Origin of the sequence: Pyruvatibacter sp. HU-CL02332, assembly GCF_040362765.1 — a bacterium.
Lineage (GTDB): Bacteria > Pseudomonadota > Alphaproteobacteria > CGMCC-115125 > CGMCC-115125 > Pyruvatibacter.
Map to the genome: position 1 here is coordinate 512,401 of NZ_BAABWK010000001.1, position 55,876 is coordinate 568,276.

Below are 55,876 nucleotides of genomic sequence, written 5' to 3' on the forward strand. Positions count from 1 at the left end.
CTTTGCAGGTCCGGGGCAACTGCAAGCGGTCCCAGCAACAGTGCGTCGGTAACCAAACCTTCCGCATTCGGCCCGATCTGAATGGGCCAGTAGCGGATGCTGCCAGCCAGCTTTTCCTCAGTGTGGCCTCTTGGTCCGGCAACATTGGTGTACTCGGCGACAAACGACAGACTATCGATGGGGTCTACGCCCTCACGCAGCCGGTAAGAGGCCTTGGCAAAACGGCCAGGCCCAAAGGCCAGGTCCAGAAGAGTATCAACGGCCTTGGCGTGGCCTTGTGTCTGGGGCCGCACGACAAAAGGTGTGGATGACGCAGGCGCAGAGGAGGAATGAGACGGCATGGGAACAAATATCCTGATCAACCGGTTTTTTGACAGCGAAACGAAACGTGCTGCCGCCCGATTGAGCCGCCTACCGGTTACGCGGCAGCTGCAGGGCGCACGAGGCACGATGCGCGCATGGATCGGCTGGCAAATGCCATAGCCGACGCAGGGCGCGTCATGGGTCGTCGTCGCTGGCAGCGCAAAATCATTGCGTGTGGTGATCCCGGTTGGTCCCGCAAGAGCGCGGAACGTCTGAAAAGCGAGGGTCTGGTATCACGCCAATATAGCCCCCGTAAAGCCTTGGCGGGCAGACTGCCACCTAAGAGGCAAGAATGGTGCGCGAAACGCCACGCTTAACAGCCTTGCAGGCCCGCTTGTGCGTCCAGCCACGATCAGATGTCAGCAGGTCATAGGTCTGCACCGAAGAAGAGGTCCAGATAAAGTCCGCTGCTTCTGCCTGCGTCCATCCCGCCGCAAGGGCCTTGTCTCGCGCCAGTGATTTTGCCACCTGCCGCCAAACCCCGAGCAACTCGTCCATGCGGTCCTTCCAGGCAGCAGCCACATCATCGTCAGTAGACCGTAACCTGACGAGATCACGTGCGACCGGCATAATATCGGGGACAAATGCAAGCCAGGCATCTAGGGCCGCCTCAAGCCGGGTCGCGGGGTCCTTCTCACTCAAGGCCGTTGCAAACATCTCGAAAATCTCCCCCCGGTCATCCGCCCGCTTGAGCAGGGCCATAAGCAGCCCCCCGCGCGAGCCAAAATGCACATAGACACTCTGCCGTGTGATACCGGCGGCGGTCGCTATTTCAGCAATACTCGCGGACGCACCCTGCTCTGCGATCAGGTCCCAGGCAGCATCAAGGATGCTCAGCCGCGTGCGGGTTGTGCGATCAATATTTGACACGTGTAACATTCACTCCTATTTGACACGTGTAAATTATCCAGGAGCCACTCTCATGCCAAGCCAAATCACACACCCGGTCGAAGACCGCATTGCCCGCATCATGGCGGCCTATGCTGATCATCCCGAAGGATCAGTGCCGACGAAAGCGCAGTGGGACATGCTCGCAGGCCTGCCAGACACCGCTACCGTTGCCCTTATCAATCACTTCCGGTTTCGCGAGCGCGCCCTATACCCGGATGGACGGGCCACCGAACTAAACGGCCATGAGGCTTTTGGCCTCTACACTGCCGTCAGCGGTGACGCTCTTACCCGTGCAGGAGGACATTTTTTGATGATGAGCCTGCCAGCAGGCACCTTGATTGGTGAGGATGCTCAGTGGGACCTTGTGGCCATCGGCCAGTATCAAAATCCGCAGGGTATTTTTGCGATTTTCGAAGACCCAGAATATCGCGACTGCTTCATCCACAGAACCGCAGCCTTGGCAGATCAGCGCGTCAGTCTTTGCACGATGTAGGTACCCCGCGCCCAAACACCCTTTGATCCTGACCCAGTTCCCGCTAGCTTGCCCGTCAACACGCTCTTCAAAACACGTATGGGAGAAAACGCAGATGGGTGTTCTTGACGGAAAAGTGGTTCTGGTTACAGGCGCTGCCCGTGGCATCGGCAAGGAATGCGCCGTACTGGCGGCACGTGCAGGCGCAAAGGTCGTGATCAACGATCTGGGCGGCAGCGTTGCTGGTGGTGACGCAGGTGATTCCAGCCCGGCACAGGACGTAGCCGACGAAATCAAGGCGGCCGGCGGTGAAGCCGTTGCCAACTCTGACAGCGTCAGCGACCGCAAGGGTGCCGACCACATGTTCCAGCAGGCCATGGACGAGTTCGGCGGCCTCAACGTGGTCATCAACCCGGCAGGCATTCTGCGCGACAAGATGTTCCACAAGATGGACGATGAAGACTGGGACGCGGTCATCAATGTGCATCTCAATGGCGCGTACAATGTCACCCGCGCCACCATCAATCACTTCCGCGAGCAGCAGGACGGCGCCTATGTGCTGTTCACCTCCACGTCCGGCATCATCGGCAATGTGGGTCAGGCGAACTATGCTGCCGCCAAGATGGGCGTCGCGGGTCTGTCGCGCATCATTGCCATGGAAGGGGCCATGAAGAATGTGCGTTCCAACATCATCGCACCCTTTGCATGGACACGGATGATCGCGACCATTCCCGTGAAGGACGAAGAAAGCCAGAAGCGCGTTGAGCGCATGAAAAACGCCATGCGTGCTGACCAGGTGGCACAGCTTGCCATTGGCCTGTCCGCACCATCTGACGTATCCGGTCAGATCTTCGTGGCCCGCGGCAATGAAGTCTTCCTCATGAGCCAGTCACGTCCTCTGCGCGGCATGACACGCATGGAAGGCTGGTCGCCGGAAACACTGCTCGAGCATGGCTTCCCGGCCATGAAGGCGGACATGCTGGACCTGGGCAACACCGGCAGCGTGTTTACCTGGGAACCGGTCTAGGCCGGCACCGTCAAACATCTGAATGCAAAAGGGCGGCTCCTCGGAGCCGCCCTTTTGTTTCAGTGAAGCTCGGACGCCGCCGCATGTCGGCGCGCCACCGTGCGCCAGATAGACTGCGGCCGACGGTCATCATACCGGGCCTGCGATGGCAAAGCTGCGTCATAGGCCGTCAGCTGCGGATCATCGGCAAGCTCCACACCATGAACAACACCGCTGATCACGCAGGGATTGACGATGATACCGCGCTGCTTGATCTGGCTGGAATTGCACTGACGAATGGCCGTGCGCACGATCCGGCGGTGCTGGTGCTCAAGCGACCGCAACGCATCACTGTCTGACGGCAACGCCACCGCACTCACCGGGGTTGATGCCGATGCAGGCGTTCCCGTGTCAGCCATGGCGGGAACAGCAAATCCAGCCAGCGCCAGACCAGCGCCAGCAACAGCCTGCTTCAAAAACATATTCATCCAATTCGCTCCTTGATGAATGTTCGCCCCACACAGCCATGGTCGCCGAACACCGACGGAAACACCAATCAAACAAAGCAGGTCACGGTCACATATTCGGGAGACCTGCCAATCCACCATTGTTTCCCAGCCAGAAAAATTGTTGTGCCGCCTGCACCCGTTATCCAGCGCCGAAACCTCTCCATATTGAGACCAACATCAGGCGCAGGTCTTCTGCGTCCTCAAAAACTGGAGGCTCACATGGTTGATATCCGCAAATTTGACGATCACCCACACACCCGCCTTCCCTGGCTGGATGCCTATCATCACTTCAATTTCGGACCCCACCGCCATGTGGGCCGAAACGGATGGGGCAGCCTGCTGGTCTGGAACGATGACACCATTGATCCGCACACCGGCTTTGATCTGCATGGCCATCGCGATATGGAAATCATCACCTATGTGCGTGACGGCGCCATCACCCACAAGGACCATCTGGGAAACGAAGGTCGTACAGAAGCAGGAGATGTTCAGGTGATGTCTGCCGGCAATGGCATTCAGCACGCGGAACACAATCGCGAAGACGAAGCGACCCGCATTTTCCAGATCTGGATTGCGCCTTCTCAGGCCGGCGGAACGCCCCAGTGGGACCAGGCACGCTTCCCCAAGGAAGACAGGTCTGGCGGACTCGTGGCGCTTGCATCCGGTCAGGGCCATGAAGGTGCCCTGCCCATCCGTGCTGATGCGTCGGTATATGGCGCAACGCTGAAAGCGGGCGAAAGCATCACCCATACGTTGGGTGAAGGACGCTATGCGTATCTGGTGCCAGCCAAGGGCGACGTTCTCGTCAACGGCGAACCCGTCAGCGCCCGTGAAGGTGCTGCGTTGAAAGATGTCTCTGAAATCAGGGTCGAGGTCGCAGGCGATACGGCGGCTGAAATCCTGTTGGCGGATGTTCCCGCCTAAGGCACAGCAGGCAACAACAAGCAGGCCCCGCCATGTTCAGTGGCGGGGCCTGCAATCGTTTCAGGCAATCGGGTTGGGCTTACTCAAGCCGCGTACCGTCGTTGAGCAGAACGTCGTCGTCGGATTTGTCATCATCCAACTCTTCCACTTCACCGGTACTGCCATACGGATCATCATAGGTTCCAGGATCGGCATCACCCTGGGCACCGGGATCAACGTCATCCGGTGACGTTTTGGTGGCATCGTCCGTGGCTTCAGTCTCAGCCTCGTCGTCGCCCCAGATGCTGGCGATTGTTTCCGGTGACGCAAATTCATGTTTGCCAGACGCACTCTCGTCGCCATCCGGAGAGGCTGCGTAGGCAGCGCCTCCAAGAGCCAGTCCACCGATGATGGCAACTGAAGCGATGATTGATGTGTGCGTGGCACCCTTGCTGCACAAACTCATTACTGTGTCTCCTACTAGGTAGGACCCCCTTCGCAGCGAGAGAACTCTCCCATCGCTTCCGGGCAGAAATGCGGCGCGTACTTGGCCTTTTGTGGGCTGTCACGCGGCGCGGGGAAACTGCCGCGTCAGGCGTACAGCACACTCATGATCATGGCAGGCACGCCGGTGAACAACGACACGATGTACAGGACATAGGCTGCAAGAAATGCCACCCCTTCACCACGGCTGATCCGCATGCCACTGACCATGACCGGCACCATGATTGCCGTGGCCGCGACCATGATCCACACATCGTAGCGCGCAATCTGTTCCGCCACGGGGGCACCACCAATTACGGCTGTGGTGCCCAGAATGAGCAGCAGATTGGAAATGTTGGACCCGATGACATTGCCGACCGCAACACCTGCGTGACCGCGAAAGGCGGCAAGCGCCGATACGGCCAATTCTGGCAGTGACGTGCCCACAGCCACCAGCGACAGGCCAATGACAGCTTCCGACACTCCAGCAGCACGGGCGATATCTGATGCACCCTCGACCAGAAAATCAGCCCCGAAAATCACACCGACGAGACCAGCCAGAATGGCGGGGATCGCATAAATGAATTTCGGAGGAATGCCGTCATATTCTTCCACTTCAGCCTGACGACGCTCAGCTGAAGGCGCCTTGCGGACGACTTCCGACCAATAGCTATACGCCAGATAGAGCACGAGCAGCACAAGCATGGCCCCACCCTGCCCGACTGTAATGGCACCCGTGAGGGCAACCATCGCAATACCAAAGCTGATGGCAAGTAGGAACATGCCATCACGGAAAACCATGCGCGGTTCACAGACGATCGGTTGGATGAGGGCCGTAACCGCCAGCACCAAAAATATGTTGGAAATGTTGGAGCCGATAACGCTGCCAATGGCGATGTCCGGTGTGCCTGCGAGTGATGCATTGATGGCCACGGTCAGTTCTGGCGCCGACGTACCAAGGGCAACCACGGTAAGTCCGACAAACACGGGAGAGATGGACAGGCGTTCCGCCAGAGCCACTGCCCCACGGATCAAAGCTTCACCACCAACCGCCAACAACACCAGTCCGCCAAGAACCAGCACGTAACTCATAAACATATTCTACCTAGCCTGCCGTCATTTACTGACCAATCACCAACCTGCCTGAAAGGCATTGATGTGCGGTTACCGTGACTCATACCAAAATGTGCCGGTAAGATGCGCCCAAGCAGCAATTCATAGCAATGCGGGGAGAGAATTTTATGACGGGCTTCAAGGAATATGACGACTATGACGCTTTGGGTCTGGCGGAGCTTGTCGCAAAGAAGGAAGTCACCTCCACAGAATTGCTGGATGAGGCCATCTCGCGGCTGGAAAAAGTCGACGGCGCCCTCAATTCCGTGCCCCTCAAGCACTATGACGAAGCCCGCGCCGCCATCGATGCCGGACTGCCGGACGGCCCCTTCAAAGGCGTGCCCTTCTTGCTCAAGGACCTGCACCTGCTGATGACAGGCACCGTGACGAGCTTTGGCTCCGGTGCTTTCAAGGACAATGTGGCAGACCATGATTCAACCCTGACAGAGCGGTACAAGGACGCGGGCCTTGTCATCTTTGGCAAGACCAACTCCCCCGAGTTCGGTCTGGCCGGCACAACAGAACCACGCCTATACGGGCCAACCCACAATCCCTGGAACACGGATCATTCGCCCGGCGGCTCATCCGGCGGTGCAGCAGCAGCCGTGGCAGCAGGCGTGCTGCCTTTGGCCAATGCATCGGATGGCGGTGGGTCCATCCGCATTCCCGCATCTGCCTGCGGCCTCTTCGGCATGAAGCCGTCGCGCGCGCGCACACCGCTGGGTCCTGATCGCGGTGAAGGTTGGGGCGGCATGTCCGCAAGTCACGCCGTCAGCCGCACTGTGCGCGACAACGCAGCCCTTCTGGATGCCACCGCCGGCCCCGCACCCGGAGATCCCTATTCCTGCCCGGAGCCCAAGCGGCCCTTCCTGGACGAAGTCGGCATCGAGCCACGCCCGCTGCGCATTGCAGTCACCGACACAGGCCCCAATGGCAATAGCGCCGATGCAGCCGTCAGCGCTGGTCTTGAAGCAACCGTCAAACTGCTTGAGTCCCTCGGCCACACCGTGACACAGGCCGCACCTGCCATTGACCCCAATGAAATGACCGTTGCACAGATTGGCCTGATCGCCAGCAGCACGGCCCTGGCGCTGGACATGCGCGGTGAGGCACTGGGACGTCCGATCGCTCAGCAGGAAGTTGAAAACATCACCTGGGCCATCGCTGAAAACGGCCGCAGCCTGAGTGGCACGGATGTCGCGCGCGGCACTTTGCTTATCCACCAGTTCAGCCGTCAGGTTGCAGCCTTCATGAATGACTATGATGTGCTGCTGTCGCCGACCCTTGCCCTGCCGCCCGTACCGCTTGGCACCGTCAACATGGATGGGGACGACATTGGTGCCTATATCGACATCAATGCCCGTTACATGCCGTTTGCCGGTCTGTTCAACATGACCGGCCAGCCATCCATGTCCGTGCCGATGCATTGGACCGATGACGGACTGCCGGTCGGCATGATGTTCACGGGCCCCTTTGGCGATGAAGCAACATTGTTCCAGCTCGCAGGCCAGCTTGAACGGGCACAGCCATGGGCCCATCGCCGTCCGCCGGTGCATGCCTCCAACTAGGGTACGCTACCAATAGGTCGTGGGTCGGCGGTTGGAGAAGTACTCATCCAACCGCTGACGCGTGCCCGGCGTCGTGCCTTCCGGCAGGGCATCTGGCGGAAAGAAACCTGCTTCGGCAATTTCAAAATCCGCGTGCGGTGCATCGCCCACTTCTTCCCACTCAGGCACTTCATAGACGATGACGTGGTCGGACTTGAGCTGTAGGAAGTTCGCATAGGCGCCCACAAGGTTCATGTCGCCCACCGCGCGGATGCCTGCTTCTTCATAAAGTTCGCGGGCGGTTGCCGCTTCCAGAGTTTCATCGCGTCCAACGCCGCCGCCGGGCATGAACCAGCCCGGTGCATAGGTATGGCGGATCAACAACACATGGCCCTGATCGTTCAACACCAGCGCCCGCACCCCAAGCGTCACCGGTCGAAAAATGGCGGCGTAGAACTTCCATCCGGCATAGGCCAGCTTCAACGCAACATGGACGACAGGCCGTACAAACCGGTTCTTCACTAAGCCCGCCAACGCTCCACCCCGCTGCCATCGGGCCCCTTATGGGAAAAGGCGCCCAACATGATTCAAATATGATCGATAATTCGATCGAATGTATCCAAGCAGCTTAGCAGGGCCCTAATAGGGCGGTCATAGGCTAATCCACATGATTGCTCTTGAACGCTCCCCGACCGGCCTTGCTCGAACAGCCTTCGAAGCGCTGGAAGAATTCGCCAACCCCAAGGCAGCTTACCGGCGACGCAAGGCTGATCGCAGCGTCGCTCTGTCCAAAGGGCGCAAGGCCCTGGTTCGCCTTAAATCCACACCCCATGATCAAAAAGTCCGCGCCCCTCATCTCGCTGCGGCCATTGCAGCGATTGAAACACTTGAAGCCGCCGTCCTGTCATTGGACGCCATCACCCATCGGCTGACAGACGCCCAGGAATTGCTGGATGCAGCTGACGCCCCCATGACCGACGACATGGCGGGCGAAACGGACGAGGAAAGCGGCACCCGGGCCTTGCTGGCAGAACGCTACGACGAACTGCGTGAAGACATCACACGCATCGCCAGCACCGCTTATGCCGGGCGGACCAATCTGCTGGACGGTCTGGGAGGCCAGCTCGAAGTGCCCCTGGATGGGACGGGCCGCGCCAAGGCGATCATCCCCGGGGTCAACGCGTCCGTGTCCTCCGCCGACAGCCCGGATGGTATTGATCTGCCACCCCCGGAAATGGCGTTTGCGACGGCGCAGGAACGCGAAGTCATTGCCCGCGCCCTGTCGGCTGCGATCCAGCAAACAAGCGCCTTTGCAGCGCGCTTCGAGGTGGATGCCGCCCTTATGGCCGCCAGAGTGCAACCCCCAAAACGCTAGACGTAAGGTTTTCGGACAATTATAGCCTGAAAACCCCTATACTCTACCTAATACACTTTTAACGAGTGTTTTGTAGGTTAGATACAACTGGACCTGAAACTGTTCGCCCGGGGGGGCCGACACCCATGTCTGAATTGCGTTTTGACCGAATTCATCTCCTCATCGTCGAGGACAATCTGTTCATGCGCAATCTCTACAGCGCCATCCTGCGCGCCATGGAGTTTGAGCAGATACAGATGGCTGCGGACGGCTCGGAAGCATTTGAATTGATGCGCGACTTTCCACCGGACATCATCATCACCGACGCCGCGATGCAGCCCCTCGATGGTTTTGATTTCGTGCACCTTGTCAGGACGGCGGCAGACAGCCCAAATCCGCTGGTTCCCATCATCATGGTCACGGGCTACCACAACCGCGCCAGTGTCGAACGCGCCCGTGACGTGGGGGTGAACGAGTATCTCGCAAAACCGGTGACACCCGCCGGCCTCTACTCCCGGATCAATCAGGTCATTTCAAAACCAAGACCCTTTGTCCGCACACCGTCCTATTTCGGCCCAAACCGACGTCGCCGCGCGAGCCCTAATTTCACAGGCCCCTATCGCCGCAAGTCCGACCAGCGGATTGGCCCACCCACATTTATGGAGTCGGGAAACATGGGTCAGCAGCGCAAGGCCCAGCGCCACTCTCTGGCTGACTATCAGCAGTCTGCGGGTGTCTTGGACATGACCGGCAGAACTGCCCAAAACAGCAAACAGATGGGGAGCATGTAATGTCCGTGGAGTTTATCAAACCAAGCAATCGGCTTGCACGGCTGGTTGGCGGAAAAATGCCAAATCGTTTGAGCGCAAACATGGCCAACCGAGTAGCAAACGCCACTGCCACTGCCATCAACGACGCACAAATCGGCATCCGCGATGCCGTCGAGCAGCTCTGGTTTAGAGTTGACGGCCACAACGAGTACTCAGACGCCGACTTGAATGACATCTACTTCCAGGCCCACGACCTGCGCGGATTGTGTGGATCATGTGAGGAAACAGTACAGGCTGGAATTGCCGACGCACTTTGCACCTATATCGAGGAAATCCGGACTGCCGGACTGGCTCCCCGCGCAAATATCATCTGGCTTCATGCATCATCATTGCGACGGGCCTCTCAGGATGGCGGCGAAAACGAAGCCCTGGGCCAGTATCTGATTGAAAGCCTGTGTGCGCTTCGCAAGAAGGAGCTGACCGCCAGCCAGTCCAACTCCGGAGAGAGCGATGCTTCACCGAAGGAGGTTCGGCTCTGAAGCCCTGCATTTCCGCCATATATGACGCTGCGTCATCTTCTTCACAAATCCCTCGTAGCTGCGTAAGCTCATACCCATGTGAAAAAGAGGGACTGCTTGAACGGTCCCCGTGACGCTGCGCTGGCGCAGTTCGCCAGCTTTGCCCTTGGAGGACAAACGAGTGAGCAATTCTGCCAACGACCAGACGAAGTTCACCGTCGATGCGGCCTATGAAGCCGTCGCGCCGGATGATTTCGCTGCCATGATCGAAGTGGATCGCTATGGCAGCCGGTCTGATGCTTTCGACAAGATTATTTCCGCGACCCACGATCATTTCTGGGACCCGATGGACACGCGCTACATCGATTTTTCGGCACCGTTCGACATGGAAAAAGAGTTCCTGTTCGATCCGGAACAAAGCTTCGAGTTGCGCACCGCGATTGGCGACAAGCTGGACGAGAAGCAGAAGATCAAACTCGTCAACCTCGACACTCAGTGGAGCCTGTCCTCCATTCTACACGGTGAAGCAGGTGCCCTTTCTCTGTCGGCATCGCTCTGCCACATCCTCAAGGATCCCGGAGCACAGGAATACGCTGCCAACCAGACCCGCGAGGAAGCCCGTCACGTCACCGGCTTTTCCAACTACATCAAAGCCCGCTGGGGCAAGCCCGTCGCCTGTGGCCCGGCTTTGCAGAACCTGCTGGTGGAACTTGTGAACTCGCCTTTGGTCTGGAAGAAGATCGTCGGCATGCAGATGATGGTTGAAGGCCTTGCCATGGGCGCCTTTGCTTCCTTCTACCGCTGGGGCCGCGACCCGCTGCTCGTAAAACTCATGCAGCTCACCATGACCGACGAAGCGTTCCACCATAAGTTCGGCAAAATCTGGGCAGACCGCACAGTGCCAAACGTGCCTGCAGCTGAACGTGACCAGATTGAAGACTGGGCATGGGAAGTGTTCCAGGTCCTGCTCTACAATCTTGGTTCGCCTGAGCAGAAGAAGCACATCTACGCTGAAGTCGGTCTCGACTGGGAATGGGTACAGGGTGCTTTCATGGAGGCCCTTACCGATGAAAACATTCAGGAAGACATGAAAGAGCAGGAAAATATCTTCCGTGTTCTGATCAAGACACTCCTGAATGCCGGCATTATCACAGACCGTACGGCATCAAACTATGCAACCTTTGTGAACATCAAGGAATTGCAGATGGAAGGTGACCGCATGGTTGGTGACGAAATCGCCGAAGACGGCATCAAATTCCTGCTCGGTATCAATGGCGGCAAGTTCGTTTCACCAAATGCAACTGTAGCTGCTGAATAGCGTCATCCTGTGATGCATTGATTCCAAAGCGAAAAATCTCAGAAGGCGGCACCTCAATTGTGCCGCCTTTTTTGTAGACGTCAGTCCAAATTCAAAACCGTGCCTATACCGTAAAAAAAAGTGCCCGCGTGTCCTTTTAAACAACTCGAAACGGTGTAGCCTTCCGCACACTTATTAATTGAAACGGTTTTGAGGATTTAACCTTTGATTGCAAAATCTCAATTCAATATCGATTGCAGATAAGCGCGCACATTGCTGCTTGAGTACAAAAGCAGCCTGATCGCGAAAAATGATTTTAATCGGACCACAGGATGAGTTGTCCCAGTATGCCTGAGAAAAATATTTCAGAAGCGTCCAGAAAGGACGCGACAAAACTCAAGCGAAATTTCGAAGACTGCGAAGCTGGCCTGCGTCACATTTGTATCCAGCTGGCTGCAGTTCAACATCTGTTCAATGACGTCGAGTTCGCCGATCTAATGCAACATGTGGATGCCCTAGAGAAGGCAATGCAAGACAAGAAGAAGTTGATTGGCGCATAGCGTAATCCGGCTCTGATAGGGATAGCGCCAATTTCTGCTCCGCTATGCAAGTTGCGGGTCCGGCAACTCCGTGTCAGACTCATTGCTGACGCATGCCTGATCGCATGCAGTCTCAATCCGATTGGGCACAGGGCAACGGATGAAACCGCAACACCGCGTGTTTGCAGTTTTCAGTCAGGCTAGGAAGAGCGATGCGCTCGCCGGCTCCCCCCCGGTTCGGCCTCAGGCGCGATCTGTCGCTACGTTTTTCTCCACCGCAATTTTTGCCTGCGCCACCTTTGCAACCGCAGGCCATGCGAATGTTTTTGATCGCGATGATCGCCGTCCATTGACGTCTGAAGATGGATTTGACGCTGTGGGGCAAATCGCCTGCGCCAATTCAACCCGCCTGCCAATCGGCACCATTATTTCACACGACGCCCTGCCCGCTGACAGGGACTATGAGTTGGTGGTGACAGTAGCCCATACCTTCAGAGGGCGCGGTGGTGTCATGGAAACCCGCTGTGACTTCCTGCCAGGCGGTGACGCTGACGCTGCGACGCCCCTGCTGCATGTTGCACTTGGAACCCTCGCCCCCGGTCGCGCATTCCATCATGACTGGGCCGTCGCCATCGTCTCCGGTCGCCTTTCGGACACCCACGGCGCCTTGCCTCTGGCGACCCTGACGGAGGATGACCTGCCGTCCCTTGACGAGGCCGGCGCGCGCTATTCACTGGTTGGCAAAAACGGCGAACGACCCCGCATGCTCATCTCGGAAAATTGCGCACCGGTGCCAAAACTGCACTGGCATCACGGCTTCTTTTCTCAAGGCGAGCTGAACCACAATTGCGACATGATCCCAGGCTGGTCCGGCGGCCCCTTGGTGATGACCCTCAATGGCAAACGCCAGATTGTCGGCATCAATGCCACGGAACTCAACGGCATCATTCATAAGGTCGGAGATGCCTATCACCCGCGCATGTTTGCCAATACGGCCATCCGCTATGCCGGAGATTTCAAGGCCACTGTTGCACGCATGGCAGCAACGCCGTTCAACACGGATGATCTTTCGGCCAATCTGCACGAACAGGTGGCGTTCTCCGTCCTGCCTGAATCCTGCCAAGGCGAAGCAGACACGACGTCTGACATCATGGCACTGGCCGTGGAGATCGCTCTGGTTCCCGCAGCCGAAGCCAGGTCATTTTGCTGACACTGCAGCACTTCCGGACATGATGCCTGCCACCATGGTCGAGAGCGCCTGACCATAGGCCTCACGCGCGGCCTTGGGATCAGGCGACGCCGCAATCGCCTGCCCGGCCTGGATCATCGCGCCGGACATCACCACCGCGATCGGTTCCAAAGGCTGGGGTGCCAGCGTGCCGTCATCGAGCAGATGTTGAAGGGCATGTTCCACAAGGACACGGTTGATGGGCTCAACAAGGCCTTTCCAGGTATCAAACCCAAGGACAGCAGGCCCGTCTCGCAACAGCAGCCGCTGGATGTCCGGCTCCAAAAACGCGTCGAGCATCATCTCAAGGCCAACTGCCAAGTCTTCTCGATCATTGGTGATCCGCGCCATGGTTTCTTCAAACACACGCAGACCCAGCGCTTCTGCCAGCTCCTGGCACAGGGCCAAAAACAGATCCTGCTTGTCAGCGAACTGATAGTAGAGCGCCCCCCGGGTGACCCCGGCGCGGGCCACAATCTCTTCCGTGCCGGTTTCAGCGTAGCCCTTGGCCGTCATGATCTCGCGCGCGGCGTCTAGCAGCTTGCGGCGATTGTCCGATGGTTTCTGGGCAGGTGCTTTTTTGGGAGAACTCATGGGGCACATCTTATCATACAGTCAGTATCATACACCTTGTATGATTTTGGGTTTTGCGCTACCTGTTTCATACAGCCTGTATGAAAAGCGAAAGTGCTCCTAATGTCCGACAGCCAGCCAACCGTCCAAACTGCTGCCACTCTCCGGTCGCAAGACCGGCACCTGCCACTCGCCGCAAAGCCTGCCGTGCCACTGTTGCTGGCCGGCAGTGCGGCCATGTCAGCCATCGCCTTTGGCCTCGCAACCGGTGACACACAGCTGGAAGGCTGGCTGCTCGCCGCGCGCTATACAGCACGGGTGGCGGCTGTGTTTTTCCTGCTGGTGTTTGTTGTCGGGCCCATCTGGCGCGGTTTCAGGGCCGGCTGGATTGTGCCCTTCATGCGTAACAGGCGCTATTGGGGGCTCGGCTTTGCCCTTGCGCACATCATTCATCTGGGAGCCCTGACGACCTTTTTTGTTGTCAGTCCTGAAGACCCCTCCCTCATCACCATACTGGGGGGCGGACTGGCCTATGTGTTGATCGTGGCCCTGGCTGCGACGTCCAACAACTGGTCGCAGCGCACCCTTGGACGCTGGTGGCACCGCCTGCACATGGGCGGCATGGTCTACATCTGGATCATTTTTGCGCAAAGCTATGCCGGTCGGCTGGAAGACCCCGAACGCATCTGGATCGGCATTGTCGGGTCCAGCCTGTTTGTGGCTGCCATGTTGCTGCGCATCGGCGTACGCCTGACCGCGCGGATGCGATCACAAACGGTGCCCCAAGGCTAAACCAGAGATGACGCAGGAGATTCCGGCGGTATAGTAGCTCCCGAAAAGACCATTTATCTCCCGCACAGAAAGAGAGGCACCCGCTTAACGAGGTGCGTCCGTGCGGGCTAAACATATTCAGGGAGACGACCATGGCCTGGAATTTCGGCGACATCCTCGACACCATTGCCCCGGTACTGCCGGGCGACAAACCAGCCCTCATCCATATTGCAAAAGACGGCACGGCCCAGATCAAGTCCTGGACGGAGTTTGACGCCCGCTCAAACAACCTGGCACGTCAGCTCATCGAGCGTGGCGCCAAGCCCGGCGACAAGGTCGCGTTTTACATGCGCAACCGCTCCGAATATGCCGAGCTGCTGGCCGCCTGCTTCAAGGCCCGCCTCACCCACGTCAACGTCAACTACCGCTACCAGCCTGACGAACTGCACTACATCTTCGACAACTCCGACGCTCAGACCATCGTCTATGGCGAAGAGTTTGCCGACAACATTGCAGAGCTAAAACCCCGCCTCGGCAAAGTCGGCACGTTCCTCGAAGTGACCGAGGGCACACCCGCCAATGATTTCGCGGAGCGATACGAAGACCTCACCCAGATCGGCAATGGTGGCGCCCTGGGCATCGAACGCTCCGGCGACGACCAGCTGTTCCTCTACACCGGCGGCACCACCGGCATGCCCAAGGGCGTGATGTGGCCGGCGGATGATCTGCGCGAAGCCCAGCTCTATGCCCTGCGTGCACTCGGTGAAGTGCCTGAGACACTTGAACAGCTCTCCGCGGCCATCAAGGAAACCGGCACCGGCGCGGGCCCGTTCATTCCCGCCTGCCCCATGATGCATGGCACCGGCCTCTTTACCGCCATCGGCAACATGATGAATGGCGGCTGCATCGTCACGCTCGATAACGAGAACCTTGATCCCCACGCCATCTGGAAGGCCGTGAACGATTACAAGGTCGAACAGATCGCCATCGTGGGCGATACCTTCGCCAAGCCCATGCTGAAGGCCCTGGAAGATGAGCCCGGCAAATATGATCTGTCGTCACTGGTCAGCATCATTTCATCCGGCGTCATGTGGTCCCTTGAAGTGAAGCGCGACATGATTCCGCACATGCCCCAGGCCATGCTGATGGACAGCTTCGGCTCCTCTGAAGGCATCGGCTTTGGTAGTTCGATCTTCACCTCCGACGGCGAAGTCAAAACCGCCAAGTTCCAGATCGGCGAACGCTGCAAGGTGTTCGACGAAGACGATCAGGAAGTGCAGCCGGGCTCCGGCAAGTCCGGTGTCATCGCCGTCGCCCAGCCCATTCCCCTTGGCTACTACAAGGACGAAGAAAAAACGGCCAAAACCTTCCGCACCATCAACGGCATGCGCTATTCGATCCCCGGTGATTTCTGCACTGTGGAAGAAGACGGCACGTTGACCCTGCTGGGACGCGGCTCCGTGTGCATCAACACCGGTGGTGAGAAGGTCTACCCGGAAGAAGTGGAAGAAGCGCTGAAGACGCATCCCGCCGTGGAGGATGCCCTTGTGGTCGGCCTGCCCGACGAGAAATGGGGCCAGGCCATCACCGGCGTCATCACCATGGCGTCCGGCCAGTCCGCCGACGAAGCAACTCTGATTGCCCATGTGAAGGACAACCTTGCCCACTACAAGGCACCCAAGCGCGTGCTGGTGGCAGCAGACGCCTTCCGTGCGCCAAATGGCAAAGCGGACTACAAGGGCGCGACAAGTTTCGCAAAACAGGAGCTAGGCGTTGCCAGCTAACACCAAACCCGTTCTCGCCCTCACCGGATCCATGGCCACAGCCCATGCCGGTGAGGTGCGCGACCAGATTGAGAAGAACCTGACCACCGACTGGGACATCCGGACCTGGACAGCAAGCGATGGCGAGCCCGCACTGGAAGCCCTGCTCGCCGACGCGGATGTTGTCGTACCCGGCGTCGACACGCTTTTTGTCGGCGCGTTCTTCTCAGGCCTCAAGGCCAGTCCCAACCTGCGGATGCTGCAAATCCCTTTTGCCGGCACTGACTGGCTGTCGCCTGACCTGCTGCCGCCTCAGGCCGTAGCCGCGGGCTGCAGCGGCCATGAAATCACCATCGCTGAATACAATATCGGCGCGATGCTGGAGTGGGAAATTCGCTTCCGCGTGATGGATCCGGATTTCCGGTCCGGCAGCTGGCATTTCTCCGGCTCGTCAAAAGACCCAACCTCGAAGCACAGCGAAATCTGGAACAAGACAGTCGGCATTGTTGGCTATGGCGGCATCGGCGAAGAGACAGCCAAACGCGCCAAAGCCTTCAGCATGCGGACCATGGGTCTGAAACGCTCTGCCATGCCCTGCCCACCGGAACTCGACTGGCTGGGCTCAAGCGCCGACGACCCCACCGCCCTGACGACGCTGCTCAGGGAAAGCGACTACATCGTCCTTGCCTGCGACCTCAATGACGCCACCCGCGGCATGATCGGTCCTGATGAGCTTGCCGCCATGAAGGACAGTGCCGTGGTTATCAACGTGGCCCGTGGCGAAGTCATTCAGGAAGAGCCGTTTTATCAGGCCCTGAAATCAAAACAGATCGCCGGTGCCATCATCGACACCTGGTACCGCTATCCCGCCCGTGGCCTAGCCCCTGGCGAAGCGCCGGAAGACCCGTCGCCGTCAGCGTATCCGTTTACGGAACTTGAGAACGTGATGGTGACACCCCACTGCTCCGCCCATTCAAACCAGGCAGACTACCGCCGCATGATCTCCATCGCCTCCAATCTGGACAAGCTCGCACGCGGCGAAACGCCTGATCGGGTGATGGTGCGCGGCACGGGTGTTGCGGCTTAAGGCAGCCGCCTTGCGCAAATGAGGGATGTTGTTCCGCACACCACCGTGTAGCGTCGCTGCACCATGAGTGACACGACCATCATCGCGATCCTGTTGCTGACAGCAATCATGCACGCAACATGGAACGCGGCCCTCAAGACCGGCGCAGACCGCGTGCTGGATATGGCCGCCATGCGCATGTCCGGCATCGTGTTCGCAGCGATTGTCATTCCGCTTGCGCCCATGCCTGCGCCGGAAGCCTGGCCATTCCTCATCGCCAGTGCCGTGGCGCACATGTTTTACTATGCGTGCCTCATCTCTTCCTATCAGCGCGGCGATCTCAGTCAGGTCTATCCGATTGCCAGAGGGTCAGCACCGTTGCTGGTGGCCCTGGCGGCCTATCTCACCATCAACGAAACACCCACCCCCATTGGCCTTGCGGGCGTCATCGTCATCTCCATCGGCATCATCGTCGCTGGCACCGGAGCCTTTCGCGAAAACCTCCACGCCATCGGCTTTGCACTTCTGACCGGCCTGTCGATTGCATCCTACTCCTTACTTGGCGGCATCGGCGTCCGCGAGTCCGGCACGGTGCTGGGCTATGCGGCATGGCTTGAACTCCTGTCCTGTGCGCCGTTCATCGCCTTTGCTCTCGTCCGCAGGCGTCACTTCGTTGTGCCCTATGTGTCCAGCAGAGTGGCCCGCCGCAATCTCGTGCTCGGCTTCGGCAGCGTCCTGTCCTATCTCATTGTTCTGTGGGCCATGACCCTGCTCCCCATCGCCACCGTAACGGCAACCCGGGAAACCAGCGCCATTTTTGCAGCCCTGGCCGGAACCATCCTGATGAAAGAGCCTTTTGCGGGCCGGCGCATCATCGCAGCAGGCTTCGTAACGATCGGCATCACACTGCTGGTGCTTGGCTAAACCCTGCCCTGCCTAATTCGCAGATGTCAGTCCGCACACGGCTGTGTAACGTCGCCCCATCATGGCCGACACAACCATCATCATAATCCTGCTGCTGACGGCCATCCTGCACGCCACATGGAATGTTGCGCTCAAGACGGGCACGGACCGTGTGCTGGACATGGCAGCCATACGGGTGTCCGGCGTCCTGTTCGCCGCCATCGTCATTCCGCTGACCCCTATGCCTGCGGCTGCGTCATGGCCGCCATTGATCGCCAGCGCCATAGTGTACATGGCCTATTACGGCTTCTTGATTTCGTCCTACAAACACGGCGACATCTCTCAGGTCTATCCCATCGCTCGGGGTTCGGCCCCCTTGCTGGTCGCCCTCGCAGCCTTTCTGTTTATCAATGAGACACCCGGCTCCATCGGGCTGGCAGGCGTCATCGTTGTCTCCATCGGCATCGTGATTGCGGGGTCCGGAGCCTTTCAGCAGAACATGCGCGCCGTCGCCTATGCACTCATCACCGGCCTGACGATTGCCGCAAACTCGTTTCTGGGCGGCATTGGGGTGCGCGATGCGGGAACCATCCTTGGATATTCAGCCTGGCTTGAACTGCTCACCTGTGTGCCGTTCATCGCCTTTGCCTGCGTGCGTCGTCGCGGTTTTGTTGCGGCCTATGCGGCCAATCCCGTGGCCAAGCGAAACGTCCTTCTGGGGTTTGGCAGCGTCTTTTCGTTCCTCATTGCCCTATGGGCAATGACCCAACTCCCCATCGCCACGGTTGCCGCCACCCGAGAAACCAGTGCGATTTTTGCAGCCCTTGCCGGGGCTGTGCTGATGAAGGAACCCTTTGCAGGCCGCCGCATTCTGGCAGCTATTCTGGTCGCCATCGGCATTGCGCTTCTGGTTGTTGGTTAGCCACCGACAAAGTGCGACGGATTGAAACGCCCGCCGACGTTGAAGAGCGGTAAACTACGAACTCACGGTCAAAGGCACTCAAGATGAAAAGCGCATTGCGGCCCTCCACCAGCCTCGTTCCGGCAGTCACCGCCATTCTGGTTCTCGGCATTGCCGCAACAGCCATGGCGCAGATGCGCCCTCAGGCGCGCTCCCACACAATTCTCCAATCGGACGGCAACCTGGATCGGCAGCCGGCCACCGCCCTTCCCCCCGGCACAAGCAGCTTCACCATGCAGGTTGTGGGCGACGAGCGGATCATCAGTGCCAACGGCATCCCTGACCATCACGTTGGTGCCTTCCCAAGTTCCGGCAACCCCAACCGCATCAGCACCCAGCGCTACGAGTTTGTGCTGGATGCAACCCCGGCAAAAGCCAGCCGTATTACGCCCGCACAGGGCATCCCCTTCGGCATTGCTGTCAGCGGTGTGGTTTTCGATCCGGGTGCTGCTGAATGGTACAAAGGCCAGCGCGGGCCATGGCAGTACGAGCCCTTGTCCGGTGCCGTGAAGCTGGGTGTGGATGCCAACAACGCGCACGTTCAACCGACCGGTGCCTATCATTATCACGGCCTTCCAACTGGCCTGATGACCCGGCTCGCCGTGGGCAGCGCCAGTCACTCTGCCATTGTCGGCTGGGCGGCGGACGGGTTTCCAATTTACGCCAAATATGGGTACGGCAATCCAGAGGATCCGACCTCCCCCATTATCGAGCACCGCTCCAGCTACAGGCTGAAGGAAGGTTTGCGCCAACCGATGGAAAGCAATCAACGCGGGCCCGGCGGGGGCCGGCAAGGGACGGTCGAGACACCCGGCGGCTATTATGACGGCACATTTGTTGCGGACTATGCCTATGCGGAAGGTCACGGGACGCTTGATGAGTGCAATGGCACGTTTGCCGTAACCCCGGACTTCCCCGACGGCACCTATGCCTACTTTCTGACAGCGGACTGGCCGGTCATCCCGCGCTGTTTTGGAGGCACACCCGCTGAGAGCTTCACCAGCATGCGTCCTGGTCCCCAATCAGGCCCCGGTGGACGAGGCGGACCCGGCGGAAACCGGGGCTCACGGCCAGACGGCCCGCCAAATGGGGACCGGTTCGGACAGCCCCCGCAGCGCTTCTGATTTCGGCCTTTCCAGGCAAAACAATGTTGCAGATTCAGGACTCGCCTTGTCGCGCCATCCCTTTATATTCCCTGACAGAAAATCACACATAAGCAGCCCCTGTCACGGAGAGACCCATGGCCGATCTCGAAGCCTTCCGTAAAGACGTTCAAGCCTGGCTTGAAGAAAACTGCCCCCCTTCCATGCGTACACCGATGACGGATGAAGAAGTGGTCTGGGGCGGTCGCAATGAGACCTACAAAAACCCGGACTCCAAAAAATGGCTCGATGCCATGGGCGCCAAAGGCTGGACAGCCCCCACATGGCCCGCAGCCTATGGCGGCGGCGGTCTCTCAAAAGAAGAGAACATGGTGCTGCAGCAGGAACTGCGCCGCATCAAGGCCCGCTCACCACTGAGCTCTTTCGGCCTCTGGATGCTTGGGCCAGCACTTCTTGAGTTCGCCAGCGAAGAACAAAAGCAGCGCTTCATCCCTGAAATCGTCCGCGGTGAAATCCGCTGGTGTCAGGGCTACTCCGAACCTGGTGCCGGTTCAGACCTTGCCGGCCTGCAGACCAGCGCTGTCCTTGAGGGCGACACCTATACGGTGAACGGCCAGAAGGTATGGACATCCTACGCGGACAAAGCCGACTGGATCTTCTGCCTCGTGCGCACGGACAAAACCGTGAAGCATGATGGCATTTCCTTCCTGCTGTTCGACATGACAACACCGGGCGTCTCCACCAAGCCGATCAAGCTTATCTCCGGCTACTCGCCCTTCTGCGAAACCTTCTTTGACGACGTAAAGGTGCCCGCAGAGCAGCTCGTTGGTGAACTCAACAAGGGCTGGACCATCGCCAAGCGTCTGCTTCAGCACGAGCGGGCCATGATCTCAGGCATGGGCCTGGGCGGTGCGCTGTCCGGCGCCACCGGCCAGACACTTGCCGGTGCTGCCAAGGAATATCTCGGCGAGGACAACGGCAAGGTCGCAGACCCCATCGTCCGCCAGCACATCACCCAGCACAACATGGACTCAAAGGCTTTCGCCTTGACCATGCGCCGTGTGCAGGAAGAGGCAAAAGCTGCCAACGATGTGAGCGCCACATCTTCCGTGTTCAAATATTTCGGCACGGAACTCAACAAGCGGAAATATGAGCTGCTGATCGAAAGCATGGGCACCAAGATGCTCGGCTGGGAAACAGACGACACCTATGCCGCTGACGAGATCGACAACACCCGCTCATGGCTTCGTTCGAAAGCCAACTCCATTGAGGGCGGCACGTCGGAAGTACAGCTCAACATCATTGCAAAGCGCGTTCTGGGTCTTCCTGATTAATCAGGACCCGGATTTTTCAAGCGCCAATACATATACCAAGGAGACAGGCCAATGAGCTTTGTACTCAACGAAGAACAACAGATCCTGCGCGACAGCGCCAAGGGCTTCATTGCTGAAAAATCACCCGTCACCGAGCTGCGCCGTTTGCGCGACAGCAAGGACGACAGCGGTTTCGACACCAATCTCTGGTCACAGATGGCCGAGATGGGTTTTGCTGGCATCGTGATCCCGGAAGAATATGGTGGGGTTGGCTTTGGCTATCGCGGCCTTGGCCTCGTGCTCGAGGAAGCAGGCCGATCCCTGACCGCGTCACCGCTGGTCTCCACATCACTCCTGTGCACATCAGCGCTGCTGATCGGCGGCTCTGAAGAGCAGAAGAAGACGCTTCTTCCAGAAATCGCTGCAGGCACACTCGTCATGGCCATGGCCATGGATGAAGGCGCCCATCATGCACCTGCCAAGATCGCCACGACAGCTGCCAAGGATGGTGACGGCTTCACCATCAACGGCACCAAGTCTTTCGTGCTTGATGGCCACATCGCCGGCAAGCTGATCGTGGCAGCCCGCACCCACTCTGAGCCCGGCGACACGACCGGCATCACGCTCTTCATTGTGGATGCAGACGCTGCCGGCATTTCCCGCAACCGCCACACCATGGTGGACAGCCGCAATGCGGCCGAGATCACCTTCACGGATGTGAAGGTCGGTCACGACCACGTGCTGGGCAATGTAGATGGCGGTTTTGCCATTCTCGACGAAGCACTGGACCGCGCCCGCATCGGCCTGTCCGCTGAAATGCTCGGCAGCGCGCAGGAAGCCTATGAGCGCACCATGGACTATCTCAAGGAGCGCAAGCAGTTCGGCGTTGTCATCGGGTCCTTCCAGGGCCTGAAGCACCGTGCCGCCAAAATGTTCTGCGAGCTTGAGCTCTGCAAGTCTGTGGTTGCAGATGCGCTCAATGCCATCGACGAACGCCGCAATGACGTGCCCCAGTCAGCATCCCTGACCAAGGCCCGCGTCGGCGCGACCTTCAACGAAGTTTCATCAGAAGCCGTGCAGATGCATGGTGGCATCGGTGTGACGGACGAATATGAGATCGGCTTCTTCATGAAGCGCGCCCGCGTGGCAGACGCCACCTTCGGCAACGTCGCCTTCCACAGCCAGCGTTACGCGGAGCTGGAAGGCTATTAAGCCGAAGGCTTGATAGACTTCCATCCTCCGGCTTGACCGGAGGATCCAGTCAAAAAACAGAAAGCCCCGGAGAGAAATCTCCGGGGCTTTCTCTTTACCGTATCTCCGGACTTGATCCGGAGCCTACTCGCCTCCGCCCCAGCCCGCAGCAAATGCGAGTGGACCCCGGGTCAAGCCCGGGGATACGGATGATTGGCAAAAACAAATCAAACTAAAACCGCCATCCTCCGGCTTGACCGGGGGATCCATGCAGCATCGGCCCTACACATTCTGAAACGTAAAACTCGACAGCCCACGCGCCTGCTCATCCACAATGAGTTTGCGGTTGATCGGCGGGAAGGCCCGCTCAGCGCAATCGGGCCGCTCGCACAGCCGGCAGTTGACGCCGATCGGGGTCACACCCTCTGACGCCTGCAGATCATAGGCCCGCGCATATTTAAGCCGCGACGCTTCACTGATCTCACAGCCAAGCCCCACCGCCAATTCCTGCTCCGGTGCCAGCACACCTGCGCCCGGGCGCCGTACCGTGCGGGCAATGGAAAAATAGGTTGTGTCGTCGGGCAGCTGAACAATCTGCGTGATGATCTTGCCCGGCGTGCGAAACGCATCATGCAGGTTCCAGCGCGGACACGTGCCGCCATAGCGCGAGAAGTGAAAGCCTGCCGCCGCAAACCGCTTGGAGACATTCCCCGCCCCATCCACACGAATGAGGAAGAACGGAATACCCCGCTCGCCCGCGCGCTGCAGCGTGGTCAGCCGGTGGCATGTCTGTTCAAACGACGTCCCGAAGCGACGCGCCAGCAATTCAATGTCATATCCGCTGTCTTCAGCCGCTGCATGAAACCGCGAGTACGGCATGATGAGCGCCGCCGCGAAATAGTTCGCAAGGCTGATCCGTGCCAGACGCAACGTCTCCTCCCCTTGAAGCGAGGAGGCTTTGACGGTCCGCTCGATCAGGTCCGCCTGTTCCAGATAGGCAATCTGATAGGCGAGTTGAAATGTCCGCGCCGGGCCGTCGAGCACTTCGGACAGGAGAATGCGGCGACTGTGCCGGTCAAACCGTCGCGTCGTCGCCCCCAGCACCTCCACGGGCATCACCTTGACGCTCAGCCCATGAGCTTCATCCAGATGCCGCCGCAGACCGATATAAAGTTCATCCTGCGCAAACTCGCGATAGTCGTAGAGCGCTTCAGCCGCGTCATCCAACTCACCAAAATGGTTGCGGTTGGCATGGATATAATCGCGCACTTCCTCCACAGGGAACTTCATCACATCCAGATGGTCGCTCTTGTCCCGGTCCGCGATGATGTCCGTGGGCGCCACGGGCCCAAGCCCAAGGCCTTGGCCCGCAAGCTGTTCCCGGTAGGCCTGATAGAGCGACCTGATGGCATCCGCCACGCTGGGGCTGGCCGCCGCCACATCCTGCACGTCCTGCCGCGACAGCCCGGCATTCTGGAACAACGGGTCCGCAAAGACCTCATTGAGCTCCGCAAAGGCGCGGGCTTCGTCGTCACCGGAGAGTTCACGAATATCCAGGTCAAAGCTGTCTGCCAGCTTCAAAAGCAGCTGTGCGCTCACCGGACGCTGGTTGCGTTCCACCAGATTGAGGTAACTGGCGGAGATTCCCAGCTGCTCCGCCATGGCTGCCTGGGTCAGTCCCTGTTCCCGCCGAAGCCGCCGAACACGAGGGCCAGCAAAGACTTTTTGCGCCCTTTTGCTGGACTTGGACGCAGAACCATCAGGCGACGTAGCGTCAGATGTGGATTTTGTGGCCATAAGGCCCCCATACTTTACAAACTTAACAGATTTACAAACTATCCCCACACATCTGTCAACACGTTCACCCGAATGTTTCCCTCAGCTTGTGGACTCTTGGGCCCCCTTTGTCATTTATGTGCGCACGAAACCGGCACCGGGGTGACGAGACCCTGAGCTTCTGCCGAACGACGAATTCCAACCGCGCATGTATGGGCTCCCTTGAGGGGGTTTGCGCCTGCGCACAACTCGAAGAAACCGAAGGATCAGTCTTATGAGCAAGACCTTCTCTGACATCATTCCATCCGCCCCAAAGGGCCGCTTTGACAACGTCAAGCGCAACTACAGCGTCGAAGACGTTGAAAAGCTGCGCGGCTCTTTCCCTATCGAGCACACACTCGCCACACGCGGCGCCAACAAGCTGTGGGACCTGATCCACACTGAAGAGCGCGTGCACTCACTGGGCGCCCTGTCCGGCAACCAGGCCATGCAGATGGCCCGTGCTGGCCTCAAGGCCATTTACCTGTCCGGTTGGCAGGTTGCAGCGGACAACAACACCGCTGGCACAACCTACCCTGACCAGTCTCTCTACCCAGCCAACTCAGGCCCGGAACTTGCTCGCAAGATCAACCGCACCCTGAAGCGCGCTGACGAGATCGAACATTCAGAAGGTGGCGCAAAGCGCGACTGGTTCCTGCCGATCGTTGCAGACGCAGAAGCCGGCTTCGGCGGCCCGCTCAACTGCTTCGAAATCATGAAGGCCTACATCGAAGCGGGCGCTGCTGGCGTCCACTACGAAGACCAGCTTGCTTCTGAAAAGAAGTGCGGTCACTTGGGCGGCAAGGTGCTGATCCCAACAAAGGCACACGAACGTAACCTCAACGCAGCCCGTCTCGGCGCTGACGTCATGGGCGTTCCGACCCTGATCATGGCCCGTACGGACGCTGAATCAGCAAACCTGATCACATCCGACATCGACGAACGCGATCACGAGTTCATCGACTTCGACGCTGGCCGTACACCAGAAGGCTTCTTCCGCATCAAGGAAGGCATGGGCGTTGACCACTGCATCAAGCGTGGCCTGGCATTTGCTCCTTACGCTGACCTGCTGTGGTGGGAAACTTCCAAGCCAAACCTCGACGATGCTCGCCGCTTTGCGGAAGCCATCAAGAAGGAATACCCAGACCAGCTTCTGGCCTACAACTGCTCACCTTCCTTCAACTGGGAAGCCAATCTCGACAAAGACACCATCGAGACCTTCCAGCAGGAAATCGCAGCGATGGGTTACAAGTACCAGTTCGTTACGCTCGCTGGCTTCCACCAGCTCAACCACGGCATGTTCCAGCTCGCTTCCGGCTACCGGGATCGCGGCATGGGCGCCTACTCCGAGCTGCAGCAGGCTGAATTCGCCTCTGAAAAGGATGGCTACACAGCCACCCGTCACCAGCGCGAAGTTGGTACTGGCTACTTCGACATGGTTTCCATTGCAGCTGGCGGCGGCGAAAGCTCCACAACTGCTCTTGGCGACTCAACGGAAGCTGCACAGTTCAAGAAGTAAGCCCCGCTTACTCTCGACAACGACATCAAAGGCCGCGGGTTCATCCCCGCGGCCTTTTTCTTTGACCGCACGCCTGAGGCCCCATAGCCTTTCCCTGAAAAAAGAAATCCAGGGAGCCCACAATGTCCATGACCATGACCGAGATCCACGGCACCTGCGCTGCAGCCTTTGAGCCGGTGCGCATACACTTTGCCGACAATTTCAAAAACGATCTCGAAATCGGCGCCTCCTTTTCTGTCATTCACAAAGGCGAACTGGTGGTTGATCTGTGGGCGGGCGACGCCGACGAAACAGGTGCCACTCCCTGGCAACACGACACCCTGGCCAATGTCTGGTCCACCACAAAAGGTGTTGCGGCCATCTGCGTTGCGCTTCTGGTGGACCGCGGCCAGCTTTCCTATGACGACGCCGTCTCCACCCACTGGCCGGAATTTGCCGTCCACGGCAAGGGCGGCATCACGGTCGCCCAGATGCTGTCTCACCAGGCCGGCCTGTCAGGACTGCGTGAACCGACAACCCTTGAGGACTGCTACAACCATGACCTGATGGCGCAGCGCCTTGCAGCTCAGGAACCGCTGTGGGAACCCACCACCCGCTCGGGCTACCACGCCTTTACCTATGGCTACCTCGCCGGCGAATTGGTCAAGCGCATCACCGGCAAGACCATCGGCACGTTCCTCCAGGACGAAATCGGCAAGCCTCACGGCATCGACTTTTTCATCGGCCTACCTTTGAGCGAAGAACCGCGCGTTGCTCCCCTGACCGAAGCCAAGGACATGCAGCCGCTCGCGGGCACAACTGAAGTCCAGGCGCTGACCTTCACCAACCCGGCCATTGCCCAGACGGCACCCAACGATCGCGCCTGGCGGGCCGCAGAAATTCCCGCGGCCGGCGGCTTTGGCAGCGCCTCCGCCCTCGCCAAGCTCTACGCCCTGCTGGACGACAGCACCGCACCGGACGGCAAGGCCATCATCAAACGCGAGACCATGGACGCCCTGCGTACCGTCCGCATCGAGAACGAAGACCTCATTCTCGGCGTCCCCGTGCGCTGGGGCTCCGGCATGGCCATGAACGGCTTTGAGATGTACGGCCCCAATCCGCAGACCTTTGGCCACACCGGCTGGGGCGGATCCTTTGGCTGCCTGGACCCTGAAGCCGGCGTCTCCATCGGCTACGTCCTCAACAAAATGGGCGCCGCCGTTGTCGGCGACCCCCGCTCCATGGGCCTTGTCGCTGCAACTTTTGCCTGCCTCTAGGGCACTGCGCACATTTCCACCGGCGTCATGGCATCATAGCGCGCGCGCAATTCCGCCACAGGCTCCGGTTTGTCCGGGTCCGGATGATATGGCACGACCAGATGCACCACCTCGCGCGCTATTGAAAACCGTTGCGGCGCAACTTCATTGATCGTCAGTGTGTCCGGGTCATCACCGGGGCGTGCCACCATCAGAACCGCCGCCAGTGCCGGTGCCTCCACGGGACATCGAACATCGCCGCCTGCGTCGCGTCCGGCCTCAAGCGCAAGGAGCAGCCGATGCGCCAAAGGCATGGGGCAGGACATGTTCTGTGTCGCCTGTTCAAACGCCATGGCCGTGTCACCGACGACAGCCGCATTGCGCAACGTGTTGCCCTGCGCTGAATAGGTGTCGCCCACCACGCCGCCGGACCAATCGGGATTGCTGCCCCCGGTCACAAAACCTGCGGCAACCGGACTGTCATCGCCCGCCGCCAGCGTCGCGACGCCATATTGCAGATACGGAAAATCAATCGTCAGCCAGCCCGCATAAAGCTCGGGGTCTTTGAGCACCGCCAGAACGCGTGGGGCATCCGCCCCATCAGTCACAAGCTCGCGCGCCTTCTCCCGGCCGGTGAAGCTCGTTGCAGCCTGCGAGACAATCGCCCCCTTGCCGGGAACAAGTGCTGCGATGTGCGGGACACCTATCGAACAACTGGCCGCCGCAAGGCCGACCTCGCCGGTGTGCGGATCTACCGCAACGATGGACCATGTCGCGTGCGCCGCCGAAGCACCCAGAAAAAACACGGTCGCTGCCAGCAAAGCTACTCGTTGAAGGCGACACATCATCTAACCCTCTCCAGTGACGAATCTACTTCAGCCCTATTCATCTCACCCAAGGTCCATTCGCTCCACACAGCGATCCATGATCAGGCCGCATTTCTGCGGCTGCGCGTCTGGTTCGCTCTGCAAGCACCTGGGCACTACGCCAGCCCCATCCGGCTTCGATAAGCCTCAATGATCGGCGTATAGTCCGCAGGCTGACCATCATAGGTGAGCGCATCTTTTGGTGGGGTGATCCAGTCTATCTTGCTGCTTTGCCAGATATGCGCCACCGGATACGCCCAGTCTTTGTCATCGAGTGTGCCGCCTCGCAGGGAGTAGATCCCCTGCTCGGGCACGCTGCCGTGGCGGATGCGCGTACCGCAGGCCTTGCAAAACTCTCCATAGCGATGGGCTCCGCTTTCAACTGTCCAGTCGACACGCGCGAGGTCCCCCTGCGTGATCTCCATGCTGTCCTGCAGAATGGCGCAGGCAATGGCAAATGAACTGCCGGCAATCCGCTGACACTCAGTGCAATGGCAGGCATAGGCCATGATGGGAGGCGTGGTCAGCACATAGCGCACCGCCCCGCACTGGCACCCACCTTCAAGTTTGATGTCGGACATGATGGTCTCTCCCTTTGGTGCAGCAAACATGGGAAGCATGAGCTAAAGCAACAACTACTTTGTGGGTAATGGACACGAGCACGCGCTCCGTCAGCACACAGGCTGCGGAGGGGGCGTGTCGTCACCTCTCCGACCAAGGGGAGTGGGAGCGCCTCAAGCCCGCCGGGCATGAAAGGCGTGATATCAGACATCTATCAAGTGGCAGCCTCAAAGGCGCTCCACACCGGATGGTCTTCGGCACCTGCCCATCCCCATGCGCGCTTGCTATTACCCTGCAACGCATGGGGCACACCCGACGTCCGCGCGCCGCACTTTGGAACTGCGCGGAGGGCGCGGGGCCCGCGTTTTTACGGCGTGACCAGGCGCGTGACATGTGCCGCCCTTGTGGTATGCGCCCGTTACTCGCGCACCGCACCGGCAGGGTCATCCTCCACGTTCCCAAGGAGGCTTCGTCTGCCGACTTCCAGGCATCCGCCTTCCCGCACAAGACCGGACGGCCCGGTTTGCCCTTGCAGCGCGAAGGTGACGCCAATTATGCGGGCGCTCAAAGCACCGGGGATAAGTTTTTGAAAAAAGTCGAAAACGAGTATGTGCAGCGCATCTACACGCACACTCTCCTAATGCGTGTTTTTGGTTGCAATGACTTTTGAACCTCGCAGACTGGGTCCATTGCCCCTGTCAGGAGACCGTTCATGCGCCTGCTTTTCCTTGCTCCCGTCACAGCCGTCACCGCCGTCCTTGTGTCACTGACAGCCTGCACCACCATGACCGCCGAACAATGTGTTGCAGCCGACTGGCAGGCGATCGGCTTCGAAGACGCGATGAAAGGCCGCGCCGCAGGCAACGTCACCCAACATGCCTCAGCCTGTGCGGACCACAGCGTGGCACCCGACATGACAGCCTACGCAACAGGTCACGCAAACGGCGCGCGCGCGTTCTGCACCCCGGACAACGGGTTCAAGCACGGCCTCTCCGGCGGCACCAACCACAACATCTGCCCGGATGATCTCAGCAACGCCTTCAGCGTGACTTATGAAGCCGGCCGCGGCCTGCGCACCCGCAAACAGGCAGTGGCCACCGCCAAAAACGACCTCACCACCATCGAGCGCCGCATGCAAAGACTGGAAAATGACTTCACCCACAATGAGAATGTCCTGGCGACGCTGAACCTCAAGCCCGCCGACCGCGCCAAGGTCCAGGCCGACGTCAACACCGCCCGCAACGAGCACCAGCGCCTGAGCAAACAACGCAAACGCGCCCAGGAAAAACTCGTCCGCACCCAGCGCGACCACGACACATACCGCAGTGAAATAGAAGCCCGCTTCTTCACCGGCTCATGACAACACCCACCGTGTCCCCGGGCTTGACCCGGGGCCCACTCGCGGACCCACCGCCATGGCGTTCTTTGTCTACATCATGACCAACCGCAAACACGGCACACTCTACATCGGCCACACCGACGACATCCGCCGTCGCGCACACCAGCACCGCACCGGCGAAATTCCCGGCTTCACCAAAACAAACGATCTGAAACAACTGGTCCACCTGGAACCTTGCGAAAGCCGCGAAGCCGCAAGACACCGCGAACAGCAGCTCAAATACTGGCAACGGTCCTGGAAAATTCAATTGATCGAAAAGAACAACCCGGACTGGCAGGACCTCTTCGACACCTTGCTCTAACGCCGTGCCATTCCGAGCCAAGAGTAGACCCCGGATCAAGTCCGGGGACGCGGGATTGAGGTGTTCAATAACAAAACCCACCAACACCGTAGCCCCGGACTTGATCCGGGGCCCACTCGCAGGTCAGCACGTAAAAGCATCAGCCATTGAGAATCGAACCGATCCAGACGCTCAGACACAAAACCAACACAGCTTGGAGCTGCTACTCCGCAGCCGCCTGCACCTGCCCGGCCCCGCGCGCGACCACGGCATAGTCGTCCCAGTTCACACGCTTGGTCATGCGCTTGTAGGTCAGCGTTGAGTTCGGCCAGTTGTTGGTGATGCGGCCATCAGCCGTTTTGTACCAACTGGTGCAGCCGGACGCGAAAACGCTTTTGGCGTTGTCTGCCTGCACGCCCCTGTCCCATTCAGCCTGGGCCGTCGCCCGCACATCTGCATAGGCCAGATTGCCATCACGCAGCTTGCGCGCGATCTGCGTCACATAAGCCGCCTGGCACTCAATCATGTAGATGATCGAGTTGTGCCCAAGGTTCGTGTTGGGCCCATACAACAGATAGAAATTCGGATAGCCGGATACGCCAATGCCCAGATGCGCATCGGCCCCGTCTTTCCATTCCGTCCGCAGGTCACGCCCGCCAAGGCCCTTCACGTCCACCGGCCCCAGGAAGTGATTGGTGTCAAACCCCGTGCCATAGACGATGACGTCAAATGCGTGGTCGGTGCCGTCTACCGTCCGGATGCCTGTCTCGGTAATGCGCTCAATGCCCGTGGTTTCAATGTCCACATTTGAGCGCCCCATAGCGGGCCACCAGTCGTTGGAAAACAGGACCCGCTTGCAGCCCGGGTCATAGTCCGGCAGCAGCTTGGCGCGCTTTTCAGGGTCCGACACATATTCTTCGGATTCCTTCACGTGCCCCTTCTTCAGCGCCCAGCCCAGATGGCGGAAGCTCAGCAGCAGCTGCTCGCCATTCAGCCACATGCGTGTGCGCTGGATCCACATCAGCCAGGGGAAGCGGCGATAGAGGTTCTTTTCCCACTCCTTGAAAATCCGCTCCGGGCGCGGCAGCACCCAGCTCGCCGACCGCTGGAAAATGGTGACATTGCCCGCTTGCTTGGCAATCTCCGGCACAAACTGAATGGCGCTGGCGCCATTGCCGATCACCGCAATGCGCTTGCCGCTGAGATCAACATCATGGTTCCACCGCGCTGAATGCCACGCGTCCCCCTTGAAGTCCTCCGTCCCCGAAATATTGGGCAACTGCGGACGGTTGAGCTGACCCGTGCCCGCGACAAGCACATTGGCGTCCACCTGCTCGCCATGTTCCGTCGTCAATTGCCAGGTGCCCGTGGCTTCATCAAAGACCGCGCTGTCCACAGCACAGTTGAGCTTGATGAACGGGCGCAGGCCGTATTTCTCAACCACACGATCAAGATAGGCCTTGATCTGCGCATGATCGGCAAACTTGTTGCGCCATTCCGGGCTCATCTCGAAAGAGTACTGATACAGATGCAGCGGCACATCACACGAGCAGCCGGGATAGGTATTGTCCCGCCACGTGCCGCCGATGTCGTTGGCCTTCTCATAGATCGTGAACTCGATGCCCGCTTCCTGCAGCTTGATCGCCTGGCAGATGCCCGCCACCCCGGCACCGATAATGGCAACCCGCATGGGTCCTGCATTGGCGCCTGCTGTGTCGCGATAGGTCGCAAGATCATGAACTGCCGCCATGAGTGTCTCCCGTTGTTTCCTCATCACAATGCAGCCGCCTCATTTGGCGGGCCGTCCGGCATCGTGAAAATCCCATATATTTTCAGGAGTTAGAATAACGCGGATTTCCTGTCCGCATAGACTCTTGTCACATGCCGACCTATCCGGGTCTTCTGCGCCCCCCGGTGGCCGTGCTACCAAGGGCGAAACCAACCTTTCACGGGAGCAGTTCCATGGCCAAGAGCCCCGCCACCACAGACCTGTCCGACGACCACGGCGATGCCGTCCGCGTGCTGGATTCCATCTTTGCTGATTTCGGCAGCCGCGAGGCCTTCCACGGCCCCGTCAAAACCCTCAAATGCTTCGAGGACAATGCCAAGGTGCGCGAAGCGGTGGAAAGCCCCGGCAATGGACAGGTGCTGGTTGTGGATGGCGGCGGATCGGAACGCTGCGCATTGTTCGGCGGCAATCTCGCAGAGCTTGCCGAGAAGAACGGCTGGTCCGGCGTCGTCGTCTATGGCTGCATCCGCGACATCGGCGAAATCGAAACATTTGACATCGGTGTGAAGGCGCTCGCCCTGCACCCCAAAAAATCCGTCAAGGCCGACGGCGGCAAATACGACGTCCCCGTCACCTTCGCCGGCCACACCATCAGCCCCGGCGACTGGCTCTACGCTGATCGCGACGGCATCGTGGTGTCAGACAAGGAGCTTTAGGCACTGCTTCACCGTATCTCCGGACTTGATCCGGGGATATGGCAGGACTGAATCACACATCCAGTCGCGCTGCTCTTTGTTCCGCCAGTGCCGTCGACACTTCGCTGAATTTTTCATCCGTAAGCGAATAAAACAGCATCGCGACCGCACCCAGCACGAACAGGACCACCGGCCCAAGCGCCACCATGAAGAGAATGCCGCCCAGGGCCTCCGGCGCCTGCGCAACATTGGGCACATAGCCCGTAAACGACAGAATGAGCGCCGCGCCCGCCCCGCCCACGGCCATCGCCATCTTCTGGAAGAAACTGGTGGCAGCATAGATTGCGCCATCTGCCCGCACGCCTGACCGCAGCTCCGCATAGTCAACCGCATCCGGCAGCATCGACCAGGCCATCACCGTCGGCCCGGCAAACATGATCGCGCCGATGCACGACACCAGGAAAATCAACACGACCTGATCCGTCGGTGTGAAGTACAGCGCAACGCCAGACAGGCAGCCACCAAACGCCCCCAGCAGATAGGTCGCCCGCTTGCCCAGCCGCTTGCCAAACGCAGGCACAATTATGATCCCAATGAAGTTGAATACCGCGACGCTGACCATGAAGACCGGCACCAGGTCTTCTTGACCCACATTGTAGACAAAGTAGTAGATGATCGCCGCCGAGCGGACGGTGAATGCCATCATCCCCATCCAGAATGCGAAGATGAGCAATGCAAGCGGCCAGCCGCCAGCCTTCAGGGCACGGACGATCTGCGCGACGCCGGGCACATCCTCATGGGCAAACTTGCGCTCGCGGGTGGTGAAAAACGTAACCGCCAGCAAGGCGCAGGCAATCAGACCATAGACCACCATCGTCATCTGGAAGCCATCGGCCCCACCGCCGAACGCTGCCACAAGCGGCGTCGTCATGGCCGCAACCAGCAGCCCGCCAAGCATGGCGAAGGCCATGCGATAGGTCGAAAGCACCGTGCGCTCATGAGAGTTCTCGGTCAGGGCCGACGTAAGCGATGAATAGGGAATGCTCACCACCGTGTAGGCGATACCGAACAGAATGTAGGTCACATAGGCATAGAGCACCTTGCCTTCAGGGCTCAGATCGGGAGCCGTGAATGTCGCCACCCCCATGACCGCCAGCAACGGGCCGCCCGCCAGAACGTAGGGACGAAACCGACCCCACCGGGTGCGGGTTCTGTCGGCAATCACGCCCATCACCGGGTCCGTCACCGCATCCACAACGCGAGCGACCAGAAAAATGGACGCCGCCGTGGCCGCCGCAATGCCCGCAACGTCCGTATAGAAAAACAGCAAAAACAGGAGCGCCGACTGAAAGAACAAGTTCACGGCAAAATCGCCGACGCCATATCCCGCCCGTGTCGAAACGGGCAAGGCCCCGGCCGCAATCCCTGTACGAGATTGAGTTGCTTCAGCTGTCATCAAGTTCCCCTAGCAATCTGCCGCATCTGCAAGACCCGTAAATGCGAAGCAGGCCGGGACCTTAGCAGCCCCACAGCCCCCCCGCAGCCTCAAGAAACGCCATAAACCGCAATTCTTACTTGAGAATGCCTCGCAATAACTATTAAGTGAGCGTCCTTTCAACCCACTTTATTCGCGAGTCGTCATGCGCCAGTTTCCGTCCCCGCCCGCCTCCAGCACATCCGCCACCTGCCCAACGGCTGTGGACCTTGAACCGGCCTGCATGGACACCCTGTCCTTTGCGCCCCGGCTCATTATCTGGGCCGCACGCCAGTGGTGGGAGGATCGCGGCGCTGTCACCGGCAGCCGCGCGATGATTGCCCAGGCCTTTACCCTGGCCCGGTGCGGCGGCAGCGATGAGGCGTTTGACGAGCTGATGTTGATGGCCCTGCACGGCGCCTGCCGCCACCTCAATTTCGGCAGCCATCACCGCCATCTGGGCACCGATGAACTGGCCCTGCTGCGGGTGATCTCAGCTTTTCAGGATGACGCCGTGATCGGCGGTGAAACCGCGCTGGAAAGCTGGCTACCCCCGGCAACCGCCCGCCTCGCCTGCGATTCCGCCCTCACCCTCGCCCGCCGGCTTGGCCGGGCAGGCCTCTATATGCACCCGCGCCTTCGGAACTAGGACACCGGCTACATGAAAAATCCCGGAAAACTGCCCCAAAGACATACTTGAAGATTCGTTATATAAAGATATCTTGATATTGTTATTCGACTCACTTTAGGCTGCGCGGCGTCACCAACCGCCCCGCCTGATGTCCGTGTGCACGGTCAGCCAAGGCGTCAGGGCTTTTCAGGGAGCCGCCTGCCATGACCGAACCCACGTCACCCGCGTCACCAGACGCCAAAGATCAAAAATCCGTCCGCTCCGCCGTCCTCGGCTTCCCGCGCATCGGCGCCCGCCGCGAACTCAAGTTTGCCGCCGAAGCCTTCTGGCGCGGTGACAGCGACGCTGAAACGCTGGACGAAACCGCCGCCCAGCTGCGCACCCGCCACTGGATCGCCCAGCGGCAGCGCGGCATCGACGTCATCCCGTCCAATGATTTTTCGTTCTATGACCAGATGCTGGACATGACCGCTCTGCTTGGCGCGATCCCCCAGCGCTTCAGCTGGCAGCCCGGCACGCCTATCGACCATGCGACGTACTTCGCCTGCGCCCGCGGCACCGACACCGCCCCGGCCATGGAGATGACCAAGTGGTTCGACACCAACTACCACTACATCGTGCCGGAGTTTGACGACGCGACACGCTTCTCCCTTGCCCGCACCACACCGCTGGATGCCTGGCAGGAGGCCCGCGCCCTGGACATCACAACCCGTCCGGTCCTCATCGGACCGCTGACATTCCTGCTGCTTGGCAAATCCAAGAGTGAGGGGCTTGATCCTCTGTCCCTGCTGCCGCAACTGCTCGAGGTCTATGCAGACCTTCTCGCCCAGTTGAAGAAAGCAGGCGTCGACTGGGTGCAGATCGACGAACCCATCCTCGTCACAGACCTGCCCGCCGGTGCCTCTGAGGCCTTCAAACAGGCCTACGCTGCCCTCGCCCCCGTCGCGCCAAAGATCATGCTCACCACCTATTTTGGAAGCCTCGGCGACAATCAGGACCTGGCCACCAGCCTGCCCGTTGCAGGCCTGCACATGGACTGCCTGCGCGGCAGCGATGACGTTAAAGAAGTTGCGTCCGACCTCACAGCAGACCAGACCCTGTCACTGGGCCTCGTGGATGGCCGCAACATCTGGCGCACAAATCTGTCGCCAACCCTCGCGCGGGCAAAGGAGCTTGCCTCTCACCACGAGGGCGACATCGAAATTGCGTCGAGCTGCTCCCTCCTGCACACGCCGGTGGATGTCAGCCTGGAAAGCAAACTCGATCTGGAACTCAAAAGCTGGCTCGCATTCGCCACACAAAAGCTGGATGAGATTTCAACGCTTGCCCGCGGCCTGTGGGACGGGGAAGAGACTGTGGCTGCCACCCTGCGCGCCAGCACGGAAGCCGCCGCCACCCGCGCCAACTCCAAACACACCTACAACCCGCTGGTGCGCGGCCGCATCGCCTCTCTGGATGCGTCAGCCACAGACCGTAAAAGTCCGTTTGCAGAACGCCAGAAGGCACAGGCCGACCTGGGCCTGCCGCCCCTGCCGACAACCACCATCGGCTCCTTCCCGCAGACCGTCGAAGTCCGCAAGGCCCGCGTCGCCAACAAGCGCGGCGACCTGAGCGACGCTGACTATCGGGTGTTCCTGGAGCGCGAAACCGAAGCCACCATCCGCAAGCAGGAAGCCCTCGACATTGACGTGCTGGTGCATGGTGAGTTCGAGCGCACGGACATGGTGGAATATTTCGGCGAACAGCTCGACGGCTTCGCCTTCACGTCAAACGGCTGGGTGCAAAGCTACGGCTCGCGCTGCGTCCGCCCGCCGGTGATCTTCGGGGACGTGTCGCGACCCGGCCCCATGACCGTGGACTGGACGAAATATGCCCAGAGCCTGACGGACCGTCCGGTCAAGGGCATGCTCACGGGCCCGGTGACGATCCTGCAATGGTCCTTCGTGCGTGATGACCAAAGCCGCGAAGACACGTGTCGGCAGATCGGCCTCGCCATCCGCGATGAAGTGGCGGACCTTGAAAAGGCCGGCATCCGCATCATCCAGATTGATGAGCCGGCTCTGCGCGAAGGCTTGCCCCTGCGCAAGGCAGACCAGGCCGACTATCTGGATTGGGCCGTGAACTGCTTCCGCCTGTCCGGTTCACCGGTGGAGGACGCAACCCAGATCCACACCCATATGTGCTACTCGGAGTTCAACGACATCATGGAGGCAATCGCCGCCTTTGATGCGGACGTGATCTCTATTGAAACGTCACGCTCCGACATGGAACTGCTGGCAGCCTTTGGCGACTTCCACTACCCCAACGACATCGGCCCCGGCATCTGGGACATTCACGCCCCGCGCGTGCCCGATGCTGACGAAATCGAACGCCTGATCTCGAAAGCCGCCAATGTGATTGATCCCAAACATCTGTGGATCAACCCCGATTGCGGCCTCAAGACCCGAGGCTGGCCGGAAGTGGAAACATCTCTCGCCAACATGGTGACCGCCGCCAAGGCAGCGCGCACCCGCCTCGGCGCAAGCTGATGTCAGGCGGCCAGGTCGGCAAGGATCGCCCTGGCCGCCCGCTCGCCGGACTGAATGGCACCATCCATGTAGGAGCGCCATTCATCCGCCGTTTCCGTCCCCGCAAAATGCAGATGCCCGAACGGCGCAAACAGGTCCAACGCCGCCGACCAGCCGCCGATGCCCCGCCTGCTGGCATAGCCGCCAAGGCTGAACCCGTCAGCGTTCCAGTCATAAGAGCGCCCGCCAATCGCATCCGGCACATCACGGCCATAGGTCTTGGACAGGAAACGGGTGAACGCGGTGATGCGTGCGTCTTCGTCCGGCGCCTGCGCACCCAGCTCATCCGCCCGCGGCCCTGAGGTAAACGCCACCAGCAGATGGGTCGATGCGCCAGCAGGTGTGGCGTCGGAAATGCCGTGAAAGAGGCCGCCAGGATTGTCGATGGCTCCCGAGAGCTCACCCTCGCGCCACCATGGCGTCTCGAACTCGGCCAGCGTCTTGTACACGCGGCCCAGCTGGAACGTCCCCAGCGCCGCCTGTCGGTCTGCCGGCAGCACGGGCATCAGGCCAAGGTTGGGATAAAGCTGCGGCGGTATGGCAATCACAACGCGGCGCGCGCGGAACATCCCGGCACCGCTTGTAACGGTGACACCCTCCGTATCCTGAACAATGCCGGACACCGGTGTGCCGGTGAGGATGCCCCCTTCAAGATGCGAGGCTTGGTAATCCGCCAGAACGCCCGCACCGCCATCGATGAACCACTGTTCGGCGTTTTCGGCCCCGTCGAGCCCGCCCATGGTCTCACTCTGTTGCATCAGTTCATAGGCGGATATCTGTTCAAGGCGCATGCACAGGCCATCTGCAAAATTGCCGCTGAACAGGCGATCGAGATCCTCCCCCCACACCTTTGAGCGGATGAAGTCTGCCGCGTTGATGGCGTCCAGGTCTGCCATATCGGTAATGCTGACACCGTCCATGGCGCTGCCAAGGCGGAAATAGCTCCACAGGGCCCGCAGCTGCCCGGTAAACGACAGAGGTTCCTGCTCGGGGCCATAGCTGACGGCATCACCACTGCTGGTCACGAAAAGATAATCGCCCGGCACATCCACCGGATGCGTGGTGATCCCTACTTCCTTGCCCAGTGCCGTCACATTCGGCTGATAGTCGCTGATGAATTGAGCGCCAAGATCGATCCGCGTTCCCGATGGCAGGGCTTCTGAATGAACGCGCCCGCCGACCCGGTCTCGCGCTTCCAGCAGCAACACCGACAGCCCCTGCTCTTTCGCCCGCCGCGCTACCGTCAGACCTGCAAGCCCACCGCCAACAACAATGACGTCATGGTCCACCGGTTGCGCCCGGGCGGCCGTCGCCGAAACCGAGATGCCAGTTGCCATCAGTGCCGATGCCCCAGCTGCCGTGCCCAGCATGCGGCGCCGGGTCCAGTCATGAGATGCCATGGTGGTCTGCTCCTCACTCCGCCGCCATACGCAGGCCGCGTTGCTCTGCGATCTCCGCCGCAACACGGATACCGGATTGCAACGCCCCGTCCATATAGCCCTGCCACTGGGTGGCGGTTTCCGTGCCCGCCCAGTGAATGCGTCCGCATGGTTCGCGCAGCGCTTCGCCAAAGGTGGTCATGACGCCAGGTGCCATATGCGCAACATAGCAGCCCTTGCTCCACTCTTCAGACATCCAGTCATTGTCCACATAATCTATCGGGTTTTTCGCTTCCGCGCCAAAGAACTGGGTGGCGGAGTCGATCACTGCCTGACGGCGCGAATTGTCGCCGGCGATCGAGTACTCGGCGGCTGCATCCGCATCGATGAAGCCAACAAGAATACCGCAAGAGGCATCCTCCGGAGACTGATCAAAAAACACATTGCAGGGCAGGAGGTCGCTGGCACCCATCCCGGACAGACCCTTGTCACGCCAGAACGGTTTGTCATAGGCCACATGCACCTTGATGACTGTGCCCATCGGCATGCGCTGCATCAGATGGTCCCGCATGACGGGCAATGAATTGGCAAAATTGATGCGGCTTGCCAGTGTCGGTGGAATGGCGATGACAGCCCTGTCCGCTGTCACGGTGCCGCGATCCGTTGCAATCTCCACATGGGTATCATGCTGGGTCACCGCCCGTGCGGGCGCTTCATAGACGACCGGTGATTTGAGCCTCGCCGCCATCTTCTCGGTGATCTGATGTGCCCCACCACGGAACTTGGCTTCCTGCGCGCCACCTTTGACGCCCAGCAGGACATCCAGCCCCTCGCCGCCGCGCACATACTCAAGAAAGTACAGGAATGAGACGTGCTTGGGTTCGCAGCACAGGAGCGACCGCGTCACCATGCGCAGAAACTCGCGTGTTTGTTCGGTCCAGACATTGGCCTGGATCCACGTCTCGAATGTCTGACCATCAAGACCTACTGCATTCTTGACGCTCCACGGCGCGGTCGCCGGAAGGGAGAAAGCCAGCGCATCGAGTTTCGACACAGTGCGTTGCAGATCAAGCAAAGACACGAACGGCATCTTGGGCACATCGCTGCGGGAGTGCGACAGCTTGCCCTTGAAATCCAGCACCGACTTGCCCTGACGGTATTGGTCAAACTTCTCAACGCCCTGGGCTTCGGCTTCCGCCAGCAGCAGCTTTTGCTGCGGGCCGACCCACTGACCGCCATTGTCGATCTTGTGGCCGGCAATGTGGCCCGGCTTCAAACGCCCGCCGACCCGGTCACGGGCTTCCAGTAGACAAACGGTCAATCCCCGCGCCTCCAGTTCCAGTGCCGTTTTGAGACCGGCCATGCCGGCCCCGACCACTGCCACGTCAACGCGCCGATCAATGGATCCTGCTTGCTCGCTCATCAACACATCCTCCCAAGGGGTGCGGGCAGGCTGAATTGGCCCACTGTTCCGCCGATGAGCGATAATTTAGTAAACGCGTTTATTTTAATCAAGTGATTTTTGTGCTATCAGCAATCCATGACCGATATTCGCCCGAAAACTGCGACCCGCGGGCGCCCCCGCCGCACCGAGTCCGACACCGCCGAGATGCGTGCCCGCATCATGCGCGCCGCCAGGGACCTGTTTGCCCGTGACGGCTATGAAGGCATGTCGATGCGCAAGCTAGCGGCAGCAGTGGGTTGTGCGCCGGCAGCGCTTTACGCCTATTTTCCCAACAAACGAGCGCTGCTACGAGTTCTGTGGCAGGACATCTTCGGCGAACTGGGTGGCGTATTATCCTACACCATCGCCACCCCAGCGGACCCGCTCACCCACCTGCATCGCCTGCTGACGGAAACCATCCGCTTCTGGGTGCAGCGTCCGGATGACTTCCGCGCCATCTTTCTTATTCAGGATGAGCCATTGGAACCCGACGGCACCTACATGGCCGACGATGCAGGCGCACGCACTAGCCTTGGCCTGATACGCGAGGTCGCCGGGAAGGCGGTCAGTTTGGGTCTGCTGAGCATCGCCGACCCTGACCGCGCCACCAGCGTCTGCGTTGCCGCCATCAACGGCGCCGCGCTCAATCTCATCACCATTCCTGAATATGATTGGGGAGACGACGAGACGGTCATTAGTGACATGGCGACAACAATCATCAAAGGTCTCAAAGCGTCCTGACGCGCCACGCCCATCGACATTGCAGGCGGTTTTCGCCATACTCCGCCCGCATTCAAACCCGGATTCTGACCCGGAATTTCAAGAAGGCTTTTGACCAGATGTCCGACGAAAACCTGCCCGACCGCATCACTGTTCTGGCCAAGGAATTCACGCCTGCCGCGATGGAATTTCACCGTCGCCACATGGCTGAAAAGGGATACCGTCTTGATGGCGGCATCACGCCGCGCCAGTTTCAGGTGACCGACGGCCTCGGCGACCCGGACATCCTGTTCGACGGCGACATGTATTACGCCGCGACATTCGTCAAAAGCACCGTGGACGACTAGGTCCCCAAGCTTCCCGGCCGACCATTTCGCCGGGTTACCCACATATCCAAAAAGGCAGCGACCGGATTTCGGCGCTGCCTTTTTTCGTATCTGAAACAGAAATTCCCCGTTTTCAGGGGTTTTAGCCGTTGCGACGGATTAACCGTGGTCATCGGAAACACTTGAAAATGCGAATAGCTCTCATTATTGTCTCTGTATCAACCGAGACTCGAGGGTTTCCGACGATGTTTGTCTGCAGCTGCAATGCCTACCGCGATACGCAAATCGCTGATGCCGCCCGCAAGGGCGCACGCACAGCGTGCGAAGCCTATGAGGCGTTGGGCAATGGTCCCAATTGCGGCGGCTGCCTCGATACAGCGACTGAAATTGTCGAGCAGGTCCACGCAGCCCGCACCGCCTCCCACGCCGCTTTCAGCAACGCTGCGGACTGACACCCATGTTTCTCTGGCGCGCCCAGCTTGAACGCGACACCTGCGCAAAAACGCGCCGCCGGTTGCCCGACGACGCGCTGAAAGTCTCGCAGACCGATATGCCGGAAAAGAAGCCTACGCTTCTGGCCCTTTGGACTCGGTATGTAGCTGGACATAATTCTGCAGGCCCATCTTCTCGATAAGGCTCTGCTGGGTCTCGATCCAGTCCACGTGTTCTTCTTCGCTTTCCAGAATGGACGCAAACAACTCACGGCTCACAAAGTCGCGCAGGTTTTCGCAATCCACGATCGCGTCCTTCAGATCGCCAATCGCTTCCACTTCAAGCGCAAGATCGCTGGCGATGACTTCTTCCACATTTTCACCGATGCGCAGCTGCCCAAGCGACTGAAGGTTCGGCAGCCCCTCCAGAAACAAAATGCGTTTGATGAGCTCGTCCGCGTGCTTCATCTCGTCGATGGACGCGTCGTACTCATGCTCCCCCAGCTTTGACAGCCCCCAGTCTTCAAGCATCCGCGAATGCAGAAAGTACTGATTGATCGCGGTCAGCTCATTTCTGAGAATCTTGTTGAGGTGGTCGATGACGACCTTTTCGCCCTGCATCGCAAACTTCCCTACGCATACTGTGGTGAATCGGGTTTCTGGCTTGGCGGCACCCTAGCACGGGAGCGTCAGGCTAGTCCGGCCCGCTTGGCAAAAATGGCAATCACTTCGTCACCCGCTTCTTCCTGCACGAAGTGCCCGGCCTGGGGGATCGTATCGAACGTGGCACCCTCAATCATCGAGGCCCACTGCTTGCCCCACTCAGCTGTAAACACCCCATCACTGTCCCCAAAGATCACATGCACCGGCTTGCCCGGGGTCTTGAGTGCCTCAAAGCACCGCTCCTGGTCCTTGCCGTTGCCCGCCTCATATTCCCAGTTGGGAATGCACCACGGAAACCGTCGCACCCCGGCCCGGCTTTCTCCGCCTTCCATATATGGTGCTTCATAAGCCGCCTTGATCGCATCAAAGTCAGCGTCAGGTCGCTGCGCTGACAGGGCAACAATGGCACCGGCCGGAAAGAAGCCATCCAGCGCACGCAGCCACAGCGGGTTGCACGCCGTATCGCGCCAGAACGTGATGCCGGGCGAATACTCATAGCCTTCATGGTGCAACCATGTATTCATGATGACGATGCGCGCAAACCGCTCAGGCATATCCACCGCCTGCCGCAGTCCGGTCGGTCCACCCCAATCCTGCACAAAGACCGTGATGTCGGTGAGGTCCAGCGTCTCGATCAGATGCCGCAGCCGCTCGCAATGCCGCTCGGTGACATACCAGGCGTCGTCCACCGGTTTGTCAGAGCGTCCAAATCCCGCAAGGTCAGGCGCAATCACCCGAAAGCCCAGGTCCAGCAGCGGCTGAATCATTTTCCGGGAGAGATATGCCCATGTGGGTTCTCCATGGGTCAGCAATGCCACCGGCGCATCCTTGGGCCCCTCATCAATGTGATGAACCCTCAGGCCCTCCCACTCCAGATAGTGCGGCGCATAGGGCCAGTCCGGCAGGTTCTCAAAATGTGAGTCAGGTGTACGAACGAAATCCATAATTTCAGGCCTCCCCAGCCGGGCTATTTTTCGTGTTTCGGCATAAGCTTGCACCAATTGCCTCCACGGCTTAAGCCCACAGGCAACAAATTACTGCATTAGCCGGAGGCAAACCCAATGTCCGCAAAGCCCGTCATTTTCGATGGTGTCCGCACCCCCTTTGGCCGCCATGGCGGTGCCATGTCGCGCCTGCGCACCGATGAGCTGGCTGCAGCCCCCATCCGTGAAGTGCTCAAGCGCTCCGGGCTCGATAGCGAGGCTGTGGAGGACGTGATCCTCGGCGACACCAATCAGGCCGGCGAAGACAGCCGCAACATTGCCCGCAACGCCTCCCTCATTGCCGGCCTGCCGCAAAAAACCGGCGGCCTCACCGTCAACCGTTTGTGCGGCTCGGGCCTTGCTGCCGTCATGGACGCAGGCCGCGCCGTCAAGTGTGACGAAGGCGACATGTTCATTGCCGGCGGCATTGAAAGCATGAGCCGCGCGCCGCTGGTCATGTCCAAGGCCACCAGCCCGTTTGACCGTGGTCAGCAGCTTGAAGATTCCACCATCGGCTGGCGCTTCCCCAACCGCGACCTGCTGCAGCGCATCGGCAATGACACCATGCCGCAAACCGCGGAGAACATTGCAGAGCGTCTGGGCATCACCCGCGCCGACTCCGATACCTTCGCGGCCGCCTCTCACCAGAAATACGAAGCGGCCCTCGCCAAAGGCTTCTTCGCTGATGAAATCATGGATCTCGAAGTGCCTGCCGCCAAGCGCAAGGCCCCGCCGGAAATCTGCAACACCGATGAAGGCCCCCGGCCCGGCACCACAGTAGAAGGCCTTGAAAAACTCCGCCCCATCCATGGCGAAGGTGGCGTTGTCACCGCAGCCAACGCATCAGGCATCAATGACGGCGCTGCCGCCCTCATCATCGGCAGTGAAGACAAAGGCGCGAGCCTTGGCCTCAAGCCGCGCGCCCGCCTTGTCTCTGCCGCAATCGCTGGCGTTGAGCCGCGCGTCATGGGCCTTGGCCCGGTAGACGCGTCCAAGAAGGCGCTGGCCCGGGCGGGCCTCTCCCTCAAGGACATGGATGTGCTGGAACTCAACGAAGCCTTTGCAGCCCAGGTGCTCGGCTGCCTCAAGCAGATGGACGTCGCCTTTGATGATCCGCGCGTGAACCCAAACGGCGGCGCCATCGCCATCGGTCATCCGCTCGGCGCATCCGGTGCGCGTCTCGCCCTCACCGCCATTCGCGCCCTTGAAGACCAGGACAAGAAATACGCCCTCGTCTCCATGTGCATCGGCATCGGCCAGGGCATTGCGGCCATCTTTGAACGCGCCGAATAACCAACACTGAGTAGCTAGAGCACATGACAAAGCGCCTGCTCATCGTCGCCCATGCGCCATCACCCAATACGGTGGCCATGCGCGACGCTGTGCTAGCGGGCGCGCGGCACCCCGACATCGCAGGCATCACACCTGACGTCCTCTCACCATTCGATACAGCAGCTGAGGACGTGATGGCAGCCGATGGCATCATTCTGCTGACCACTGAAAATCTCGGCTACATGTCCGGCGCCATGAAGGACTTCTTCGACCGCACCTACTATCCGGTCCTGGAGGAGAAACAGGGATTGCCCTGCGCCCTCATCATCCGCGCGGGCAATGACGGCACCGGCACGAAGCGCGGCCTCGACACCATTCTCACCGGTCTGCGCTGGAAACAGGTCTGCGATCCGCTGATCTGCAAGGGAGAATGGAACGACGCCTTTCTGCCCTCATGCGGTGAAATCGGCATGACACTCGCCGTCGGGCTTGAGGCTGGAATTTTCTAGCTCTGGTTGTGTCTCCACACCCAAAACTGCTGGAAATGCCCCACAATCCAAATGAGAACATCTACAGATTTCATTAAACAACACCCGTTATATGTGCATTTTCGTGCACATTGATCTCGGGACAACCCCCGCGTGACTGTGCGTCTGTAGCCACTCTTCAGGGGCGTTTTTCCGGGGCATTGTCGATGTCATCACTGGCAAGCGATATACCAGCAGCCCATGAGGCCAAAGGCGTTGTCGAAGGCGGGCAGCAAATCCGCACGCAGCTGATCATATGCGACACCGCAACAAGCGACGGCGGTCAGACCCTTCTGAGTTACTACAAGTCTCATCAGGCCCGCGGCGTCCTTCCTCAGCGTACGGACATGCCCAGCCGTGAGTTGCTCGGCATCATGCCTCATCTCTTCATGCTGGAACCCGTAGACGCCCCCGGAACCGACTGGCGCTTCCGCCTGGTCGGCCATGGGATTGTCGAGCATGTAGGTGTGGATGCCACAGGCCTGTGCATTTCGCAGGCCTATGACCCTGCCGATGCTGCACGAAATGCCGGCGACTATCGCGATGTCGCCATGAACGGCAACACACGCATCACCCGCGGCACGTTTCACGGGATTGATCGCGAATTCCTGGAAATGGAAATCGTTCATGTGCCTATGATTGGCTCAGACGGCACAACGCCATGGGTCCTTGGCGGGCTTTTTGTCCAGCCGGCACCCTGCTCCATCTGACGTGTCCTACTTGGATTCTCCAAGTTCAGGAATGTCCCCGAAAAACCCATCGACCCGAACAACTTTGCCGTTGTCGTCAACTTCCGTGACATCCATCCCCGGCATCAGCGGCGTGTCGCCTGACGAGACAAGCCAGTTGTAGCGATACCGATTGTTGTGAACATTGAAGCCGCTTGTGCGCTCCGCCTTCGGGCTCTCAATATCCGCTCTGAATTTGTGCACCATCGCTTCAAACGCATCGATGCCGACCACGTAATTGTCCGGGTCCGCAAACACCACATCTGGAGATAGCGCGGCATCAAGGTGGCCTCGGATACGCGAAGGATCACTTTCATTCCAGGCAGCCAGCATACTGTCGAGGCTGAGGGGCAATTTAGACATGACATTTCTCCATAAATAAAACCGACCAGCGGTTTGTATTTGACAAATTGCTGCCTGTAAAGACTTTTGATGACAGCCGGTTTTGCGTAAAAGACCTCCATGGCCCTACAGACCGAACGCCGCGAAAAGACCCGCACCGCTTTGCTCAAGCACGCAAAGCGCCTGATGCTGCGCCATGGCTATGAAGCCACCACGACGCAGATGATCCTCGAGGCAACTGGCCTCAGCAAAGGCGCCCTATATCACCACTTCACAAGCAAGGCCGAGATCGCAGAAGCCATCTACGTCGAGACATCACGGCAGTCGATTGCTGCTGCGTCGCAAAGCGTCGGTGCCACCCGCTCGCATCTTGAAACCCTGCGCAGAGCCTCCCTCGCCTGGCTCGATCAGATCAAGCAACCGGTCACAGCCCGCATTCTCTTTGAGCTTGGCCCCCAGGCCCTTGGCTGGCAGCAGGCGAAATCCATTGAGGAGGAATACAGCCTGGCTGCCATGATGATATCTCTTGAAGCTGCGCAAAAGACCGGGGAAATTGCCCTGAACAATCCATTGGTCACCGCGCGCATGTTAAATGCTCTTATGGCGGAAGCTGCGTTCCTGCATCTTGAGTTTGGTGACAGCACCCGCAAGGAAGTAGAGCGCACACTCACTTCCTTCCTCGATGCATTGCCGCGCCCCAAATGAACCCATCACGCATCGACTCCAAAGCGCCCCTCCGCCCCTTCGACTATGCGCCTCCCATGGAGCCCTATCTGGATGTGCTGCATGTGGACGACGATCTCCTGATCCTCAACAAGCAGGCCGGTATTCTCAGCGTGGCCGGTAACCGGCCCGGCCTTGAGGATTGCCTCGTGGCCCGCGCGGAAGACCAATATCCCGGCATCAAGCTCATTCACAGGCTGGACAAAGATACGTCCGGCGTTTTCATTATGGGCCGCCACCACCGCGCCCAGCGCCATCTAAGCCGCCAGTTTGAAAGCCGTCGCACCACAAAACACTACGTCGCCCGCGTTGACGGATGCGTGGACGGCGACAGCGGCACGATAGATTTGCCGCTTGGCACCGACCCGGACCAGCGCCCCAAACAAAAGGTCGACCACAAAGAGGGCCGCCCCGCCATCACACACTGGCAGGTCATGGACCGCGAAGCAGATGTCACCCGCTTGCTGCTACGCCCCGAGACCGGGCGCTCACACCAGCTGCGTGTCCATATGTGCGAATTGGGGCATCCCATCCTGGGCGATAACTTCTATGCAGATGATCGCGTGCTGGCGAAAGCCGACCGCCTGCAGTTGCACGCCCTGGGTCTCACCTTCCGCCACCCGGACGGCGGCACCCCCATGACCTATTTCGCCCGCACGCCGTTCTAACGCGCGGCAAACAGGCCCGTCTTGAAGAACGCCGCCATGCGATCAGCCACGGTGTCATTGGAGAGCGGCAAAGTCAGTGACGCTTTAGCAGCCTCGACGGCCTCTTCGGGAAGACCATTACTGTAAGCATCAATCAGGTCGGCCTCATACCGCGCATCAAACTCTGGATGGGGCTGCAGGCTCATGGCCCACGGGCGGCCTTTGTCATCGTCATGGGCCAGACCGGCAATCCTGCAGAAGGAGCTGGACGCAATGACCCGCGCACCGTCTGGCACCGTCATCACCTGATCTCCGTGAAACGCCAGAAGCGTCAGCGTCTCACCGGTGTCCGGAAGGTCATACTCAACGGCCCCCATGGAGCGCCCGCCGGAAAATTTTTCAACCCGCGCGCCCATGGACTGGGCCAGCACCTGATGTCCAAAACAGATACCAATCGTCCGAACGCTCTGCGCCCGCGCGCCGCGAATGAAATCCTCCAGAGGCGGTATCCACCCGTGATCTTCATACGCCCCGCACGCAGACCCGGTAATCAGCCATCCGTCAGCAGCCGTCACCGCGCCGGGAAACACGCCCTTCTCAACATCATAGACGTCAAAGTCGAGCCCGCGGCCCGCAAGCAGGTCCATAAACATGACGTCATAATCGGGATGACGGTCAGCCAGCCTGCGAGGAATATGCCCTGTCTTGAGAATGCCGATTTTCATGGCACCTCAATACCACGGACCACATTGTTAGATCAGCCCGTCCGCACGTGCTTTTGCCTGAACCGCCCGCGTGGTTTCCCCATTTCCATCGGGAGACCAGCCAGGAGGCTGGAACAGATATCCAAAGGCCGCCCGAAGCGACGGTGCCGTGCGCATGTCGTTCCAGATCGCGACCCATTCATGGAATGTCACTTTGATAGGGTTGCGGGTTTCAAGCTGGTGGCGAATGCCAAACACGCAAGGCTCGTCATCGCGTTCCGCTTCAAACGTACCGAACAGCCTGTCCCACACAATGAACGTGCCGGCATAGTTCTTGTCGCAGTAGCGAATGTTGGAGGCATGGTGCACCCGATGATGCGACGGCGTGTTCATGATCCACTCCATCGGGCCCAGCTTTCCGATAATCCGCGTGTGCAGCCAGTATTGATAGAGATGGTTGAGCGAGATCAACGCCACGACCATGAGCGGGTCCATGCCCAGCAACACGGCTGGGATGAGAAAAATCGGCTCGAACCACGCTTCCACAAAAGACGAGCGCAGCGCCGTGCCGGCATTCATGAACTGGCTTGAGTGGTGGTTCACATGCGCCGCCCAGCCAAGCCGCACTTCATGGATCGCCCGGTGGTACCAGTAGAATAGAAAGTCGACGATCACATAGGCGCCAAGGATCGCAACCACGCTGCCGGTCCAGTCAATGTCGGTGACCGCAAACTGATGGACCCAGTAATAGACCGCCAGCACGGTGCCCGCCGCCAGCGCAATGCTCAGCGCATAGGCAAGACCCAAAGTGACGGAGCACAGCGTGTCCGTTGCCTCGTAGTACTTCTTGCGCAACAGCCAGACGAGGCCGATTTCAATGCCGATAAAGCCGATCAGCAGCCAGATCTGGTCCACATCGCGGATCGCCAGCAGCCCATTGAGAAAGTCCAGCATGTCGCCCTCCTGATAGTCTTGCAGTCTTTTACAAAACATACGTTACGCAATAATTATTACAAAACAAGTGTTTTGTAAAGACCTGATGTGAGCTACACTCCCCCCATGCCGAAAATCGTTGATCATGACACCCGACGCGCCGAACTGGTGGAAGCAAGCTGGCAGGTCATCGCCGCAGAAGGCCTGGAAGGTCTGACCATGCGCAAGGTGGCGGAGGCCGCCCACTGCACCACCGGCCGCATCACCCATTACTTTGCGGATCGCGAGGCGCTCGTGCTCGCAGCCCTGCGCGCCGTCAACGGAGCCGCAGGCGACCGGACCGACGCCCTGCTCACCCGTGACCTTCCGGCACACGACAAACTCATCCTGTGTCTTGAGGAAGGACTGCCCCTCGACACAACCCGTCAGCTGGAATGGAAAGTGTGGATTGCCTTTTGGGCAGCCGCGGCATCCAACCCGGTTCTGGCCAAGGAAAACGACGCCAGGCACACAGGCTGGATCAGGGCACTGGCCCCCCTCATCAAGGCTGTTGCCCCCAAAGCCGATGCCGAGCACGAAGCCCGCATTCTCATGGGCGTGCTGGATGGCTTGGGCCTCATCGCCGCCATCAACCCGACAGCCCGCAACAAGACCAACGCCAAGCAGGCCGTCCACACCCATGTGGCCAACCTCTTAAAGTCAAACAGCTAAGAGCGTTATTCGCCGGGAAGGACCGCAGCAGCACGCGCCTTGCGCATCGTGCGCAGCGTGCGGAACGGGTAGGCAAGCTGCGCGCCAAAACCCGCGGGCATCTCCTCGCGAATACCGATATCCGCAGGGGGCCGCCGGTTCGGCAACAACCATGTGCCAAAAAGCAGATCATAGGCCATCAGCACTTCGCCATAATTGGAGTTGCCCTCAGCCACCACTTTCGAGTGGTGCCAGCGATGCAGCTGCGGCGTATTGAAGATGTAGTTCAGCCACCCGGTCTTGAGGTCCGCATTGGTATGGGTCAACAACCCGCTGAACGCGGTAATGCCGCCCACCCACATGAACACCTCAACCGGCGCGCCTGCGAGATAAAGCAGCGGCTGGCTGAGCGCCACACTCAACGCGGTATCCACAAAGTGGAACCGCCCGGTGTTGATGACCCATAGCCGTGTCACGGAATGATGCACCGCATGGAACGGCCACAGCCACGACACTTCATGGCCCAGCCGGTGTGCCCAGTAAAAACCAAACTCCGCAATGAACAGCCCCAGAATGATCTGCGCCCACTGCGGCCATTCCGTCGGCCACAACATGCCCGGCTGCGGATCAACCGCTTCCACAACGACAATAAGCGTCGTCACGGCAGCCGCGGCCTGCACCATGCCTTTGTTCAAAAGCGTGTGCGCGATATTGACGAAGGTCTGTCCATCGCTCGCCAGCCATGTGCGCTCATGGGTCATCCACCGTTCAAGCAAAAGCAGCGTGATGCCCAGCAGCACATAGGCACCATTGAACCCCAGAATGGGCTGGTCATAGGCCATGCCAAGCGCTGTCAGTGACACGCACGCAATCATCAGCCCCGGCCATGCGGTGTAGCTGACGAGCGCCTGCAGCCCCGCAAGAGGCGCAGCATCCGCAGTCGTCTGAGGCTGATCACTGGGTGTCATGGCTGGTTTGTCCCGGGCGGCTGCCGTCATGGCGCGCCAAATCACTTTGCGCAGACCTTATCACACACGAAGGCGTTCCCGGCCCGCAAGCAGGCACGAGGAAACTATGTCGCAACCGATGCAACAAGGCGACACTCGCCTCAATCACAGATGGACATGAGAGGGGCCTAGGGAGAGAAAAAGCCTGGAAACCAGCCGCATTTTGTCAGCTTCAGGCATTGGTCTTGTGGCAATAAGCAACCCAGACAGGTTAGCAACCACACCAGATGCCGGGTTACACTCCAAACAAAACGGGCACCTCACACAATGGTGCTGCCGCAATACGAAGGGGATAAACACATGACATCACCCAGGCACATATCGGCAGATACAACCCAATGACATCAAAACGGGACGACGAAACGGCTAGCAGCCCACACGACAGTGAAGCCTACCGGCTTGCCTCGCGCGATATTGATTTTCTGGCCACAGATGATTTGCGCCCGATACGCCTCCAGCTCGAACTTCTGAAGCCCGAGCTGTATCTGCGCCAGGAAGACATCCGCTCAACCATTCCCGTGTTCGGAAGTGCCCGCATCCTGCCCCCTGACGCGGCAGCCGCACACCTTGATGCTCTCGAGCACGGAACAGACAGCAGCACCGCCTCCCCGTCCAAACTCGCCCGTGCCCGCAAGCAGGTGGAATACGCGAAGTACTACGCTGAGGCCCAGGCCTTTTCCGGCCTCGTCTCCCAGCGCTTGCAGAACGGTGACGGCCAGAACTATGTCATCGTCACCGGTGGGGGGCCAGGCATCATGGAAGCCGCCAACCGCGGCGCCCACGAGGCGGGTAGCCGGTCAATCGGCCTCAACATTACCCTGCCGTCAGAACAAACCCCCAACCCCTACACAAGCCCCGAACTGTGTTTTCAGTTCCGCTACTTCGCCATCCGCAAAATGCACTTTTTGTTGCGCGCGAAGGCGCTGGTCGCCTTTCCCGGCGGATACGGCACAATGGATGAATTGTTTGAGGTCCTGACATTAATCCAGACACGGAAGATTTTGCAGATTCCGGTCGTCCTCATCGGCAAGGCCTTCTGGCAGCGCGCTATCGATTTCAGTTTTCTGGTTGAGGAAGGCATGCTGAACGCCGACCACATCACCCTGTTTGAGATAGTCGAAACCGCAAACGAGGCTGTGAACATTATCGACAGCTTCTATCAGGAGCAGTCTGCGTGAAAGTGACATTCAACGGTGCCGCTCAGGAGGTGACCGGTTCGTGCACCCTGATTGAAACCGGCAGCGTCCGATTTCTGGTGGATTGCGGCATGTTTCAGGGTGGGCGCGATGCGGACAGCAAGAACCGCGCACCGTTTTCTTTTGATCCTGCCACGATTGATTTCGTTCTGCTGACCCATGCCCATATCGACCACAGCGGCCTCCTGCCGAAACTCAGCCGCCATGGCTTCACAGGACCGGTCTACACATCCCACGCCACCGCTGACCTGCTTGATATCATGCTGCGCGACAGCGCCCACATCCAGCAGTCAGAAGCCGAGCGGGCAAAACGCAAACGCCAGAACAAAAAGAAAAACAAAGAGAGCAGCAGCCAGCCACACCAGGCCGCCTATTCCATTGAGGATGTGGAAACCGTCCTCGAACAGGTGCGCGGTCTCAACTACGACGAGCAGACATCCGCCCACGAAGCGGTGCGGTTTCAACTACGCGACGCCGGGCACATTCTTGGGTCGGCCATCATCGAGATCTGGGTGCGTGAGCCCGATGGTGAACGCAAACTGGTGTTCTCCGGTGATCTGGGCCAACCGGACAGGCCCATCCTGTGTGACCCGACCTTGATTGAAGACGCAGACATCCTCTTCATTGAATCAACCTATGGCGACCGGCAGCACAAGAACCTTGATGACACAATTGAAGAGTTCGTCTCCGTGGTCACCCATACGCTCGATGATCTGGGCGGCAACATTATCGTGCCTGCCTTTGCCGTCGGACGGACCCAGGAAATTATCTACTACGTCAATCACCTGACTCGCACAGGACGCCTTCACAACATCAACCTGTTCGTCGACTCGCCCATGGCCACGGCTGTCACCCGCCTGACCATGCAACATCTTGAACTGTTTGATGCCCAATCCAGGAACCTCGCCGAATGGCAGGCAAATGGCCATGGCGTCCCCACCATCACCTTTACCGGCAGCGTTGATGAATCGCGTGCCCTCAATACCATTCAAGGCGGCGCCATCATTGTGTCCGCCAGCGGCATGTGCACCGCAGGGCGGATCAAACATCATTTGCGCCACGGCCTGCCGCACCCACAAAACGCCGTGTTGATCACCGGCTTCCAGGCGGAAGGTACTTTGGGCCGGCGCCTCGTAGATGGCGCCCGCCATGTCCGGATCTTTGGCGACGATGTACCGGTACAGGCCAGTGTTCACACCCTGGGCGGGTTCTCAGCCCATGCGGATCAGTCCGCTTTGTTGAACTGGCTCAGCGCCTTCAAACAGCCTCCCAAACAGACCTTTGTCATGCATGGCGAACCTGGATCATCCTCCGCACTGGCGGATGAAATCAGTACGCGCCTTGGGTGGCAGACCCAGTTGCCCCATCACGGTGAGACCTTCGTTCTGTTGCCCGTTTAGGTGCCCCGCCTTAGCGGACCGTATCAAAGCTCCAGAACGGATTGGCGATGGTCGGGAATCGCGCGGCAAACTGGAGTTCCATGCGGAAGACCCCGTCAAACCGAGCGGGAATGCCGAACCTCAGCACGCCACCGGCCTTCTTCCATTCCACAATCCGCCGAAATGCGCCATCTTGCAGATCAGTTTCCACCTGCGGCCCAAAATCACCGTCTTCGATAACCCGTTCAGGGGCGCCGTAGTGGCGAACAAGCTCGTCCAGCACGTCATTATAGGTCTGCTCGCGGGTGGTTCGCGCTCCGGTGGCAAAATCGATGATGAGCCCTGTGCGCTCGAGTGACTGAGACGGCGCCTCCAGCACCAGCCGCTGCCGCTGCTCAATGCGCTCGAAGTAGCGGCCCAGATAAATCATCGCGCCCCCCAGCCGCACCGGGTTGCCAAGTCCCGACACCGCCAGGCGCTCTTCCGCCAGAACCACATCTTTGCCAAGAGCCAGCGTGGTGATGTCCGGTACACCCGGCGCAATGGATGTCACACCGGATGGGGCTGCAATCCCCGCACCCGCCAGTCCCCGTTCCCGTCCAGACGTGCCCGCAGCCACCCGCGTGGCAAACTGAAACTGATAGCTCGCGGCCACCTGCCAGGCAGATCCAAACCGTCCCGGGTCCGGGTCGTTGGAGCGGAATTGACCCGTCAAAGCCACCGTGTGCGGACCATCAGTAAAGCTGTATCGCCCGCGCGCGGACACATCCCGCGTATCCGTCGCCCCGCGATGTCCTTCCTGAAACAGCACCGATGCGTCGCCCGTCAGGCTGTGGCCGCTATCGGTAAACAAAGACGCTGCAATGCGCGGGCCCGCTGCCATGATCCGCTGACCCCCCACACGCTCCCGCCGCAACACGATGCCCGGCGCAATGGTCCCCGACACATCCCCCCAAATAACGCGGCGCGACGCAGAAAAATCACCCAGCACGGTAGAGCGATCCACATCCGCTGCCGACTTGTCCTCGGTCTGCTGGACCTGCAGGCGCGCAATACCAGTCCAGTCCTCGGTCAGCGCCCAGTTGCTCACAACATCCACAGACCAGGCTTCGTTGGTCGTGGTCCCATTGCTGCTTTGTGTCTCGCGCCAGAAAGCATCGAAGGTGCCGGCACCACCGGCGCGGTCAAACAGATCAACCCAGCTGCCAGAAAACCCGATCGTGTCCGTGTCTATCTGGTTGGCGGTGCTGCGCGCATCGCGAAATCCCTGATATCTCAGCTCCGCATCGCCAATGCCGTCAAACACATGCCCAACCCGCGTTTCCCAGAACTGCCGGTCAGGCGTCACTGCAGCGCCAACAGGCCGATAGGTCTGCGAAAAATCTTCAAACCGCGCCCCGTAACGAAGGCCGGTCGCGTTTCGGCCGGAGATGGACGCAGATACCGCCGTGCCGCCCTTGTTGCGCTTGGCGGCCCTATCAAGGGTTTCACCCAGCAGCGCACCAATCTCTGCTTCAAGCTCCAGCGCATGGTCCGCAACGGAAAAATCCTGCGCCCCGGCCAGCGAGAACACACCACTGTGTAACGTCCCCTGTGCCGTGTCCTGACTGGCCGCATAACCCGTTGCCACAAGCGATGGCCCGCCAGGCAGTTCCACCAAATGTGACGCGCCGGCCACCAGCGTGTCGTCAAACTGCTCGCTCAGGGCATCATTGTAGCTGCGCGCTGTCGTCCCGCCGAAAACCTGCAGGGAGTGAAAAGCTGACGACGCATTTTTCTGAAGCTGTATCTCCGCGCGCGCACCCTTCAAGGGCAGCTGCAAGGTCCGCAGGGACGTAAACCCGAAATAGTCCCCGAGCTCCACGCGCCACGGAATGACCCCATCACCGCGCTCCCCCACCAGCGAAAACCGCTCCGCAGACAGAAGGTCGGTGCGGCCACGAAACTCTGATGGGTCGATGGCACCAAAAAAGCTGCCGCGCCAATTTTCAAACCGGGACACCTGACGGGAGAACCGAAGGTCCAGCTCACCAAAGGCATCCGCTTCGTTTTCGCCTAAGGCGCACGCCCCATCGTCCCCGGCACAATCGCGATACTCGACCTGTCCGAACACTGACCCGTTGATAAGCCAGTCGTCGTCCACACCCTGAGCACGGGCAGGCCCGCCAATTGTGGCCAGCGCAATCAAGGCGGCAAGTGCGAGACCCGCCACATACCCATGACGTCTCATCATTGCGCCACCTCTTCAAACCGGTGACGCAGCAACAACACATAGTCATTGGTCCCACGCAGCAGACGGAAAGCGCCCGTCGTGCGGTCCACATACTCAACCTGCGTCTGTGCGGTCAGTGTGATGCGCGACACCAGAAGGTCG

Annotated in this window: 58 protein-coding genes (2 of these 58 running past the window's edge); 36 read left to right on the top strand and 22 right to left on the bottom strand. The window is 59.5% G+C overall.

What is annotated here, in order from left to right; translation table 11 throughout:
* Positions 1-341 carry the 5' portion of a GNAT family N-acetyltransferase gene (locus tag ABXH05_RS02490; RefSeq protein ID WP_353559627.1) on the bottom strand. Its footprint begins 241 nt before the window's first position, so only the first 341 of its 582 coding nucleotides appear in the window; its start codon is at positions 339-341; the stop codon falls past the left edge of the window.
* Between the two features lie 301 nt (positions 342-642).
* Positions 643-1,233 (bottom strand): TetR/AcrR family transcriptional regulator, encoded by a 591-nt coding sequence (locus ABXH05_RS02495; protein WP_353559628.1) that lies wholly within the window; start codon positions 1,231-1,233, stop codon positions 643-645.
* A 52-nt stretch (positions 1,234-1,285) separates the two neighbouring features.
* Here ABXH05_RS02495 and ABXH05_RS02500 point away from each other — a divergent pair, with 52 nt between their 5' ends.
* Positions 1,286-1,747 carry a DUF1330 domain-containing protein gene (locus ABXH05_RS02500; RefSeq protein WP_348138281.1) on the top strand — a complete coding sequence of 154 codons (462 nt, stop codon included), beginning with the start codon at positions 1,286-1,288 and terminating at the stop codon, positions 1,745-1,747.
* Between the two features lie 94 nt (positions 1,748-1,841).
* Positions 1,842-2,753, top strand: coding sequence for an SDR family NAD(P)-dependent oxidoreductase (locus tag ABXH05_RS02505; protein WP_348138279.1), 912 nt, complete (start codon positions 1,842-1,844; stop codon positions 2,751-2,753).
* Positions 2,754-2,812: 59 nt separating this feature from the next.
* Here ABXH05_RS02505 and ABXH05_RS02510 read toward each other — a convergent pair whose 3' ends face one another.
* Positions 2,813-3,220, bottom strand: coding sequence for a hypothetical protein (locus tag ABXH05_RS02510; protein ID WP_353559629.1), 408 nt, complete (start codon positions 3,218-3,220; stop codon positions 2,813-2,815).
* Between the two features lie 240 nt (positions 3,221-3,460).
* On the opposite strand from ABXH05_RS02510, the gene ABXH05_RS02515 reads away from it, so the two are divergent.
* Positions 3,461-4,165, top strand: coding sequence for a pirin family protein (locus ABXH05_RS02515; protein ID WP_353559630.1), 705 nt, complete (start codon positions 3,461-3,463; stop codon positions 4,163-4,165).
* Positions 4,166-4,244: 79 nt separating this feature from the next.
* On the opposite strand, the gene ABXH05_RS02520 is transcribed toward ABXH05_RS02515, so the two are convergent.
* Both ABXH05_RS02520 and ABXH05_RS02525 read right to left on the bottom strand, forming a co-directional pair.
* On the bottom strand, positions 4,245-4,610 hold the full coding sequence (locus tag ABXH05_RS02520; RefSeq protein WP_353559631.1) for a hypothetical protein: 366 nt from the start codon (positions 4,608-4,610) through the stop codon (positions 4,245-4,247).
* A gap of 125 nt (positions 4,611-4,735) precedes the next feature.
* Entirely contained in the window at positions 4,736-5,719 is a 984-nt protein-coding gene (locus tag ABXH05_RS02525; RefSeq protein WP_353559632.1) for a calcium/sodium antiporter, read from the bottom strand.
* A 149-nt stretch (positions 5,720-5,868) separates the two neighbouring features.
* On the opposite strand from ABXH05_RS02525, the gene ABXH05_RS02530 reads away from it, so the two are divergent.
* A complete protein-coding gene (locus ABXH05_RS02530; protein WP_353559633.1) occupies positions 5,869-7,308 on the top strand; it encodes an amidase in 1,440 nt (479 codons plus the stop codon).
* A gap of 6 nt (positions 7,309-7,314) precedes the next feature.
* Here the strand turns inward: ABXH05_RS02530 and ABXH05_RS02535 are convergent, their stop codons facing one another.
* Positions 7,315-7,809 (bottom strand): NUDIX domain-containing protein, encoded by a 495-nt coding sequence (locus tag ABXH05_RS02535; protein ID WP_353559634.1) that lies wholly within the window; start codon positions 7,807-7,809, stop codon positions 7,315-7,317.
* A 145-nt stretch (positions 7,810-7,954) separates the two neighbouring features.
* On the opposite strand from ABXH05_RS02535, the gene ABXH05_RS02540 reads away from it, so the two are divergent.
* The 6 genes from ABXH05_RS02540 to ABXH05_RS02565 all read left to right on the top strand — a co-directional run bounded on the left by ABXH05_RS02540 (position 7,955) and on the right by ABXH05_RS02565 (position 12,975).
* Positions 7,955-8,662 (top strand): hypothetical protein, encoded by a 708-nt coding sequence (locus ABXH05_RS02540; protein WP_353559635.1) that lies wholly within the window; start codon positions 7,955-7,957, stop codon positions 8,660-8,662.
* Positions 8,663-8,787: 125 nt separating this feature from the next.
* Entirely contained in the window at positions 8,788-9,432 is a 645-nt protein-coding gene (locus ABXH05_RS02545) for a response regulator (protein ID WP_353559636.1), read from the top strand.
* An 80-nt stretch (positions 9,433-9,512) separates the two neighbouring features.
* Entirely contained in the window at positions 9,513-9,950 is a 438-nt protein-coding gene (locus ABXH05_RS02550) for a hypothetical protein (RefSeq protein ID WP_353559637.1), read from the top strand.
* 160 nt (positions 9,951-10,110) lie between these two features.
* Positions 10,111-11,247 (top strand): ferritin-like domain-containing protein, encoded by a 1,137-nt coding sequence (locus ABXH05_RS02555; RefSeq protein ID WP_348138259.1) that lies wholly within the window; start codon positions 10,111-10,113, stop codon positions 11,245-11,247.
* A 326-nt stretch (positions 11,248-11,573) separates the two neighbouring features.
* Positions 11,574-11,786, top strand: coding sequence for a hypothetical protein (locus tag ABXH05_RS02560; RefSeq protein WP_353559638.1), 213 nt, complete (start codon positions 11,574-11,576; stop codon positions 11,784-11,786).
* A gap of 139 nt (positions 11,787-11,925) precedes the next feature.
* The gene (locus tag ABXH05_RS02565; RefSeq protein ID WP_353559639.1) at positions 11,926-12,975 is read left to right on the top strand and encodes a trypsin-like serine peptidase; all 1,050 of its coding nucleotides are present in this window, start codon (positions 11,926-11,928) and stop codon (positions 12,973-12,975) included.
* On the opposite strand, the gene ABXH05_RS02570 is transcribed toward ABXH05_RS02565, so the two are convergent.
* Positions 12,964-13,587 (bottom strand): TetR/AcrR family transcriptional regulator, encoded by a 624-nt coding sequence (locus tag ABXH05_RS02570; protein ID WP_353559640.1) that lies wholly within the window; start codon positions 13,585-13,587, stop codon positions 12,964-12,966. The genes ABXH05_RS02565 and ABXH05_RS02570 overlap by 12 nt on opposite strands.
* 102 nt (positions 13,588-13,689) lie before the next feature.
* Between ABXH05_RS02570 and ABXH05_RS02575 the strand changes: the two genes are divergently transcribed.
* The 8 genes from ABXH05_RS02575 to ABXH05_RS02610 all read left to right on the top strand — a co-directional run bounded on the left by ABXH05_RS02575 (position 13,690) and on the right by ABXH05_RS02610 (position 22,658).
* Positions 13,690-14,358 carry a hypothetical protein gene (locus ABXH05_RS02575; RefSeq protein WP_353559641.1) on the top strand — a complete coding sequence of 223 codons (669 nt, stop codon included), beginning with the start codon at positions 13,690-13,692 and terminating at the stop codon, positions 14,356-14,358.
* 131 nt (positions 14,359-14,489) lie between these two features.
* Entirely contained in the window at positions 14,490-16,121 is a 1,632-nt protein-coding gene (locus ABXH05_RS02580; protein ID WP_353559642.1) for an acyl-CoA synthetase, read from the top strand.
* Positions 16,111-17,187 carry an NAD(P)-dependent oxidoreductase gene (locus tag ABXH05_RS02585; protein WP_353559643.1) on the top strand — a complete coding sequence of 359 codons (1,077 nt, stop codon included), beginning with the start codon at positions 16,111-16,113 and terminating at the stop codon, positions 17,185-17,187. Before ABXH05_RS02580 ends, ABXH05_RS02585 begins: the two co-directional genes overlap by 11 nt.
* Before the next feature lie 63 nt (positions 17,188-17,250).
* The gene (locus ABXH05_RS02590) at positions 17,251-18,090 is read left to right on the top strand and encodes an EamA family transporter (RefSeq protein ID WP_353559644.1); all 840 of its coding nucleotides are present in this window, start codon (positions 17,251-17,253) and stop codon (positions 18,088-18,090) included.
* 61 nt (positions 18,091-18,151) lie between these two features.
* A complete protein-coding gene (locus ABXH05_RS02595) occupies positions 18,152-18,991 on the top strand; it encodes an EamA family transporter (RefSeq protein WP_353559645.1) in 840 nt (279 codons plus the stop codon).
* 83 nt (positions 18,992-19,074) lie between these two features.
* Positions 19,075-20,154, top strand: a complete 1,080-nt coding sequence (locus ABXH05_RS02600; protein ID WP_353559646.1) for a YHYH protein — start codon at positions 19,075-19,077, stop codon at positions 20,152-20,154.
* A 116-nt stretch (positions 20,155-20,270) separates the two neighbouring features.
* Positions 20,271-21,467, top strand: coding sequence for an acyl-CoA dehydrogenase family protein (locus tag ABXH05_RS02605; RefSeq protein WP_353559647.1), 1,197 nt, complete (start codon positions 20,271-20,273; stop codon positions 21,465-21,467).
* Positions 21,468-21,518: 51 nt separating this feature from the next.
* Positions 21,519-22,658: an acyl-CoA dehydrogenase family protein gene (locus ABXH05_RS02610; RefSeq protein ID WP_353559648.1), complete on the top strand. Its 1,140-nt coding sequence runs from the start codon at positions 21,519-21,521 to the stop codon at positions 22,656-22,658.
* Positions 22,659-22,919: 261 nt separating this feature from the next.
* Here the strand turns inward: ABXH05_RS02610 and ABXH05_RS02615 are convergent, their stop codons facing one another.
* Entirely contained in the window at positions 22,920-24,434 is a 1,515-nt protein-coding gene (locus ABXH05_RS02615) for a helix-turn-helix domain-containing protein (protein ID WP_348138235.1), read from the bottom strand.
* A 253-nt stretch (positions 24,435-24,687) separates the two neighbouring features.
* Between ABXH05_RS02615 and aceA the strand changes: the two genes are divergently transcribed.
* Positions 24,688-25,971, top strand: coding sequence for an isocitrate lyase (gene aceA, locus ABXH05_RS02620; protein ID WP_043949658.1), 1,284 nt, complete (start codon positions 24,688-24,690; stop codon positions 25,969-25,971).
* A gap of 122 nt (positions 25,972-26,093) precedes the next feature.
* Positions 26,094-27,227, top strand: coding sequence for a serine hydrolase domain-containing protein (locus tag ABXH05_RS02625; RefSeq protein ID WP_353559649.1), 1,134 nt, complete (start codon positions 26,094-26,096; stop codon positions 27,225-27,227).
* Here the strand turns inward: ABXH05_RS02625 and ABXH05_RS02630 are convergent.
* Positions 27,224-28,054, bottom strand: coding sequence for a DUF1028 domain-containing protein (locus tag ABXH05_RS02630; RefSeq protein ID WP_353559650.1), 831 nt, complete (start codon positions 28,052-28,054; stop codon positions 27,224-27,226). The two genes, ABXH05_RS02625 and ABXH05_RS02630, sit on opposite strands and share 4 nt — an antisense overlap.
* 134 nt (positions 28,055-28,188) lie before the next feature.
* Entirely contained in the window at positions 28,189-28,653 is a 465-nt protein-coding gene (locus tag ABXH05_RS02635; RefSeq protein ID WP_353559651.1) for a GFA family protein, read from the bottom strand.
* Positions 28,654-29,345: 692 nt separating this feature from the next.
* Between ABXH05_RS02635 and ABXH05_RS02640 the strand changes: the two genes are divergently transcribed.
* Together ABXH05_RS02640 and ABXH05_RS02645 are read left to right on the top strand one after the other, a co-directional pair.
* Positions 29,346-29,993: a DUF2799 domain-containing protein gene (locus tag ABXH05_RS02640; RefSeq protein WP_353559652.1), complete on the top strand. Its 648-nt coding sequence runs from the start codon at positions 29,346-29,348 to the stop codon at positions 29,991-29,993.
* A gap of 55 nt (positions 29,994-30,048) precedes the next feature.
* Positions 30,049-30,333, top strand: coding sequence for a GIY-YIG nuclease family protein (locus tag ABXH05_RS02645; RefSeq protein WP_353559653.1), 285 nt, complete (start codon positions 30,049-30,051; stop codon positions 30,331-30,333).
* Between the two features lie 202 nt (positions 30,334-30,535).
* Here ABXH05_RS02645 and ABXH05_RS02650 read toward each other — a convergent pair whose 3' ends face one another.
* Complete coding sequence (locus tag ABXH05_RS02650; RefSeq protein ID WP_353559654.1) at positions 30,536-32,062, bottom strand: flavin-containing monooxygenase; 1,527 nt, start codon at positions 32,060-32,062, stop codon at positions 30,536-30,538.
* Positions 32,063-32,274: 212 nt separating this feature from the next.
* Between ABXH05_RS02650 and rraA the strand changes: the two genes are divergently transcribed.
* Entirely contained in the window at positions 32,275-32,757 is a 483-nt protein-coding gene (gene rraA / locus ABXH05_RS02655; RefSeq protein WP_353559655.1) for a ribonuclease E activity regulator RraA, read from the top strand.
* A gap of 52 nt (positions 32,758-32,809) precedes the next feature.
* On the opposite strand, the gene ABXH05_RS02660 is transcribed toward rraA, so the two are convergent.
* Positions 32,810-34,192 (bottom strand): MFS transporter, encoded by a 1,383-nt coding sequence (locus ABXH05_RS02660; RefSeq protein ID WP_353559656.1) that lies wholly within the window; start codon positions 34,190-34,192, stop codon positions 32,810-32,812.
* A 184-nt stretch (positions 34,193-34,376) separates the two neighbouring features.
* Here ABXH05_RS02660 and ABXH05_RS02665 point away from each other — a divergent pair, with 184 nt between their 5' ends.
* Positions 34,377-34,859: a hypothetical protein gene (locus tag ABXH05_RS02665; RefSeq protein ID WP_353559657.1), complete on the top strand. Its 483-nt coding sequence runs from the start codon at positions 34,377-34,379 to the stop codon at positions 34,857-34,859.
* Between the two features lie 185 nt (positions 34,860-35,044).
* Entirely contained in the window at positions 35,045-37,369 is a 2,325-nt protein-coding gene (gene metE, locus ABXH05_RS02670) for a 5-methyltetrahydropteroyltriglutamate--homocysteine S-methyltransferase (protein WP_353559658.1), read from the top strand.
* Between the two features lie 2 nt (positions 37,370-37,371).
* Here metE and ABXH05_RS02675 read toward each other — a convergent pair whose 3' ends face one another.
* Together ABXH05_RS02675 and ABXH05_RS02680 are read right to left on the bottom strand one after the other, a co-directional pair.
* Complete coding sequence (locus tag ABXH05_RS02675; RefSeq protein WP_353559659.1) at positions 37,372-38,808, bottom strand: flavin monoamine oxidase family protein; 1,437 nt, start codon at positions 38,806-38,808, stop codon at positions 37,372-37,374.
* A 13-nt stretch (positions 38,809-38,821) separates the two neighbouring features.
* Positions 38,822-40,210: a flavin monoamine oxidase family protein gene (locus tag ABXH05_RS02680; protein WP_353559660.1), complete on the bottom strand. Its 1,389-nt coding sequence runs from the start codon at positions 40,208-40,210 to the stop codon at positions 38,822-38,824.
* Between the two features lie 117 nt (positions 40,211-40,327).
* On the opposite strand from ABXH05_RS02680, the gene ABXH05_RS02685 reads away from it, so the two are divergent.
* From ABXH05_RS02685 to ABXH05_RS02695, 3 genes are all read left to right on the top strand, one after another.
* Positions 40,328-40,972: a TetR/AcrR family transcriptional regulator gene (locus ABXH05_RS02685; RefSeq protein WP_353559661.1), complete on the top strand. Its 645-nt coding sequence runs from the start codon at positions 40,328-40,330 to the stop codon at positions 40,970-40,972.
* Between the two features lie 98 nt (positions 40,973-41,070).
* Positions 41,071-41,298 (top strand): hypothetical protein, encoded by a 228-nt coding sequence (locus ABXH05_RS02690; protein ID WP_043949668.1) that lies wholly within the window; start codon positions 41,071-41,073, stop codon positions 41,296-41,298.
* 224 nt (positions 41,299-41,522) lie between these two features.
* Positions 41,523-41,729 (top strand): (2Fe-2S)-binding protein, encoded by a 207-nt coding sequence (locus tag ABXH05_RS02695; RefSeq protein WP_353559662.1) that lies wholly within the window; start codon positions 41,523-41,525, stop codon positions 41,727-41,729.
* A 114-nt stretch (positions 41,730-41,843) separates the two neighbouring features.
* Here ABXH05_RS02695 and bfr read toward each other — a convergent pair whose 3' ends face one another.
* The gene (gene bfr, locus ABXH05_RS02700) at positions 41,844-42,329 is read right to left on the bottom strand and encodes a bacterioferritin (RefSeq protein ID WP_353559663.1); all 486 of its coding nucleotides are present in this window, start codon (positions 42,327-42,329) and stop codon (positions 41,844-41,846) included.
* Positions 42,330-42,397: 68 nt separating this feature from the next.
* The gene (locus ABXH05_RS02705; RefSeq protein ID WP_353559664.1) at positions 42,398-43,315 is read right to left on the bottom strand and encodes an alpha/beta fold hydrolase; all 918 of its coding nucleotides are present in this window, start codon (positions 43,313-43,315) and stop codon (positions 42,398-42,400) included.
* Between the two features lie 117 nt (positions 43,316-43,432).
* Here ABXH05_RS02705 and ABXH05_RS02710 point away from each other — a divergent pair, with 117 nt between their 5' ends.
* The 3 genes from ABXH05_RS02710 (at position 43,433) to ABXH05_RS02720 (ending at position 45,863) form a co-directional block, all read left to right on the top strand.
* Positions 43,433-44,647 (top strand): acetyl-CoA C-acyltransferase, encoded by a 1,215-nt coding sequence (locus ABXH05_RS02710; protein WP_353559665.1) that lies wholly within the window; start codon positions 43,433-43,435, stop codon positions 44,645-44,647.
* Between the two features lie 23 nt (positions 44,648-44,670).
* On the top strand, positions 44,671-45,135 hold the full coding sequence (locus ABXH05_RS02715) for a flavodoxin family protein (protein ID WP_353559666.1): 465 nt from the start codon (positions 44,671-44,673) through the stop codon (positions 45,133-45,135).
* A gap of 185 nt (positions 45,136-45,320) precedes the next feature.
* Complete coding sequence (locus tag ABXH05_RS02720; RefSeq protein WP_353559667.1) at positions 45,321-45,863, top strand: PAS domain-containing protein; 543 nt, start codon at positions 45,321-45,323, stop codon at positions 45,861-45,863.
* A 6-nt stretch (positions 45,864-45,869) separates the two neighbouring features.
* Here ABXH05_RS02720 and ABXH05_RS02725 read toward each other — a convergent pair whose 3' ends face one another.
* Positions 45,870-46,244, bottom strand: coding sequence for a nuclear transport factor 2 family protein (locus ABXH05_RS02725; protein ID WP_353559668.1), 375 nt, complete (start codon positions 46,242-46,244; stop codon positions 45,870-45,872).
* 99 nt (positions 46,245-46,343) lie between these two features.
* Between ABXH05_RS02725 and ABXH05_RS02730 the strand changes: the two genes are divergently transcribed.
* Entirely contained in the window at positions 46,344-46,928 is a 585-nt protein-coding gene (locus ABXH05_RS02730) for a TetR family transcriptional regulator (protein ID WP_353559669.1), read from the top strand.
* Positions 46,925-47,614 (top strand): RluA family pseudouridine synthase, encoded by a 690-nt coding sequence (locus ABXH05_RS02735; protein ID WP_353559670.1) that lies wholly within the window; start codon positions 46,925-46,927, stop codon positions 47,612-47,614. Before ABXH05_RS02730 ends, ABXH05_RS02735 begins: the two co-directional genes overlap by 4 nt.
* Here the strand turns inward: ABXH05_RS02735 and ABXH05_RS02740 are convergent.
* On the bottom strand, positions 47,611-48,318 hold the full coding sequence (locus ABXH05_RS02740) for a type 1 glutamine amidotransferase (protein ID WP_353559671.1): 708 nt from the start codon (positions 48,316-48,318) through the stop codon (positions 47,611-47,613). The genes ABXH05_RS02735 and ABXH05_RS02740 overlap by 4 nt on opposite strands.
* A 27-nt stretch (positions 48,319-48,345) precedes the next feature.
* Entirely contained in the window at positions 48,346-49,251 is a 906-nt protein-coding gene (locus tag ABXH05_RS02745; RefSeq protein ID WP_353559672.1) for a sterol desaturase family protein, read from the bottom strand.
* Positions 49,252-49,356: 105 nt separating this feature from the next.
* Here ABXH05_RS02745 and ABXH05_RS02750 point away from each other — a divergent pair, with 105 nt between their 5' ends.
* Positions 49,357-49,941 (top strand): TetR/AcrR family transcriptional regulator, encoded by a 585-nt coding sequence (locus tag ABXH05_RS02750; protein WP_353559673.1) that lies wholly within the window; start codon positions 49,357-49,359, stop codon positions 49,939-49,941.
* A gap of 5 nt (positions 49,942-49,946) precedes the next feature.
* Here the strand turns inward: ABXH05_RS02750 and ABXH05_RS02755 are convergent, their stop codons facing one another.
* Positions 49,947-50,888, bottom strand: coding sequence for a sterol desaturase family protein (locus tag ABXH05_RS02755; RefSeq protein WP_353559674.1), 942 nt, complete (start codon positions 50,886-50,888; stop codon positions 49,947-49,949).
* Between the two features lie 377 nt (positions 50,889-51,265).
* On the opposite strand from ABXH05_RS02755, the gene ABXH05_RS02760 reads away from it, so the two are divergent.
* Both ABXH05_RS02760 and ABXH05_RS02765 read left to right on the top strand, forming a co-directional pair.
* Positions 51,266-52,105, top strand: a complete 840-nt coding sequence (locus tag ABXH05_RS02760) for an LOG family protein (protein ID WP_353559675.1) — start codon at positions 51,266-51,268, stop codon at positions 52,103-52,105.
* Entirely contained in the window at positions 52,102-53,523 is a 1,422-nt protein-coding gene (locus tag ABXH05_RS02765) for an MBL fold metallo-hydrolase RNA specificity domain-containing protein (protein ID WP_353559676.1), read from the top strand. The genes ABXH05_RS02760 and ABXH05_RS02765 overlap by 4 nt, the downstream gene beginning before the upstream one ends.
* Positions 53,524-53,533: 10 nt before the next feature.
* Here ABXH05_RS02765 and ABXH05_RS02770 read toward each other — a convergent pair whose 3' ends face one another.
* Positions 53,534-55,735 (bottom strand): hypothetical protein, encoded by a 2,202-nt coding sequence (locus tag ABXH05_RS02770; RefSeq protein ID WP_353559677.1) that lies wholly within the window; start codon positions 55,733-55,735, stop codon positions 53,534-53,536.
* Positions 55,732-55,876 carry the 3' end of a hypothetical protein gene (locus ABXH05_RS02775; protein ID WP_353559678.1) on the bottom strand. 416 nt of this gene lie beyond the right edge of the window, so the window shows 145 of its 561 coding nt (coding positions 417-561); its start codon lies off the right edge, out of view; it ends in the stop codon at positions 55,732-55,734. Before ABXH05_RS02775 ends, ABXH05_RS02770 begins: the two co-directional genes overlap by 4 nt.

Bases quoted from the DNA above. Each gene is read 5' to 3' on its own strand.
- ABXH05_RS02575 (WP_353559641.1), top strand. From the start codon at position 13,690: ATGTCCGACAGCCAGCCAACCGTCCAAACTGCTGCCACTCTCCGGTCG.
- ABXH05_RS02725 (WP_353559668.1), bottom strand. From the start codon at position 46,244: ATGTCTAAATTGCCCCTCAGCCTCGACAGTATGCTGGCTGCCTGGAAT.
- ABXH05_RS02680 (WP_353559660.1), bottom strand. From the start codon at position 40,210: ATGAGCGAGCAAGCAGGATCCATTGATCGGCGCGTTGACGTGGCAGTG.
- ABXH05_RS02735 (WP_353559670.1), top strand. From the start codon at position 46,925: ATGAACCCATCACGCATCGACTCCAAAGCGCCCCTCCGCCCCTTCGAC.
- ABXH05_RS02515 (WP_353559630.1), top strand. From the start codon at position 3,461: ATGGTTGATATCCGCAAATTTGACGATCACCCACACACCCGCCTTCCC.
- metE (WP_353559658.1), top strand. From the start codon at position 35,045: ATGACCGAACCCACGTCACCCGCGTCACCAGACGCCAAAGATCAAAAA.
- ABXH05_RS02570 (WP_353559640.1), bottom strand. From the start codon at position 13,587: ATGAGTTCTCCCAAAAAAGCACCTGCCCAGAAACCATCGGACAATCGC.
- ABXH05_RS02565 (WP_353559639.1), top strand. From the start codon at position 11,926: ATGAAACCGCAACACCGCGTGTTTGCAGTTTTCAGTCAGGCTAGGAAG.
- ABXH05_RS02550 (WP_353559637.1), top strand. From the start codon at position 9,513: ATGGCCAACCGAGTAGCAAACGCCACTGCCACTGCCATCAACGACGCA.
- ABXH05_RS02705 (WP_353559664.1), bottom strand. From the start codon at position 43,315: ATGGATTTCGTTCGTACACCTGACTCACATTTTGAGAACCTGCCGGAC.
- ABXH05_RS02720 (WP_353559667.1), top strand. From the start codon at position 45,321: ATGTCATCACTGGCAAGCGATATACCAGCAGCCCATGAGGCCAAAGGC.
- ABXH05_RS02610 (WP_353559648.1), top strand. From the start codon at position 21,519: ATGAGCTTTGTACTCAACGAAGAACAACAGATCCTGCGCGACAGCGCC.
- ABXH05_RS02635 (WP_353559651.1), bottom strand. From the start codon at position 28,653: ATGTCCGACATCAAACTTGAAGGTGGGTGCCAGTGCGGGGCGGTGCGC.
- ABXH05_RS02650 (WP_353559654.1), bottom strand. From the start codon at position 32,062: ATGGCGGCAGTTCATGATCTTGCGACCTATCGCGACACAGCAGGCGCC.
- ABXH05_RS02760 (WP_353559675.1), top strand. From the start codon at position 51,266: ATGACATCAAAACGGGACGACGAAACGGCTAGCAGCCCACACGACAGT.
- ABXH05_RS02545 (WP_353559636.1), top strand. From the start codon at position 8,788: ATGTCTGAATTGCGTTTTGACCGAATTCATCTCCTCATCGTCGAGGAC.
- ABXH05_RS02665 (WP_353559657.1), top strand. From the start codon at position 34,377: ATGCGCCAGTTTCCGTCCCCGCCCGCCTCCAGCACATCCGCCACCTGC.
- ABXH05_RS02640 (WP_353559652.1), top strand. From the start codon at position 29,346: ATGCGCCTGCTTTTCCTTGCTCCCGTCACAGCCGTCACCGCCGTCCTT.
- ABXH05_RS02500 (WP_348138281.1), top strand. From the start codon at position 1,286: ATGCCAAGCCAAATCACACACCCGGTCGAAGACCGCATTGCCCGCATC.
- ABXH05_RS02675 (WP_353559659.1), bottom strand. From the start codon at position 38,808: ATGGCATCTCATGACTGGACCCGGCGCCGCATGCTGGGCACGGCAGCT.
- ABXH05_RS02625 (WP_353559649.1), top strand. From the start codon at position 26,094: ATGTCCATGACCATGACCGAGATCCACGGCACCTGCGCTGCAGCCTTT.
- rraA (WP_353559655.1), top strand. From the start codon at position 32,275: ATGGCCAAGAGCCCCGCCACCACAGACCTGTCCGACGACCACGGCGAT.
- ABXH05_RS02590 (WP_353559644.1), top strand. From the start codon at position 17,251: ATGAGTGACACGACCATCATCGCGATCCTGTTGCTGACAGCAATCATG.
- ABXH05_RS02540 (WP_353559635.1), top strand. From the start codon at position 7,955: ATGATTGCTCTTGAACGCTCCCCGACCGGCCTTGCTCGAACAGCCTTC.
- ABXH05_RS02645 (WP_353559653.1), top strand. From the start codon at position 30,049: ATGGCGTTCTTTGTCTACATCATGACCAACCGCAAACACGGCACACTC.
- ABXH05_RS02740 (WP_353559671.1), bottom strand. From the start codon at position 48,318: ATGAAAATCGGCATTCTCAAGACAGGGCATATTCCTCGCAGGCTGGCT.
- aceA (WP_043949658.1), top strand. From the start codon at position 24,688: ATGAGCAAGACCTTCTCTGACATCATTCCATCCGCCCCAAAGGGCCGC.
- ABXH05_RS02505 (WP_348138279.1), top strand. From the start codon at position 1,842: ATGGGTGTTCTTGACGGAAAAGTGGTTCTGGTTACAGGCGCTGCCCGT.
- ABXH05_RS02715 (WP_353559666.1), top strand. From the start codon at position 44,671: ATGACAAAGCGCCTGCTCATCGTCGCCCATGCGCCATCACCCAATACG.
- ABXH05_RS02745 (WP_353559672.1), bottom strand. From the start codon at position 49,251: ATGCTGGACTTTCTCAATGGGCTGCTGGCGATCCGCGATGTGGACCAG.
- ABXH05_RS02710 (WP_353559665.1), top strand. From the start codon at position 43,433: ATGTCCGCAAAGCCCGTCATTTTCGATGGTGTCCGCACCCCCTTTGGC.
- ABXH05_RS02750 (WP_353559673.1), top strand. From the start codon at position 49,357: ATGCCGAAAATCGTTGATCATGACACCCGACGCGCCGAACTGGTGGAA.
- ABXH05_RS02510 (WP_353559629.1), bottom strand. From the start codon at position 3,220: ATGAATATGTTTTTGAAGCAGGCTGTTGCTGGCGCTGGTCTGGCGCTG.
- ABXH05_RS02525 (WP_353559632.1), bottom strand. From the start codon at position 5,719: ATGAGTTACGTGCTGGTTCTTGGCGGACTGGTGTTGTTGGCGGTTGGT.
- ABXH05_RS02755 (WP_353559674.1), bottom strand. From the start codon at position 50,888: ATGACACCCAGTGATCAGCCTCAGACGACTGCGGATGCTGCGCCTCTT.
- ABXH05_RS02595 (WP_353559645.1), top strand. From the start codon at position 18,152: ATGGCCGACACAACCATCATCATAATCCTGCTGCTGACGGCCATCCTG.
- ABXH05_RS02660 (WP_353559656.1), bottom strand. From the start codon at position 34,192: ATGACAGCTGAAGCAACTCAATCTCGTACAGGGATTGCGGCCGGGGCC.
- ABXH05_RS02685 (WP_353559661.1), top strand. From the start codon at position 40,328: ATGACCGATATTCGCCCGAAAACTGCGACCCGCGGGCGCCCCCGCCGC.
- ABXH05_RS02605 (WP_353559647.1), top strand. From the start codon at position 20,271: ATGGCCGATCTCGAAGCCTTCCGTAAAGACGTTCAAGCCTGGCTTGAA.
- ABXH05_RS02530 (WP_353559633.1), top strand. From the start codon at position 5,869: ATGACGGGCTTCAAGGAATATGACGACTATGACGCTTTGGGTCTGGCG.
- ABXH05_RS02770 (WP_353559677.1), bottom strand. From the start codon at position 55,735: ATGATGAGACGTCATGGGTATGTGGCGGGTCTCGCACTTGCCGCCTTG.
- ABXH05_RS02695 (WP_353559662.1), top strand. From the start codon at position 41,523: ATGTTTGTCTGCAGCTGCAATGCCTACCGCGATACGCAAATCGCTGAT.
- ABXH05_RS02630 (WP_353559650.1), bottom strand. From the start codon at position 28,054: ATGATGTGTCGCCTTCAACGAGTAGCTTTGCTGGCAGCGACCGTGTTT.
- ABXH05_RS02730 (WP_353559669.1), top strand. From the start codon at position 46,344: ATGGCCCTACAGACCGAACGCCGCGAAAAGACCCGCACCGCTTTGCTC.
- ABXH05_RS02580 (WP_353559642.1), top strand. From the start codon at position 14,490: ATGGCCTGGAATTTCGGCGACATCCTCGACACCATTGCCCCGGTACTG.
- ABXH05_RS02615 (WP_348138235.1), bottom strand. From the start codon at position 24,434: ATGGCCACAAAATCCACATCTGACGCTACGTCGCCTGATGGTTCTGCG.
- ABXH05_RS02560 (WP_353559638.1), top strand. From the start codon at position 11,574: ATGCCTGAGAAAAATATTTCAGAAGCGTCCAGAAAGGACGCGACAAAA.
- ABXH05_RS02520 (WP_353559631.1), bottom strand. From the start codon at position 4,610: ATGAGTTTGTGCAGCAAGGGTGCCACGCACACATCAATCATCGCTTCA.
- bfr (WP_353559663.1), bottom strand. From the start codon at position 42,329: ATGCAGGGCGAAAAGGTCGTCATCGACCACCTCAACAAGATTCTCAGA.
- ABXH05_RS02690 (WP_043949668.1), top strand. From the start codon at position 41,071: ATGTCCGACGAAAACCTGCCCGACCGCATCACTGTTCTGGCCAAGGAA.
- ABXH05_RS02600 (WP_353559646.1), top strand. From the start codon at position 19,075: ATGAAAAGCGCATTGCGGCCCTCCACCAGCCTCGTTCCGGCAGTCACC.